General features: G+C 48.2%; 50 protein-coding genes, 3 tRNA genes, 1 rRNA gene and 1 pseudogene (1 of these 55 running past the window's edge). 42 read left to right on the plus strand and 13 right to left on the minus strand.

What is annotated here, in order from left to right:
• From rrf to tpiA, 8 genes are all read left to right on the plus strand, one after another.
• Nucleotides 1–114: ribosomal RNA gene (gene rrf / locus FTO70_RS12735) — 5S ribosomal RNA — on the plus strand; the annotation flags it as partial.
• A 633-nt stretch (nt 115–747) separates the two neighbouring features.
• Entirely contained in the window at nt 748–1,299 is a 552-nt protein-coding gene (locus FTO70_RS12740; protein WP_255336136.1) for a YIP1 family protein, read from the plus strand.
• 402 nt (nt 1,300–1,701) lie between these two features.
• Nucleotides 1,702–2,241: a YIP1 family protein gene (locus FTO70_RS12745; RefSeq protein WP_255336137.1), complete on the plus strand. Its 540-nt coding sequence runs from the start codon at nt 1,702–1,704 to the stop codon at nt 2,239–2,241.
• Between the two features lie 136 nt (nt 2,242–2,377).
• Nucleotides 2,378–2,449 (plus strand) — tRNA-Cys (locus tag FTO70_RS12750).
• Between the two features lie 79 nt (nt 2,450–2,528).
• Nucleotides 2,529–2,600 (plus strand) — tRNA-Cys (locus FTO70_RS12755).
• Nucleotides 2,601–2,864: 264 nt separating this feature from the next.
• The gene (gene nth / locus FTO70_RS12760; protein ID WP_255336138.1) at nt 2,865–3,479 is read left to right on the plus strand and encodes an endonuclease III; all 615 of its coding nucleotides are present in this window, start codon (nt 2,865–2,867) and stop codon (nt 3,477–3,479) included.
• Nucleotides 3,480–3,723: 244 nt separating this feature from the next.
• Nucleotides 3,724–4,902 carry a bifunctional 5,6,7,8-tetrahydromethanopterin hydro-lyase/3-hexulose-6-phosphate synthase gene (locus FTO70_RS12765; RefSeq protein WP_255336139.1) on the plus strand — a complete coding sequence of 393 codons (1,179 nt, stop codon included), beginning with the start codon at nt 3,724–3,726 and terminating at the stop codon, nt 4,900–4,902.
• Between the two features lie 154 nt (nt 4,903–5,056).
• Entirely contained in the window at nt 5,057–5,725 is a 669-nt protein-coding gene (tpiA, locus tag FTO70_RS12770) for a triose-phosphate isomerase (protein WP_255336140.1), read from the plus strand.
• Between the two features lie 249 nt (nt 5,726–5,974).
• Here the strand turns inward: tpiA and FTO70_RS12775 are convergent, their stop codons facing one another.
• The 5 genes from FTO70_RS12775 to FTO70_RS12795 form a co-directional block, all read right to left on the minus strand.
• A complete protein-coding gene (locus tag FTO70_RS12775) occupies nt 5,975–7,402 on the minus strand; it encodes a prephenate dehydrogenase (RefSeq protein ID WP_255336141.1) in 1,428 nt (475 codons plus the stop codon).
• Complete coding sequence (locus tag FTO70_RS12780; protein ID WP_255336142.1) at nt 7,399–8,241, minus strand: shikimate dehydrogenase; 843 nt, start codon at nt 8,239–8,241, stop codon at nt 7,399–7,401. Before FTO70_RS12780 ends, FTO70_RS12775 begins: the two co-directional genes overlap by 4 nt.
• Nucleotides 8,238–8,966: a type I 3-dehydroquinate dehydratase gene (gene aroD, locus FTO70_RS12785; RefSeq protein WP_255336143.1), complete on the minus strand. Its 729-nt coding sequence runs from the start codon at nt 8,964–8,966 to the stop codon at nt 8,238–8,240. The genes FTO70_RS12780 and aroD overlap by 4 nt, the downstream gene beginning before the upstream one ends.
• A 230-nt stretch (nt 8,967–9,196) precedes the next feature.
• Entirely contained in the window at nt 9,197–10,339 is a 1,143-nt protein-coding gene (locus FTO70_RS12790) for a 3-dehydroquinate synthase II (RefSeq protein WP_255336191.1), read from the minus strand.
• 140 nt (nt 10,340–10,479) lie between these two features.
• Entirely contained in the window at nt 10,480–11,277 is a 798-nt protein-coding gene (locus tag FTO70_RS12795) for a 2-amino-3,7-dideoxy-D-threo-hept-6-ulosonate synthase (RefSeq protein WP_255336144.1), read from the minus strand.
• Nucleotides 11,278–11,472: 195 nt separating this feature from the next.
• On the opposite strand from FTO70_RS12795, the gene FTO70_RS12800 reads away from it, so the two are divergent.
• Nucleotides 11,473–11,622, plus strand: coding sequence for a hypothetical protein (locus FTO70_RS12800; RefSeq protein ID WP_255336145.1), 150 nt, complete (start codon nt 11,473–11,475; stop codon nt 11,620–11,622).
• Between the two features lie 107 nt (nt 11,623–11,729).
• A complete protein-coding gene (locus FTO70_RS12805) occupies nt 11,730–12,299 on the plus strand; it encodes a GMP synthase subunit A (protein ID WP_255336146.1) in 570 nt (189 codons plus the stop codon).
• Nucleotides 12,300–12,434: 135 nt separating this feature from the next.
• Here FTO70_RS12805 and FTO70_RS12810 read toward each other — a convergent pair whose 3' ends face one another.
• Nucleotides 12,435–13,757, minus strand: a complete 1,323-nt coding sequence (locus FTO70_RS12810) for a signal recognition particle protein Srp54 (RefSeq protein WP_255336147.1) — start codon at nt 13,755–13,757, stop codon at nt 12,435–12,437.
• A gap of 306 nt (nt 13,758–14,063) precedes the next feature.
• Nucleotides 14,064–14,138: transfer RNA gene (locus FTO70_RS12815), tRNA-Met, on the minus strand.
• Between the two features lie 262 nt (nt 14,139–14,400).
• On the opposite strand from FTO70_RS12815, the gene FTO70_RS12820 reads away from it, so the two are divergent.
• Complete coding sequence (locus FTO70_RS12820) at nt 14,401–14,613, plus strand: hypothetical protein (protein ID WP_255336148.1); 213 nt, start codon at nt 14,401–14,403, stop codon at nt 14,611–14,613.
• 168 nt (nt 14,614–14,781) lie between these two features.
• Here FTO70_RS12820 and FTO70_RS12825 read toward each other — a convergent pair whose 3' ends face one another.
• Nucleotides 14,782–15,642, minus strand: coding sequence for a protease inhibitor I42 family protein (locus FTO70_RS12825; protein WP_255336149.1), 861 nt, complete (start codon nt 15,640–15,642; stop codon nt 14,782–14,784).
• Nucleotides 15,643–15,798: 156 nt separating this feature from the next.
• Nucleotides 15,799–16,584, minus strand: coding sequence for a winged helix-turn-helix domain-containing protein (locus FTO70_RS12830; protein WP_255336150.1), 786 nt, complete (start codon nt 16,582–16,584; stop codon nt 15,799–15,801).
• 425 nt (nt 16,585–17,009) lie between these two features.
• Between FTO70_RS12830 and FTO70_RS12835 the strand changes: the two genes are divergently transcribed.
• The 21 genes from FTO70_RS12835 (at nt 17,010) to FTO70_RS12935 (ending at nt 42,630) form a co-directional block, all read left to right on the plus strand.
• Nucleotides 17,010–17,702 (plus strand): phosphoribosyltransferase, encoded by a 693-nt coding sequence (locus FTO70_RS12835; protein WP_255336192.1) that lies wholly within the window; start codon nt 17,010–17,012, stop codon nt 17,700–17,702.
• Between the two features lie 100 nt (nt 17,703–17,802).
• Nucleotides 17,803–18,246 carry a Zn-ribbon domain-containing protein gene (locus tag FTO70_RS12840; protein ID WP_255336151.1) on the plus strand — a complete coding sequence of 148 codons (444 nt, stop codon included), beginning with the start codon at nt 17,803–17,805 and terminating at the stop codon, nt 18,244–18,246.
• A 264-nt stretch (nt 18,247–18,510) separates the two neighbouring features.
• Nucleotides 18,511–19,275 carry a hypothetical protein gene (locus tag FTO70_RS12845; RefSeq protein WP_255336152.1) on the plus strand — a complete coding sequence of 255 codons (765 nt, stop codon included), beginning with the start codon at nt 18,511–18,513 and terminating at the stop codon, nt 19,273–19,275.
• Nucleotides 19,241–19,426 carry a hypothetical protein gene (locus tag FTO70_RS12850; protein ID WP_255336153.1) on the plus strand — a complete coding sequence of 62 codons (186 nt, stop codon included), beginning with the start codon at nt 19,241–19,243 and terminating at the stop codon, nt 19,424–19,426. The genes FTO70_RS12845 and FTO70_RS12850 overlap by 35 nt, the downstream gene beginning before the upstream one ends.
• A gap of 5 nt (nt 19,427–19,431) precedes the next feature.
• A complete protein-coding gene (locus FTO70_RS12855) occupies nt 19,432–20,562 on the plus strand; it encodes a NosD domain-containing protein (protein WP_255336154.1) in 1,131 nt (376 codons plus the stop codon).
• Nucleotides 20,563–21,251: 689 nt separating this feature from the next.
• On the plus strand, nt 21,252–21,947 hold the full coding sequence (locus FTO70_RS12860; RefSeq protein ID WP_255336155.1) for an ArsR family transcriptional regulator: 696 nt from the start codon (nt 21,252–21,254) through the stop codon (nt 21,945–21,947).
• Complete coding sequence (locus tag FTO70_RS12865; protein ID WP_255336156.1) at nt 21,944–24,226, plus strand: CDC48 family AAA ATPase; 2,283 nt, start codon at nt 21,944–21,946, stop codon at nt 24,224–24,226. The genes FTO70_RS12860 and FTO70_RS12865 overlap by 4 nt, the downstream gene beginning before the upstream one ends.
• Before the next feature lie 245 nt (nt 24,227–24,471).
• Nucleotides 24,472–24,999 carry an archaeal heat shock protein Hsp20 gene (hsp20, locus tag FTO70_RS12870; protein ID WP_255336157.1) on the plus strand — a complete coding sequence of 176 codons (528 nt, stop codon included), beginning with the start codon at nt 24,472–24,474 and terminating at the stop codon, nt 24,997–24,999.
• 52 nt (nt 25,000–25,051) lie between these two features.
• Nucleotides 25,052–25,549, plus strand: a complete 498-nt coding sequence (gene hsp20 / locus FTO70_RS12875) for an archaeal heat shock protein Hsp20 (RefSeq protein ID WP_255336158.1) — start codon at nt 25,052–25,054, stop codon at nt 25,547–25,549.
• A gap of 1,153 nt (nt 25,550–26,702) precedes the next feature.
• Nucleotides 26,703–29,123, plus strand: a complete 2,421-nt coding sequence (gene mbhE / locus FTO70_RS12880) for a hydrogen gas-evolving membrane-bound hydrogenase subunit E (protein ID WP_255336159.1) — start codon at nt 26,703–26,705, stop codon at nt 29,121–29,123.
• Nucleotides 29,123–29,578 carry a monovalent cation/H+ antiporter subunit B gene (locus FTO70_RS12885; protein ID WP_255336160.1) on the plus strand — a complete coding sequence of 152 codons (456 nt, stop codon included), beginning with the start codon at nt 29,123–29,125 and terminating at the stop codon, nt 29,576–29,578. Before mbhE ends, FTO70_RS12885 begins: the two co-directional genes overlap by 1 nt.
• Complete coding sequence (locus tag FTO70_RS12890) at nt 29,571–29,996, plus strand: NADH-quinone oxidoreductase subunit K (RefSeq protein ID WP_255336161.1); 426 nt, start codon at nt 29,571–29,573, stop codon at nt 29,994–29,996. Before FTO70_RS12885 ends, FTO70_RS12890 begins: the two co-directional genes overlap by 8 nt.
• Nucleotides 29,993–31,561: a proton-conducting transporter membrane subunit gene (locus FTO70_RS12895; RefSeq protein WP_255336162.1), complete on the plus strand. Its 1,569-nt coding sequence runs from the start codon at nt 29,993–29,995 to the stop codon at nt 31,559–31,561. The genes FTO70_RS12890 and FTO70_RS12895 overlap by 4 nt, the downstream gene beginning before the upstream one ends.
• Nucleotides 31,558–32,055 (plus strand): Na+/H+ antiporter subunit E, encoded by a 498-nt coding sequence (locus FTO70_RS12900; RefSeq protein WP_255336163.1) that lies wholly within the window; start codon nt 31,558–31,560, stop codon nt 32,053–32,055. The genes FTO70_RS12895 and FTO70_RS12900 overlap by 4 nt, the downstream gene beginning before the upstream one ends.
• Nucleotides 32,052–32,324, plus strand: coding sequence for a cation:proton antiporter (locus FTO70_RS12905; protein ID WP_255336164.1), 273 nt, complete (start codon nt 32,052–32,054; stop codon nt 32,322–32,324). Before FTO70_RS12900 ends, FTO70_RS12905 begins: the two co-directional genes overlap by 4 nt.
• Entirely contained in the window at nt 32,324–32,695 is a 372-nt protein-coding gene (mnhG, locus tag FTO70_RS12910; protein WP_255336165.1) for a monovalent cation/H(+) antiporter subunit G, read from the plus strand. Before FTO70_RS12905 ends, mnhG begins: the two co-directional genes overlap by 1 nt.
• 1,357 nt (nt 32,696–34,052) lie before the next feature.
• Nucleotides 34,053–36,011, plus strand: a complete 1,959-nt coding sequence (locus FTO70_RS12915; RefSeq protein ID WP_255336193.1) for a hydantoinase/oxoprolinase family protein — start codon at nt 34,053–34,055, stop codon at nt 36,009–36,011.
• A gap of 315 nt (nt 36,012–36,326) precedes the next feature.
• Entirely contained in the window at nt 36,327–37,613 is a 1,287-nt protein-coding gene (gene rbcL, locus FTO70_RS12920) for a type III ribulose-bisphosphate carboxylase (RefSeq protein WP_255336166.1), read from the plus strand.
• Nucleotides 37,614–37,753: 140 nt separating this feature from the next.
• On the plus strand, nt 37,754–38,845 hold the full coding sequence (locus FTO70_RS12925) for an L-threonylcarbamoyladenylate synthase (protein ID WP_255336167.1): 1,092 nt from the start codon (nt 37,754–37,756) through the stop codon (nt 38,843–38,845).
• Between the two features lie 43 nt (nt 38,846–38,888).
• Nucleotides 38,889–39,128 carry a hypothetical protein gene (locus tag FTO70_RS12930; protein ID WP_255336194.1) on the plus strand — a complete coding sequence of 80 codons (240 nt, stop codon included), beginning with the start codon at nt 38,889–38,891 and terminating at the stop codon, nt 39,126–39,128.
• 61 nt (nt 39,129–39,189) lie between these two features.
• The gene (locus FTO70_RS12935; protein WP_255336168.1) at nt 39,190–42,630 is read left to right on the plus strand and encodes a DNA polymerase II large subunit; all 3,441 of its coding nucleotides are present in this window, start codon (nt 39,190–39,192) and stop codon (nt 42,628–42,630) included.
• Nucleotides 42,631–43,023: 393 nt separating this feature from the next.
• Here the strand turns inward: FTO70_RS12935 and mmp10 are convergent, their stop codons facing one another.
• Entirely contained in the window at nt 43,024–44,259 is a 1,236-nt protein-coding gene (gene mmp10 / locus FTO70_RS12940; RefSeq protein ID WP_255336169.1) for a methyl coenzyme M reductase-arginine methyltransferase Mmp10, read from the minus strand.
• Between the two features lie 429 nt (nt 44,260–44,688).
• Here mmp10 and mcrB point away from each other — a divergent pair, with 429 nt between their 5' ends.
• From mcrB to mcrA, 5 genes are read left to right on the plus strand one after another with little or no spacing between them, the layout of a single operon-like run.
• Complete coding sequence (mcrB, locus tag FTO70_RS12945; RefSeq protein WP_255336170.1) at nt 44,689–45,993, plus strand: coenzyme-B sulfoethylthiotransferase subunit beta; 1,305 nt, start codon at nt 44,689–44,691, stop codon at nt 45,991–45,993.
• A 26-nt stretch (nt 45,994–46,019) separates the two neighbouring features.
• Nucleotides 46,020–46,523 carry a methyl-coenzyme M reductase operon protein D gene (gene mcrD / locus FTO70_RS12950; protein WP_255336171.1) on the plus strand — a complete coding sequence of 168 codons (504 nt, stop codon included), beginning with the start codon at nt 46,020–46,022 and terminating at the stop codon, nt 46,521–46,523.
• Between the two features lie 6 nt (nt 46,524–46,529).
• Nucleotides 46,530–47,150: a methyl-coenzyme M reductase I operon protein C gene (gene mcrC / locus FTO70_RS12955; RefSeq protein ID WP_255336172.1), complete on the plus strand. Its 621-nt coding sequence runs from the start codon at nt 46,530–46,532 to the stop codon at nt 47,148–47,150.
• A 1-nt stretch (nt 47,151) separates the two neighbouring features.
• Entirely contained in the window at nt 47,152–47,898 is a 747-nt protein-coding gene (mcrG, locus tag FTO70_RS12960) for a coenzyme-B sulfoethylthiotransferase subunit gamma (RefSeq protein WP_255336173.1), read from the plus strand.
• Nucleotides 47,899–47,908: 10 nt separating this feature from the next.
• Nucleotides 47,909–49,621 carry a coenzyme-B sulfoethylthiotransferase subunit alpha gene (mcrA, locus tag FTO70_RS12965; protein ID WP_255336174.1) on the plus strand — a complete coding sequence of 571 codons (1,713 nt, stop codon included), beginning with the start codon at nt 47,909–47,911 and terminating at the stop codon, nt 49,619–49,621.
• Nucleotides 49,622–50,245: 624 nt separating this feature from the next.
• Here the strand turns inward: mcrA and FTO70_RS12970 are convergent.
• A complete protein-coding gene (locus FTO70_RS12970; protein ID WP_255336175.1) occupies nt 50,246–51,226 on the minus strand; it encodes a 50S ribosomal protein L11 methyltransferase in 981 nt (326 codons plus the stop codon).
• A gap of 66 nt (nt 51,227–51,292) precedes the next feature.
• Here FTO70_RS12970 and FTO70_RS12975 point away from each other — a divergent pair.
• The 5 genes and pseudogenes from FTO70_RS12975 to FTO70_RS12995 all read left to right on the plus strand — a co-directional run.
• Nucleotides 51,293–51,547, plus strand: a pseudogene (locus tag FTO70_RS12975) (methyl-coenzyme M reductase subunit alpha); the annotation flags it as partial.
• A 314-nt stretch (nt 51,548–51,861) separates the two neighbouring features.
• Nucleotides 51,862–52,836 (plus strand): type IV pilin N-terminal domain-containing protein, encoded by a 975-nt coding sequence (locus tag FTO70_RS12980; protein ID WP_255336176.1) that lies wholly within the window; start codon nt 51,862–51,864, stop codon nt 52,834–52,836.
• A gap of 99 nt (nt 52,837–52,935) precedes the next feature.
• The gene (locus FTO70_RS12985) at nt 52,936–53,883 is read left to right on the plus strand and encodes a type IV pilin N-terminal domain-containing protein (protein ID WP_255336177.1); all 948 of its coding nucleotides are present in this window, start codon (nt 52,936–52,938) and stop codon (nt 53,881–53,883) included.
• Between the two features lie 173 nt (nt 53,884–54,056).
• Nucleotides 54,057–54,512, plus strand: a complete 456-nt coding sequence (locus FTO70_RS12990) for a type IV pilin N-terminal domain-containing protein (RefSeq protein ID WP_255336178.1) — start codon at nt 54,057–54,059, stop codon at nt 54,510–54,512.
• A 345-nt stretch (nt 54,513–54,857) separates the two neighbouring features.
• Nucleotides 54,858–55,772 carry a hypothetical protein gene (locus FTO70_RS12995; protein ID WP_255336179.1) on the plus strand — a complete coding sequence of 305 codons (915 nt, stop codon included), beginning with the start codon at nt 54,858–54,860 and terminating at the stop codon, nt 55,770–55,772.
• A 115-nt stretch (nt 55,773–55,887) separates the two neighbouring features.
• On the opposite strand, the gene aroA is transcribed toward FTO70_RS12995, so the two are convergent.
• Nucleotides 55,888–57,180 carry a 3-phosphoshikimate 1-carboxyvinyltransferase gene (gene aroA, locus FTO70_RS13000; protein WP_255336180.1) on the minus strand — a complete coding sequence of 431 codons (1,293 nt, stop codon included), beginning with the start codon at nt 57,178–57,180 and terminating at the stop codon, nt 55,888–55,890.
• A 61-nt stretch (nt 57,181–57,241) separates the two neighbouring features.
• Nucleotides 57,242–57,671, minus strand: partial view of a thymidylate synthase gene (locus FTO70_RS13005; RefSeq protein WP_255336181.1) — the 3' portion only. Its footprint extends 224 nt past the window's final position; only the last 430 of its 654 coding nucleotides appear in the window; its start codon lies beyond the right edge, outside the window — the gene reads right to left on this strand; its stop codon occupies nt 57,242–57,244.

Here is a 57,671-nt window from a genome sequence, read left to right on the forward strand (position 1 = left end):
CATAGCGGCAGGGCAACTCCTGTTACCCATCCCGAACACAGCAGATAAGCCTGCCCGCGTTCCTTACTGTACTGAAGTGCGCGAGCCTTCGGGAACTCTGGATCGCTGCCATAATCCCTTTCATTTCCTTAATTCTGTTTTTCTCTTTGATTTTTCCTTTTTCTGATCCTTATTTCCCTTTTAGTCCGCTTGAGTGAAGCGAACCGGACGGCGCACTGCAGAGCCGCAACTCTGCTGCGCGAGCCTTCGGGAACTCTGGATCGCTGCCATAATCCCTTTCATTTCCTTAATTCTGTTTTCTCTTTCCTCAATTCTGCTTTTCTTTTTCTGCTCCTTTCGTTTTCTTTTTTCCTCCGGTTGGTTAAGCGAAGCTTTTTGAAAATAAACAGGGTCCGGTGTCTAACCGCAATTTGTCAGTTCATCCCGGTTCCGGTCCCTTCCCGCAAGGGGCGCGCCAACCCGCCCGCTGCGGCGGGCGGCTTTGACCTTAAAACTAAAAGAGTATTGTCCGGACCAGGCCGGCCTATCAATTCAGAAGGATTTTTTGAGATTGAGACTCCCGGAGACTCTTGATTTGTTTCAAGCTTTTCTTGTGGGTGTTTAAGTTCTGGAGAGTAGTTCAACTTTAAATTTTTTGACATATCTCTTTTAATAAAAATCAAGCATATTTCTATATGAAGACATATTTGATTTTTTTAATAAACTTCTTTAAATAAAACTCAGACACATCTCTATGTGAGGATTCTTATGGATTATATCGAGATATGGAAAGGGGTCATTCAGAGCCCCTCGGAATTTTATCGGAAAATGCCAAAAGCCGGGGGATACGCAGACCCGATTACCTTTGCCGCCATCAGCTTTGCCGTTTACGGGCTTTTAACCGTGCTCTTCAACCGCGGGATGTATGGAGGTGGAATGTACGGGGGCAGGGAGTTCAGTTTTTTCATGGTGCCTGCGGCTGTTATCATTACTCCTATCTTTGGGGTAATTTCCCTCTTCATCGAAGCTGCAATTCTTCATGTAATTTTCAAGGTGCTTGGTGGAAGCGGAACCTATGAGGGCACGGTCCGGTTCATAGCTTACGCAACTGCCATACTGCTCCTGTCCTGGATTCCTTTCATCGGATGGATCTTCGGGCTATACGGGATATACCTGTATATTGTGGGGGGCAGTTTTGTACATAACGTAAGCATGGGAAGGGCTGCAATAGCCGTACTTCTACCCACTGTGCTCCTCTTACTGCTGGTCGTGGTCCTGGCAGTTCTGGCAGGATTGCTCTATTCCAGCGTTGTTATCTGAAAATAGGTTTTAAGGCTCGTCTCCTTTCAGGAGACATCCACATATTTCACCAGAGTGGGTGACGGGACGAAAGTTAACTCCAGCTCTTTCGATAATTACTTGGATTTTTCCGGATGCAGGTTTTATTTTGTCGCCGGGAAAATTGCCCGAAAGTCCGTCTCCACTCCTTAATTGTCTCGCATCCCCGTCCACTGAAGCGGGCGGCTATGTCCATTATGATAAATATATGAAAAGTTTTGAAACAAATCTCATCCTGTTTAATTTGAATAAATTTTTTCGGACCCCGGTTTTAAAGGTCTTGATTTAAGGCGCTTCTCGATGGATCTAATCTCTAACTTCTCATCTTCTTTTTATAAATTTATTTAAATAATTATCCGTCTTATTTATAATTGGGGTTGTCCTATGGATTACATCGATACATGGAAAAGTGTCATGCAGAGTCCTTCGGAATTTTATCGGAAAATGCCGAAGACCGGAGGATACGCTGACCCTATTATCTTTGCAGCAATAAACTTTGTAGTATTCGGACTTATGACAGCACTGTTCAACCGTGGAATGTACGGTGGGATGTACGGTGGAAGGGAATTCAGCTTATTCATTGTTTTCGGGGCTGTGATTTTGGCCCCTATCTCTGGTGTCATATCCCTCTTTATTGAAGCTTTGATCCTTTATGTCATTTTCAAGGTGCTTGGGGGAAGCGGGACATATGAAGGTACTTTCCGTTTCATAGCTTACGCAACTGCCGTACTGCTCCTTTCCTGGATCCCTTTTATTGGCTGGATCGTCGGGTTTTACGGGATATACCTGTATATTGTAGGAGGTATGTACGCTCATGATGTCGGTATGGGAAGATCTATAATAGCAGTTCTCCTGCCGACTGTCCTGGTCATCCTGCTGTTCATTCTGATGGGATTATTCGCTTTTTCCCAGTTGTTTGTTTGAGGAAGGACAATCTCCTTTTCAGGGGATTCTTCTTTTCAATTTGTAGCTGTTAACATCGTTAATTCCCTCTAAAAGCAGTATCAAGCTAAAAACTTATATACGATTGAGTACTTTAGCAATCTGCACAGTTCTCACTGCCAAGGTGGCGGAACGGCTACGCAATCGCCTGCAGAGCGATTTCACTCCGGTTCGAATCCGGACCTTGGCTTCTATTCTATTCGGATTGGTTTAAAAATTTACAATCTGAAGATTTATATATAATAAATACATTAATCGACTTGCTTCATGCCAAGATGGCGGAACGGCTACGCAATCGCCTGCAGAGCGATTTCACTCCGGTTCGAATCCGGATCTTGGCTTTTTCCTTTTTCAATAATTTTTTAGTCGATGTTTTTCGTATTGAAGTGATTTTTTTTCTTGTTTCTATCTTTCCTTCTTTTGTTCTCTATCTTTTCTTCTTTTGGTTTCTATCTTTTCTTCTTTTGGTTTCTATCTTTCCTTCTTTTGGTTTCTATCTTTCCTTCTTTTGGTTTCTATCTTTCCTTCTTTTGGTTTCTATCTTTCCTTCTTTTGAATTCTTCGCATCCTTCATTTTTATATAAATTGGCTGTTAATTTCTGGGCATGGACATCGATGAACTCATGCGGAGGCTTTTCGAACTCTATCCCGAAGGCTATACCGACGGCTCAAGAGACCCCTTTTTCGTACTGATCTCTACAGTTATGTCCCACAGGACCCGGGATGATGTTACCTATCCGGCGGCAAGGAAGCTTTTTGAGAAGTTTTCCACTCCTGAGGAAATGTTAGAGGCTGATGTAGAGGAAATTGAGGCTCTTATAAAGGATGTGGGTTTTTACAGGGTCAAAGCCGGAAGAATCAAGGAAATTTCCCGGATTTTGCTTGAGGAATACGGAGGCAGGGTTCCTGATGATATGGAAGTTCTTCTTAAGCTCCCTGGGGTCGGCCGGAAGACCGCCAACTGCGTGCTTGCGCATGCTTTTCTTAAGGATGCTCTCGCCGTGGACACGCATGTCCACAGGATCTCGAACCGGCTTGGCCTGGTAGAGACAAAGAGCCCGGAAGAGACCGAGAACGAACTGAAAAAGCTTTTTCCCAGGCACTACTGGAAACATATAAATCTCTTGCTTGTAAAGTTAGGGCAAAACATTTGCAGGCCCCTTTCTCCAAGGTGTGAGGTCTGCATCCTGAACGATATGTGCCCGAAAATTATCCTGTAATTTGAATTTCTATAGGAATATTCTGTAATCGGGAGCTTCCGGGTATTTAGGAATCGAAATCCAGAGGACCTTTAAAGGTTGGAGGAAAATTTGTTCGGGACGATACGAGATTATTTATATAAGGCTGGCATTCAAGCAGGCAAAAGGCTTATGCCTATTCCTTATTTCGACTGCAAATTCGCTATCGAACGGGATATTATCTAGAAATTCCAATATTATGGTTATCGCATTTACGAGGTCAAATATGTTTCAGATAGGAGAAGCATTAATGGGGCAGGGCTCAGAACTTGCCCACGTTGATTTGATGATAGGAGACAAGGGAGGTCCGGTCGGGCAGGCTTTCGCAAACGGCCTGACCCAGCTTTCAGCAGGACATACCCCACTCCTGTCCGTTATCAGGCCCAACCTGCCGCCCAAACCTTCCACCCTGATCATCCCGAAGGTTACGGTAAAGAACATGGACCAGGCAGCAAAGATTTTCGGACCTGCCCAGTCAGCTGTTGCGAAGGCAGTTGCAGACTCCGTAGAAGAGGGCGTAATCCCTAAGGAGCAGGCTGAAGAACTTGTCATTGTGGCAAGCGTTTTCATCCACCCCGAAGCCCAGGACTACAACAAGATCTACAGGTACAACTACGGGGCCACAAAACTCGCAATCAAGCGCGCCCTGGAAGGCTTCCCGGACATCGACACAGTGCTTGAGGAAAGCAACAAGTCCACCCACGCAATCATGGGCTTCAAGGTCACCAGGCTCTGGGACCCACCCTACCTGCAGGTTGCCTTTGACAACCCGAACCTGGAGTTCGTGCTTTCAGCCATCTCCCAGATCCCGAACAGCGACCACGTCATCATCGAAGCCGGAACACCCCTTATAAAGCGCTACGGCGTAGACGTTATTTCGAAGATCAGGCAGGTTAGACCCGATGCCTTCATCGTTGCTGACTTAAAGACCCTGGACACAGGGAACCTCGAAGCCAGGATGGTTGCAGACGCTGCAGGCGATGCCATTGTAGTCTCGGCCCTTGCCCCGATCAGCACCATCGACAAGCTGATTGAAGAGGCCCACAAGACCGGTATCTATGCAGTCATGGACACCCTCAACCAGCACGACCCTATCTCGGTCTTAAAACAGCTCAAGGTCATGCCCGATGTAATTGAACTCCACCGCGGAATCGACATCGAAAACACTGAACATGCCTGGGGCAACATTGCCGAAATCAAGAAGATCGCTCCAAAGGCCCTGATTGCAGTTGCAGGCGGAGTCCGCCTCGACAAGGTGCCTGTGGCCCTCAGCCAGGGAGCCGATATCCTTGTGGTCGGAAGAGCTATTGCAGGTGCAAAGGACATAAGGGAAGTTGCCGAGCAGTTCATTAACAGCTTGAACAAGCCGGAAATCGACCAGTTCAGAGTCATGACCGACTTCTGAGCGGGCCTCAATAACTTCCCGTAGCAGCCGGAAAAAGAGCTGCCGGAAAAATGAAGTATGTAAGCGTTCCGGCAGAAACTTACCCGAAGAAAGCGTGGTTTTCCACGCTTTTTCTTTTTCCATTTTCTTTTCATTTCTCAGGAGGGGATTTTTCTTGGGTTCACCTTTCATCTTACTAAATTACAAGACTTACATTCAGGGCACAGGCCTCGGAGCAGTTGAAATTGCAAAGGCTTGCAGAGCTGTGTCCGAAGAGTCAGGCATCGAAATTGCAGTGGCCCCCCAGCTTCCGGATATCTACAGGGTAGCCTCGGAAGTTAAGGTACCGGTCTTTTCCCAGCACATGGACGGGATCGGCGCAGGGAGCTTTACCGGGCACATCTTCGGAAAATGCATAAAAGAAGCAGGGGGAGCCGGGACCCTTATCAACCACTCGGAAAAGCGCCTGACCCTTGCGGATATCGAAGCTTCCCTGAGAGCGGCAAAAGAGTTCGGGCTCAGGACCGTGATCTGCACGAATAACGTTCCGACCACAGCCGCAGCAGCAATCCTTGGTCCCGATTACGTGGCAATCGAGCCCCCCGAGCTTATCGGAAGTGGAATCCCGGTCTCTAAAGCCGACCCGGAAGTGGTGAGCGGCTCTGTTGAGGCAGTTGCAAAAATCAACCCCGGAGTAAAGGTACTCTGCGGCGCCGGAATCTCAAAAGGTGAAGACCTCAAGGCAGCCCTTGACCTGGGTTCTGAAGGCGTGCTTCTTGCATCCGGAATCGTGAAAGCTAAAGACCCGAAGGCAGCGCTGGAAGAACTTATCAGCCTGGTCTGAAGGGAAGCTCTGAAGATTCAATCAATGGGATAATAAAAAAGAAATAAAAAAGAACTGCTTCTTTTCAGCAGCAGTTTTTCTTATTTTTAATTTTTTCAATTCATGGTTGGGATTATTTTAATGCTTGATTAGGGGCTCAATAGTCCTTTCATTCCCCTATTTCAATAATCAGCAGGTCAGCTTCAGTTTTAAGTTTCCGGTCTCCTGCAACTTTTTCGTTATAGATTTTGCCATGTGCTGAAGTGGTTTTCATTCCTTTCGAGGCAGGTTTTTCTCCCTTACCCTGCAGCCTAGCCCGCAGAGAAGGGCTGTGACTTCTTCTTCGACTGCATCCGCATCGCAGTCCCCAAAAATCGTTATCCTGTAAGTCACTCCGAGCTTTTCCATTCCCTTTTTTTCTTTTTCGGTTTCCAATTCCCTGGCCCCTGCGGCGTAGACATCACTGATTTTGCAAACCGCCAGGTGTTTATTTGTGCAGATTGCCCCGAGGATGATTTCAGGGTCCGCCCCTTCCGGGATAAGGACTGCAATGTCCCTTATTGAACGTTTCAGGTTTTCCTTTCTCCATTCCCGAAGTTCGGCCTCGGAAAGTAGGCGGAGGTTTTCAAGCTTGAGCTTTATGAATTTGTTTTTTATATCAGGGGCGGTGCCTTTTGCTACCAGTTTGGAGAGGACAACCTCGTCCGGGCCGGCCTTTTCAAGCACACCTACGTGGGTTTTTCCGGAATAGAAATGGGAAAAGCCGCAGACTTTCCCGACAGAGTTCAGGATTGTCTCGTATTCCGCTATCCTTGAGTTGATAAGTTTGTCCGACCTGCGAAGCGCATGGGCGGTGTCCCCGTATTTCCGGGCAGCAGCTTTCATCTTCCTGACAAAGCTTTCCTCATCATGGGCCCGCACAAGGCCTGAAAGCTCCTGGCATTCCTTTATGAACGCCTCGTGCACCTCAAGGACGCCAGGGTTTTCCATCTGGATCAGGGCGTAAAGGTAAGGGTTCTGCCCGAGGATCCTGCCCACGAAGTCCAGCATGATGTCGTAGACAGGGCTTACGAATTTCCTGGATTTCTTCACGTCAAAGTCGAGCCTGTCGATGGTCGTCCCTATGCTTATGTAGGCAAAATGAGTGAGCCCCTGCACGACCGAAACAAGCCGGTCGTGTTCGGCTGCGGTGGTGATTTCCACATGGGCTCCTCCTTCTTTAAAGAGCTCCCTGATTACCGGGAACCATTTTTCCGAGCGCCCTTCAACCGGCACCAGGATCACGGTCTGGCCCCGGAGGGTGGGAATTGTGGGCCCGAACATGGGGTGCGTACCCAGGACTTCGACTTTGGCAGGGGCAAACTTCTTCATGGCTTCCACCGGCTTTACCTTGATGGAAGTGAAGTCCATAAGGAGGCTTCCCGCTTTCATCTTCGGGGCAGTTTCGGCAATCGTTTCCTCCGTTGCGTTGATGGGCACGGAGACGATCACTATGTCACTTTCGGAGATAGCCGCGTCAAGGTCAGAAGCAAAAGGGACTTCCAGTTTCCTGGCAATTTCCACCTTGCCCCCTTTTCCCCAGACTGTGACTTCGTACCCCCTTTCTTTAAAAAAGCGGGTGAACCACTGCCCCATCTCCCCGGTCCCGCCCAGGATCAGGACTTTTGTTTTTTCGGGGTTCTTTTTTTCAGGGTTCAAGCCTGAAGAGCCTCCAGTACGGTCTTTTTCATGATTTCCACTGGAGGTTCAATGCCTGTCCAGAGGCGGAAAGCTTCTGCGCCCTGGTAGACAAGCATCAAAACTCCGCTTACGGTTTTTGCCCCTGCTGCTTTTGCCTCCTTTAAGAGCCTGGTCTCCAGGGGGTTGTAGACGATGTCAAAGACCGTAAGGTCAGGGTGGAGGTCATCGGCTACCGCGACGCTTGAATCTGTTTTTGGGTGCATCCCCAGGGTCGTGGTGTTAATAAGGACGTCTGCTTCCCGGAGGAGGGTTTTCAGTCCTGCAAGCCCGGTCCCCTTAACTTTTCCAGAAAGTCTGGCAGCCGAGATCTCTTCTGCAAGTTCGACTGCCCGTTCTTCAGTCCGGTTTGCAATTATTATTTCTGCCCCGTCGGCTGCAAGCTGGAACGCGATCGCCCTTGCCGCTCCTCCTGCCCCTGCAACCACCACTCTTGACCCCTCTATTTCCACTGCAGACTCCAGAAGTGCCTGCCTTGCCCCGAGCCCGTCGGTGTTGTAGCCCAGGACCTCTCCGGCTTTCCCGAATACGATCGTGTTTACGGCCCCTATGCTTTCTGCCAGGGGGTCAGGTCTTACGCAGTCCATTTTCAGAGCAGTCTCTTTCAGGGGCACGGTCAGGTTAAGCCCCCCAAAGCCCATGGCTTCGGCTCCAAGGATTGCTTTTTCCAGTTTTTCCGGCCCGACCCTGAAGGCATGGTAGGCGCAGTCCATCCCCAGGGCGGAAAAAGCTGCGTTGTGCATGGCAGGGGAAAGGGAATGTTCTATTGGGTCTCCGAATACCCCGAATACTCTCTTCATTCGAGCAGCTCCATTATCTTTTTTACTTCATCCACAGGCAGCTGCCCCGGGGCTGCGGCTGCAGCACTTTCGACCGAGGCATAGGTCAGGACCGAACCGTAAAAAGGAGCAATTACCCTTGTATGCCTCCCGAGTTTGCCCATAGCAATAGTGCATACGGGCTTTCCGGCTCCCCGGGCTTCCAGGGTAAGCCTGAGCAGGTCTAAAACGTCCTGCATAGCCTGCGGCATGACGGCAATTTTGGCAATGTCTGCCCCCGCCAGGAACGCCTTTTCAATAATTGACTCCATTTCCTGAAAAGAGGGGGTTTTTGAAAAGTTGTGGGACGAAATTATTACTGTTTTCCCGCCGGTTTTTGCTGCTTTTATCACTTTATCTCTTTCTTCTTTTCCGGCCGATAGTTCAATATCCACAGCATCTGCCCCTCCTTCAGGGGAAAGCAGGCTTATGAGAAGTCCGGTCCTTTCCTCTTCTCCTCCCTCCCATTTCCCTCCTTCTGCAGGGGAGCGGTTTGTGATGAGGACCGGAAGCCCTGTTTCGGCCTTTATCTTCCGGACAAGCTCGGCAGCCAGCCCGAGGTCCCTGATCCCCAGCAGGTCCAGCCGGATTTCCAGGATGTCAGCTCCCAGTTCGGCTGCTTTTTTTGAAGTTTCCAGGGGCTTTTCAGGGATCACTGCGACAATTGCAGCTTTTTTTTCAAGGTCAAGGGGGCCTATGCACTTCATTGCTTGCTCCGGGTCTTAAAAATCACATTTCCGGTTTTAAGAATAGAGGGCCTGAAGGTGATCCTTTTCCGGAGGAATCTTTTTCCGCAGGCCGATTTATTTCTATGATTTTTTTATGACTTTTTGTGATTTTTTGATGGGGTTTTTATTTTTCAATGATCGTTACTTCTCTATGACCGTTACTTCTCTATGACCGTTACTTCTCTATGATCGTTACTTCTCTATGATCGTTACTTTTCAATGATTGTTTCCTCAATCTTCTTCCCGAAATGCCTTGCCCCTTCTTCCAGGCGGACCAGGACTTCATCCCCTTTCTTGAGCTTTGCAACCGAGATCGGGTTTCCGTCTTTTCCTACCAGCTTTATGGTTTCGGCATTTTGCAGGATTGCGGTTAAGGTCCTGTCCCCGGCTTTTGCTTCGATGAACATGAGGGGGCGGCTTTCGATTTTGACCCTGCCCACGATTCCTTCCCGCTGTTCCCCTCTGGAGTTTACGATGGTCACAGGGTCTCCTGCCCTGAGTTCCGAAAGGTAGCGGGTCTTCTCCCCGATTTTTATGTAAGAATGAACCGCACCCGCATTTACCCTGAACGGGCGGGCTGCCACATAGGGGCTGTCGTCGGACTCTGAGTTTACCAGGAACATCCCGCTTGCCTGCGAGCCTATTAACATCCCTTCGCCCTTATGCATCAGGTTGCAGGTATCTACGCAGACCCGGTCTCCCATCCCGAGGGGTTCGACCCGGGTTACGACGGCAGGCTCAAGCTCGGTGCTTTCGCTTTCAAGTTCCCGTGCAGCTTTGATTGTGTCCTTTATTTCCTGCGGGTCTCCGCTGTCCAGGAGGACTCCGTCTGCCCCGCTCTCAAGGGTCTGGAAGGCAAGTTTTGCTTCTTCTGCGCTCTTTACCCCGAAAATGATCTTCACGTTCTGGCGCTGGAGTTCGGCAATCAGGTTTTCCAGGGGGATTACTTTCCAGTCCGTGCCCGTGACCAGGAGGTAGTCACAGACTTTCCCGAGTTCGGCTGCAAAGTGCTCGTAGTGTTTGTCTTTTATAACCACGTATCCGCCCACGCTGAGCCCCTTATCCATGAGCAGAGTTGCTGCGTTTATGTCAAAGGAACCCGGAATTTCCATAGGCAGGGGCTTTGTCCCGTCGCCTTCGCTTCTCTTTCCCACGATCACGATGTCAGCGCCGGCCTTATTGTCACGGGCAAAAGCTGCAACCGTGATGTTCCCGAGTTCCCGGACCTTTTCTACGTCTCCTGCGTTTACGAGCACGCAGTCGGCTCCGGACTCAAGGCCGGTCGTGATCCGGTCCTTTTGCTCTTCCCATCCGCCTTCATCGGCTTTTATCCATACGCTTTTCTTCTGCAAAGGCTTCAACTCCGGTTATCCCTAGTTTTTTCCAATTATTTTTGTTTTTACTGCTTTTCCGGTTATCTGCTTTTTTCCGCTTTCAATTCTCTGGCGTCTTAGATTCCCTTTCTGCCTCAGCTTCCCATTTAAGCAGCTTTTTATTTAAGCTGTTCCAGGGCCTCTTCAACCGATTTCCTGTGGTGGACTATAGTGCAGATTGCCCGCGTCAGCCTTACCGGGTCTTTATGCTGGAAGACGTTTCTCCCTATGGCAACTCCCCTGGCTCCGGCTTCCATTGCCCCGTCGATCATTTCAAGGAATTCCAGGTCAGTTGAAGTTTTCGGTCCGCCCGCAACTACAACAGGTACAGGGCAGCCCCTGATAACGGCTCTGAAACTGTCAACGTCTCCGGTGTATACGGTCTTTACCACGTCTGCACCGAGTTCGGCTCCAATCCTTGCGGCGTGGGCTACATTTACCGGGTCATGGGGGTTCGTGATTTTTTTGCCTCTGGGGTACATCATTGCAAGGAGGGGCATTCCCCACTCCGTGCAGTCCCTTGAGATTGCACCGAGTTGTTCGAGCTGGTCGGTTTCAGTCTCAGACCCAACGTTGATGTGCATGGATACGGCGTCTGCCCCCATCTTAATGACTTCTTCTACGGTACAGACCTGTACCTTGGCATTGGGGTCCGGGCTCAAGGCCGAAGACGCGCTGATGTGGACTACGAGCCCGATGTCGTGCCCGTATCCCCTGTGCCCGTACTTGACCATGCCCTTCTGCATGAGGACGGCATTTGCTCCCCCTTCCGCAACCCTGTTTACGGTGTCTGTGACATTGATCAGCCCTTCAATAGGCCCGTCGGAGATCCCGTGGTCCATAGGAATAATGACCATGTTCCTGCTCTCTCGGTTCATCAGCCTTTCTATGCGTATTTTTTTCCCAATTTCTGACATCGTGCTTCCTCTTCAAGTGTAAGATTATTCTTCTAAACGGCGGCTTCGTCTGGATATCTTCCGTGCTACTATGTCACATACTAACACAGTACTTGTATTTAAAGCTATTCCAGGTTACACCCGTTATTTCTGATTCAGCCATATGTCAATGAACATTTTTGAACTTTTCTGTATATTTTTGTACTTCAAAGCTGCATGCAGAAAGGTCGAAAACCTGGTAAGGGCAGAGGAAAGGGTTCGATTAGAAGCCTTGAAAAAGGATTCAAGAATGGGACAGGAGTAGAAACCCTGGAAACAGGCGTTGAAAGGATGCCGGAAGGGTGCCGGAAGGATACTGGAGACTGACAGGATATAATAGATACGAGATTTAAAATAGGATAACATGGGCTAATAGAGTAAACTCAGAGCGTCAGAACCAGGTTACATTAATTTAAACAGGAACGGAAGAACTCATGAGAGAATTGAAACTCCTTGTTGTAAACAACTACGGACAGTTCTGCCACCTCATCCACCGGGCTGTCCGGGACCTTGACATGGAAACAAAAATCGTCCCCAATACGACTCCTATCGAAGACATCTTGGCCGAGGAACCGGACGGGCTGATTTTAAGCGGAGGGCCGGAAATGGAAAGGGCAGGCCTCTGTTTCGATTATGTCCGGGAAATTGATATCCCGATCCTGGGAATCTGCCTCGGGCACCAGGCAATTGCCCTTGCCTACGGGGGACATGTCCATCCAGGAAAAAAAGGCGGGTATGCAGAGATTGAAATTGAGGTTATCGAAGAAGACGACATCCTCCGGGGCCTGGGCCCTAAAACCACGGTATGGGCCTCCCATGCCGATGAAGTCGCTATCCTCCCGGAGGGCTTCATCCACCTTGCCAGGTCCGAGATCTGCGAGATTGAAGCCATGCGGCACCCCACAAAACCAATCTACGGAGTCCAGTGGCACCCCGAAGTCTCGCACACCGAGAAGGGCGAAGAACTGCTGATGAACTTCTTTGAGGTTTGCGAGCAGTATTGAAATGTGAAAAAATACCAACTGCAAAAAACGATTAACTGTGAAAATCTACTCACTGTGAAAATCTACTTGTAAATCACTGCTTCCAAAAAAACAATTCTAAGTAAGTTGTTATTAAAAAAACAGATATCGGGATGTTTACATCCCGAGCTTTTTCTTCATCATTTTCTGGATATTGAATTTTCCGCCCCTGAACCCTTTCAGGGCAGTCTGCATGGTCTTGTGGTACTTCAGGAGTTCCCGGACCTCCTCAGGGCTGCAGCCTGAGCCTCTTGAAATCCTTTTGATCCTTGAAGCCCCTATGAGCCGGGGGTCTGTCATTTCATCCTCGGTCATGGAGTCCATGATGACCTTGTAGTTTTTCATCTTGTCACTGGTGGCCTGGAACATTTCGTCTGATAACTTCATGCCTCCCATACCCGCGGGAAGCATGGACATGATCTGTTTTAAGGGCCCCATCTTGTTCATGGCTTCGAGCTGCTTGTACATGTCCTTCAGGGTGAAGCGTCCCTGCATCAGGGCGTCCACATCCACGTCTTCTTCGCTCAGGCTTTCCTCGGCCTTTTCCATAAGGCTCTTGAGGTCGCCCATTCCGAGCAGCCTTGAAATGAACCTGTCAGCTTCGAATTTTTCGAAGTCTTCCGGGGTTTCTCCTACCCCGATGAAAGCAATAGGTGCTCTCGTCTCGGCAACGGCCGAAAGGGCTCCACCACCTTTTGCGGTCCCGTCAAGCTTTGTGATGATAACTCCCGTGATTCCTACCGAGTCATTGAAAGCGTGGGCCTGCTGGCTTGCTTGCTGCCCTATGCCTGCGTCCAGGACCATAAACTTGTGGTCGGGCTTTGCAACGGCATGGATCTGCTCCATTTCCTCTATCAGCTCGGCTTCAAGGGCGTGCCGGCCGGCAGTGTCCACGATTCTCACGTCGTATTTTTCCAGGGCTTTGAGCCCGTGCCTGACAATTTCCACGGCATCCGGGTTTCCCTCTTCCCCGTAAAAAGCCACGTTAAGCTTTTCACAGAGAATTTTCAACTGCTGGTAGGCTCCCGGACGGAAGGTGTCTGCGGCAATGACTCCTGCCTTGAGCCCTTTTCTCTGGAAGTAGCGGGCCAGTTTTGCAGTGCTTGTGGTCTTCCCGCTTCCCTGAAGCCCCACCATCATTATAATCTGGGGCTTGAGCTGGATGTCCGCTCCCTTCCCGATAATCTCCATAAGTTCCTGGTAAACGATGCGGATAACGTGTTCCCTCGGGTTCATACCCCCCGGAGGGTCTTCTTTCATTGCACGCTCCTTGATCTTCTGGGACATCCCCATGACAAGTTTTACGTTGACGTCGGCCTGGAGAAGGGCCCGCTGGATGTCCTTTACCACTTCGTTGACCGTGCGCTCATCAATGCGTCCCGCACCGATTAGCTTCTTGAGCGCCCCCTGTAAGGAGTCTCCGAGTTTGTCCATTACCATGTGAAAATCGTCCTGCCCGGTTTTTGAGGATGGATAAAAAGGTACCTTGAATTCTTCATTATTTGGATTTCAGTATTTTGGATTTCAGTATTTTGGATTTTTTTCTGATCCTGTGTAAGAAAGTAATCTTTCCTTAATAAACTTTTGAGTTCCCGTGTCTGAATCCGATACAGGGTAAAGTGGGGGTCAGAATTAAAATGTATCCGATAAGGGATAAATGGAGCCAGAATAAAGATACGAAAAAGTGTAATATAAAGGGTACAAAAATGAAACAAATTATAAAGAGAACCAAAAAAGAATTGAGGATAGCGGGGGATGGATTCGAACCATCGGTCTACGGGTTATGAGCCCGTCGGGATCTCCTGGCTACCCCACCCCGCTACAGGGTTTTACTTGTTGGGTCACATTGCCCAGGACAACTACCTGAACATACGGGGGATCATTTATATAGTTTTCGCTCGGGTTGACAATTTCGTCCCTGTCTGTTTCTATCTTTTGAGTGCATTGTGCATTAATTTTTGGGAGATTGGCAGTTTCGACCTGAATCCGGCGGAGTTTCTCAGCATTTCTCAGCATTTCTCTCTTTTTCTATCTTCAGAGTCCTTCAGGAAACATATTTGAAATCCAAAGCCCCAGTTATATTATGACCAGATGTCTATTCTGCGGCGCCTATTGCGAGGTTAAGTGCGGGGTTTACTGTGAGGGCTATCCGAAAAGCCCGGAGGAAAAAGAAGGTAAAGCAGGTGAAGAAAGTGCAGATATTCTTGGCTGCACCCAGATCGGGACCTCTTACATCTGTGACAGCTGCCTTAAGGACCTGAAAGAGGCTCTGGGGCTTACGATGAAGGGTTCGTGAAAGCAGGCTGCAATCTAAAAAAGCTAATAAGAACTGCGCTCTTAAAAACTAATACGAAAATTCATGCCCCACCCTTGATCCTACCCGTTTCTCCTGCTGAAAGGAAAAGGGGGACAGGTAAAGGCATGAAAAATGAAGAGGGCCGTTTCAGACCGCTTCAATATTTTTTCAGACCACTTCGATATTAAGTGTGAAATTATCCTCTTTTCCGGTCTCTTCTTCCCAGGGCCGTTTGTATATTCCCTTTACCTGCTGGCTGCCTGTAGCTTCGGCTTTGATTTCCCACAGGTGGACTCCGCCTGCGCCCACGAGAGGCTGTTCGACTCCTTCGGGAGGCTCGTCCTGAATGTATTCATCTTTGAGAAGGGTTAACCCCGGGCTCAGCTCAAGCTCCCAGGAATAGCCTGTGGTCGGGTTTTCCGAAAGCTTCAGGTAAAAGATGGTTCCGTTTTCAAGGGTTGCCGTTGTCCCGTTGTCGGCCTCGGTGAATGAGGTGTTTCCATCGGTTTCCGGGGAGGAATCTTCTATTATATTATCTGTTGCAAGTTCGAATGTACCTGTAACTCCGTTCACGTCCACGGTATAGGTCCCTGCCTTAAGGCCGTAAACGTCAAGGGGAATGGTTATTGCAAACGGGCGGAGTGCCTGGGTACAGATTGCATCTTTCGGGCGCTTCGTGCTGATGCTTACGTTAAATGTGTTTCCTTCCCTTTCGGTCTCTATTTTATCGATCTCCGTGCAGCCGTCGGGAAGGTAACCCTCTACTACTACCTTTACCTGTACCGGGAAAGATTCCAGGATCATGATCTGGATATTTTCCACATTTGCGGTCCCGTACGTGTATTCTTCCGGCATTTCGTTCCCATCCCCCCCTCCGTTGCTGTCAGTTGTGGGCCCCCCGGGTTCCGTGTCCGTATCGTTTTGCCCCTCTTCAACACAGCCGGAAAGAAGGACTGCGGCTATCAGGATCAGAGCTGCCGTGATTTTCATGCCTTTTGAAAGTTTCCTTTTCACAGGATCGGTTTTCATTCATTTTCCCTCTTGCTTCTCCTTATACTGTATAATTGGTGCTGTATGAATGAAAAGATGTGCCTGTTCGGATTTATCATTTGCTTAAACTGCGGTTGCGTTTGAAGCTTTCTGATCGCAGAAATAAAAAGGAGAAGAGGTATTTTTGAGCAGAATTCAGGTCCTGCGGATCTCCCTGGACTGTTTCATGTAATGCAGGATCAGGTCTTCGGTCCATTGCAGGGCTGCAGGTTGAAGGCTTATGATGCCTTCCTGGTCAAAAGTGCCTTTTGCCGTGAGGAAACTTGCTAACATGAAACGTTCGGTTTTCGTAAGCAGGCCGATTTTTATTTCGTCGGAACAGACAAACAGCTTTTTCTTTTCCTGGGCCAGGTAAATGTCAAGTTCTCCTTTAAAATCGGTTTCAAGTCTTGAAAAGACCCCTTCTGTTACGATCAGGGTCATTTCGGTTTCTTTTTCTTCATTTCTCAGGAACTTTCCCGGAAAGATGGGGTGGAAAATTGAGGAAAAGGCGAGTATATCTTTTGATTTCCTGACGTTTTCCATAAAAACGGCAGGGGGTTCAAAGATATTGTCGGGGTCAGGTTTCACAAGGGAATAAGGTTTCAATTCATTAAACCTTCCCAGAAAAGCCCGGGGTATACCCCTCAGATCGCGTTCCTGCCAGAAATCTTCGTGCTCTTCAATCACTTCCAGGGTATCAAGCAGTGGTTCCATTCTTTCTACCAGGATTTTTGCTATTGGAGCAAGCATGTATTCCCTGTCTTCCTGAAGCACCAGGCGATCGTCCTTTAGTTTTTTGATCTGAGGAAGCATCCCGGTTGGGTTGACTTGAAGAGCATCTACGATTTCTTCTATGGTTTTGCTTCCGTCTTTGAGCAGAAGTAGCAGGTCCTTTCTTTTCTGGGACATGAAGAGCAGGTCAATCAGGGTTTTTTCCATGTTTCTCACTTTTCCCGGCTTCTATTTCTGCTGGGAGGCTCCTATTTTCTGTTTTCCCTTTTTTCGGGATAGTTTCTTTAAAGGACTCCGATTCTTTTCGGAAAAGATGGTTTAAATGGTTTTTGAAATGGATCTTTGGGAAAGATGGTTTAAATGGTTTTTGAAATTGTTTTTGAAAACCCTTAATATGACACTTAATATGACACCTGATTAATATTATGAGAATTCAACGTATCTTTAAAATATTTTTTCTTATTCACTCCACAATAAGAAACCTTAAGTCTATTGTCTGGATTATATCAGTTCGAAAAAGGTGTTAAGACAGTTAAAGCTTTAAGAAGCAGGGTGTTAAGACATTTAAAACTTCAAGAAGCATCATCGAACGTCTTACCCTCTGCCGGGCTCCGGATCAGGGAGGGCTTTGCATAAAGTCTTTCAAATGTGTACTTACTAATTGGGATTATATATACGACCTGTGCCGAAAAGTGTCAAAAGATATCAAGCGCTCGGGGTATGAACCCGACGTGATCATTGCACTTGCAAGGGGCGGCTGGTTTGCTGGGCGTGTGCTCTGTGATTTCCTTGGCCTCGACGACCTTACCAGCCTGAAAATCGAGCACTATGTGGGAGCTGCAGCTATCGATACGGGAACTCCCCATGTCAGGTATCCACTTGCCGATTCTGCAGTGAAAGGTAAAAAAGTGCTTATTGTCGACGACATCGTAAACAGTGGGGAGAGCATGCTCAGCGCAGTTGCTCATGTAGCGGAGCGCAAGCCCCGGGAAATCAGGACTGCTTCGCTTCAGTATGTCGGCAGTTCGAAGCTTGACCCCGATTATGTAGGGGAGCGGCTTGAAGACTGGGCCTGGATTGTCTATCCCTGGAATTTCATGGAGGACATGGTAAGCATCCTCAGCAAATGCATGAGAAAAGACCCGAATAAACGCTGGGACCTCACAGCGTTCAAGCACAGCCTTTACACAAACCATTCCCTTGACCCGGTTGTCTTTGAAATCACCCAGCCTGGCAGGCTTCCGGAAGTCCTGGAGGAGATGGAACGGATAGGTCGGGTCAGTTCGGAAGCAGTTGACGGGAAGAAGTACTGGAAACTTTTATGAAAAGGATAAAAGCAAACGGTAAATACAAGTATACATATTTATTTAAGGCACCCATTTAAGTCCATAAGTTACACCCATATCATTCAAAGTCGGTGAACTCATGCCCCACAGATGTACCAGATGCGGAACTATTTTCGAAGACGGCGATGCTGCCATCCTCAGCGGCTGCCCGGACTGCGGCTGGAATAAATTTCTTTATGTGAAAAGGGAAGCCGAAGGTTCGGAAGACCGGGGAAAACCCGCTCTGGAAGAGCAGAAAATGGGCCTGGAATCTTCCCTGGATGAAGTTGTCAGGAACATTGATGAAGCCCTTGCTTTTGAAGAAGAAAATAAGGGCCGGGAACCTGAAGCCGAAAAGAAAGAGGATAAAGAAAGGGTAGAGTCTGTCAGGATCCTGGGGCCAGGTTCATACGAACTTAACCTCGAGTCCCTGTTTGAAAGAAAGGAACTCGTGATGGCAATCAAAGAAGAAGGTTCATACGCCCTTCACCTGCCTTCCGTCTTCAACCAGCAGAAAGAGAAATCAAAAGCCAAAAAGAAGTGATTTTTCCACAAATTTCAGGAACTTCCCCCTGGAAGTCTTTTACTTCACTATAGTCTGTACCTTTTTCTTTTTTATTTGTTTTTGGTCCCTTTCCTGTTTTCTGTATCTGTTTTTGGCACACTCTATTTCTTTTTTTATATTGTCCACCTGTCTATTTCTATTGAAAGGCATCCTTTTAAAATCACAAAGTTATTCTAGGAAGAAAATAAATTCTTTATACGTTGGAAAGTTTGTTGTTTGCCGTTTCTGGGTTGGGGAATTCGGATGAAAGTTGATAGTGCATCTATAGTTCTAGTATTCATAATAGGCCTGGTTGCCTTTTTGGGTTTTGCCCTTTTAATTAACGACAATAACAGTGCCAGTAATGATGTCAATATTAGTGATAATGTCAATATTAGTGATAATGTCAATATTAGTGATAATGTCAATATATCCGGAAAGGCCGGGATGCAGCTCAATTTAAGCGCTCTGGATGAATATTCGGTTAAGAGCTTTTCAGGTGCATCCCAGGAAGGCATCATTCGGCCGGTGAAACTTGAGGACAGCTCACTTAAGCTGCAGGATTACTGGGACGATTCTGAGACTGTTCTCATCGATACTGAAAAGTTTGTAAAAGCAGCTGATAATGGAAGTGTAAACCTCGGGTTATTAGGGAAAAATTTTGATGTGGAAATTAAGGACATCTCCGGTTTGGCAGGTGGAAAATTCTTCCGCTATTCCGGGCACATCAAAGGAATGCCGGAAAGTAATGCCGATTTTTATGTGTATAATCAACTGTTTTCCGGTTCAATAGGGTCAGAAAATCTGATCTATAATATTGCGGTGACCTCTGAAGAATTTGAGGGAAAAACCGTTCATGTCGTATTTTTGATGGATTGGGAAAAAGGTAGAGAAAAAAATGGTGAAGCTCAGGAAAATTTGACAGATCAGTTTTCGCCTTTTCTGAACAGTACATTCTCGACAAAGGCGGAAGAAGGAGCAGGGGAAATACCTGATGAAAAGAGTCCTGAGCCGGGCTTACCTCTATGACATTGCTCTGGACGTGAGGCTCACTTTCGAGCAAGAGATAAGGGCAGACTATGCTGACGAGCCTGGTTCATCCGAAATATTCCATATCAATCTCATAGACAATCCGGAATCTCCGATTGAGATGGTGATTGAGTATGCCTTAGGAGTCTGACCTGCGTGCAGGGAAATACAAAAATTGCAGTTGCAATCATCATCAGCCTCGCAGTAGCCTATTATGCTCTTCATTCCGGAGATCCGATTCTCCGGGTCTCAAATGATGCTGGTTCCTGGAATGAAAGTGCCGTTCATCCGGAGGACTCGATGCTGCGGGCTATAAACGATACTGGTTCCGGGAATAAGATTGCTGTTTATCCGGGGGACTTAATACAGCAGGCGATAAACGCCTCCACTTCCGGAGATACAATTGTTGTTTACCCCGGAACTTATGCGGAAAATATGTTAGTGGATAAACCATTGACCATAATATCGCAATCCGGAAATCCGGCTGATACGGTCATCCAGGCCGCAGATCCGGAAGCTCATGTATTCCATATAACTTCAGACAATGCTATAATCGGCGGATTTAATATAACAGGTGCAAGTGGCAGGGGAAATGCCGGGATATACATCTATGGGTCCAATGGGAATATTACCAACAACAGGCTTGTGTACAATGATTATGGAATTTTTCTTAAGGACTCCAATAACTGGGTTTTGAATAATAATTCGGTATCGAAAGGCAAGTACGGCATTTACCTGAGCGACTCCAGAGAAAATACTCTTGCCGGGAATAAAGCAAACAATAACTCCTGGTACGGGGTGTATCTCAGAGATTCCGCAAATAATCAACTGAATTTCAACACTGCAAATTTAAATGATAAGTGTGGTATATGTCTAAAGAATTCTAGTGGTAACAGGGTGGCGGGTAACAGCATCTCCAATGCCGGGATTAAGGTTGATAGGAGTGGAATTTACCTCGAAGATTCCTGCAGTAATATTCTAACCGGTAATAATATATCGAAAAGCTGGGAAGGCATCTCCCTCAGCAATTCTTCTGCTAACGAATTGAGCAAAAACGTGGTTTCAACTAATTATTTCAGCATCGGCCTTGATGGGTCGGATAAAAACAAAATTCTGGATAATATTGTGGATTCTAACATATACAAAAATGGAATCACACTGGCAAATTCTCAAAATAACATCCTGGAAGATAACCTTGCATATTCGGGGCTTGGTGTCAGAGTCTGGTCTGATCCTGACAGTAAGAACAATACGGTAGACGATGGATTTTGGGCAATGATTTTGTAGAAATCCTGAAATTAAGTATGTATTTGAGTGGCTGTCGTCTTGAATATGGAGTTAGGCCGTCCAGCTCTTTATGCCTTTAGCTATAAATTTTCATGAGACCTCCGGTCGTTAGAGCACAACTGGTGAGATACGGGGTTCTTTGAGCTGTTTTTCCCTCTCAGAGTCCAGCTGACTGAAGCAAAAACCGGGTTTTTGGAGGGGGACTTAAAGCCGAATAAGGAGTGGCTCAATCTACAGAGAACATTTCTGCAGGGCCTAAATAATCTTTTTTGTATGGTTTAGGAGCTTTACGGATAGGGTGCGGTGCTTGGATACTTTTATATATTATTAATGATAACTACAGGTTACTAACTATTCATCCCTATGTCACGATCAGTACTCTGGCCAAAGCTCCCGGGCAGGGCTTTTTTTCAAATCCCTTTCAGGGAGATTCACGCAATCTCCTATCTGGAGATCAACGTACACAGGAAGGCAACGGAAACAAAATTCTGCAGGAACGCAGCTAAAAATCGTTGTTAGAGCTTGTGATGGCTGTGATAATCTGTGATAATTATACATTATAACGCACATTATAAACCTCATAAAATACATTATAATCATTTATCCGAAAAAGAGCAGAGCAAGGTAAAATCCAGCACCTTTTGCTGCAATGCCTCAAAAGATTTCAATAATCATCAGAGGGGAAAAACATGGACTCGGCAACATTACTTGACATCCTGGGGAATGAAAACCGCAGGAAGATCATTCAGCTTCTTGCAAACCGGCCCTGCTATGTCAGTGAGATCTCAGGCAGGCTGGGGGTAGGGCCAAAAGCCATAATAAGCCATCTGGGCCTGCTTGAGCAGGCAGGGCTGATAGAGTGCAGCGTGGACGAGCAGAGGCGCAAGTACTTCAATATCGCAAACAACATGCGGCTTGAAGTCTCGGTGTCCCCGTATGCCTATACGGTGTCTCTTCACGACATTGTTTTTGAAAAGGAGAGAAAAGGGGAAACTCTTGCGGCTGCGGGGAAAAAAGAGGCTCCTCCGCGGGCCGAGCCTTCTTCCGTATTCCTGAAACTGAGCAGCAGGCTTCAGGAACTGAAAACAAGACAGGAAGAACTTGCGAGGATGCAGCAGCAGCTCCAGGCCGAGTACACGGAACTGATGGACAGCTGCCTGGACTCCCTTGAGGGGGTTGCCAGAAACCCGGTGGAATGTGAAGTCCTCTTCGAGCTCCTGAAAAACGAGACCACTGCAGCCGCTCTCTGTTACAACCTTCGCCTGCACCCGAGCATTATAAATGCAAACCTGATAGACCTTGCAGAGAGGGGCTTTATCGAATACGCAATCAGGAATAACCAGCAGTACTGGAGAATACGTGAGACCGGAGTTGAGAAGGCATGATTGAAGAAATAAATTTGAGAGTAGCTGAGGCTTATCATAAGGACGTGGGCAGGGGAATTGCAAGAATCGATACCAACCTCATGCAGCAGATGGGGCTTGTAAGCGGGGACATTATCGAAATCTCGGGGAAAGCCAGGACCTACGCCATCGTCTGGCCGAATGTGGAACGCGGGCAGGAAAACAGGGTCAGGATGGATGGAAACCTTCGCAGCAATGCAAAAGTTGGGATTGATGATAGGGTCACGATCCAGAAGGTCCAGGCAAAACATGCCCAGAGGGTTACCCTGGCCCCTTCCCAGCCGGTCAGGCTTGTGGGAGGCGCTCATTACATCCTCAGGATTATCGAGGGCAGGCCTCTTAACAAGGGGCAGCAGATCCGGGTGGAAACCGTAAACAATCCCCTGACCTTTGTGGTAGCGTCCACACGGCCTGCAGGGCCGGTAGTTGTTACAAGGGACACCGAGATCATCATCAAGGAAAAGTCACTGGAGGAAATTAAGGCCCCCGAAGGCATCTCATACGAAGATATCGGAGGGCTCAGGCGTGAGATCAAGCTTGTCAGGGAAATGATCGAACTGCCTCTCAGGCACCCGGAACTCTTCCAGAAGCTCGGGGTCGAGCCTCCCAAAGGTGTGCTCCTCCACGGGCCTCCGGGGACTGGCAAGACCATGATCGCAAAAGCGGTGGCCAGCGAAACCGATTCCAACTTTATTACCATCAGCGGTCCCGAGATCGTCTCCAAGTACTACGGGGAAAGTGAACATAAACTCCGGGAGATCTTTGAGGAAGCAGAAAAGGATGCCCCTTCTATTATCTTCATAGACGAGATCGACTCTATCGCCCCGAAGCGTGGGGAAGTCACCGGGGAAATGGAACGCAGGGTCGTTGCCCAGCTTCTTTCCCTTATGGATGGGCTCAAGTCCAGGGGAGAAGTTGTGGTAATCGCTGCCACGAACCGCCCGAACTCCATTGACGAAGCCCTCAGGCGCGGAGGCAGGTTTGACCGGGAGATCGAGATCGGAATTCCTGACAGGAACGGAAGGAAGCAAATCCTCCTTATCCATACCAGGGGGATGCCCCTTGAAAAGGAAGTGAGCCTTTCCGAAATTGCAGACGTGACCCACGGTTTCGTGGGAGCTGACCTGTCTTCCCTCTGCAAGGAAGCTGCCATGCATGCCCTCCGGCGGATCACTCCAGAAATCGATATCGATGAAGAAATCCCTCAGGAAGTGCTTGATAACCTGGAGGTCAAGAAAGATGACTTCAAAGAAGCCCTGAAGAATATCGAACCTTCGGCCATGAGGGAAGTCTTCGTGGAGGTCCCCCACGTGGGCTGGGATGATATCGGCGGGCTTGAGAAGGCAAAACAGGAGCTGGTCGAGGCCGTGGAATGGCCCCTGAAGTACCCTGAAATGTTCAAAGCCGTCAGCATAAAGCCCCCGAGAGGCATACTGCTTTTCGGGCCTCCTGGTACTGGAAAGACTCTGCTTGCAAAGGCCGTAGCCACTGAAAGCGAAGCCAACTTTATAAGCATCAAGGGCCCCGAACTGCTCAGCAAGTACGTAGGAGAGTCTGAGAGGGCAGTCAGGGAAACATTCAGAAAAGCAAAGCAGGCTGCTCCAACTGTGGTCTTCTTTGACGAGATCGATTCCATTGCTCCCCAGAGGAGCACCGTCTCCGATACCCATGTTTCCGAGAGGGTGGTCAGCCAGATCCTTACTGAGCTTGACGGGGTCGAAGAACTCAAGGATGTGATCATCGTTGCGGCCACGAACCGGCCGGATATGGTTGACCCCGCTCTTCTCAGGCCGGGCCGTTTTGACAGGCTTATCTACATCAAACCTCCTGAAAAAGAAGGCAGGGAAAAGATCTTTGAGATCCACCTGAAAGGAAAACCCCTTGCAGAGGACGTAAACCTCTCCGAGCTTGCGAAGCTGACCGAAGGGTATGTTGGGGCCGATATCGAAGGCATCTGCAGGGAAGCTGCCATGCTTGCCCTCAGGGAAATAATCTCTCCGGGAATCGGAAGAAAAGACCTTCAGGAGAAGGCTGCAGGCATCAAGCTTACGAAAAAACACTTTAAACAGGCAATCCGCAGGGTAAAACCCACAACCTCCAGGGAAACTCTCAGGACCTATGAAAAGAATTCGGAACTCTTTGCGAAGTATGCAACGGAGTTTGAAGATGAGGCCTTCGAAGCTGAAGAACCGGAAAGAGGCGAAGAACCCGAAAAGGAAATCGAGGGCGAAAATGTCCCTGGCCCTTTGCAGGTTGAGTAAGCTCTAATTTCGTAAGCTCTAATTTCGTAAGCTCCAAATACGGATTTATTAATTGTCTCCAAAAATGGATTTATTAATTGTCTGACCGTTAATGGCCTTGCCGACCGTGTCTTATCGATCGTGTCTGACTGTTAATGGTCTGACTATTTTAATCTCTGACATTTGATATTCTGACTTTTAAATAATATGGCGGATTTAACTATCAATTTACTTTAGAACGGTTGATTTAATAATGGAGTGATTGTATGGTAAAAAAAGATAGGAGAAAAAGTTTTTTTGATGAGATCTTCGGAGTCGATCCTCTGCAGGACATGGAAGAAATGTTTGAGCGCATCAGCAGGGTTATGGGTATGAACGTGGATCATTTCGAGAATCGCCCCTTTGTCTATGGTTTTTCCATGACCCAGCGTCCCGGGGAGGCACCTGAAATCCGGGAATTCGGGCATGTCCCGATGTTTGAAGAGACCGGAGATGGAGAAGAAAGAAACTACCTTGATATGAGGAAACCTCTTATCGATGTGCTGGAAACCGAAGAAACCGTGCATGTAATTGCAGAAATGCCCGGAATCGGGAAAGAAAATATTCGACTGAACGCAACTGATTTAATACTTGAAATCGAAACTGTAAATGGGAATCCAAAATATTCCGAACGTGTGGAACTGCCCGTAAAGGTGGACCCCCAGAGCGCAAAAGCCACATACAATAACGGTGTTCTGGAAGTTACTTTTAAGCGGCTGGAATCCGGTTTCCGGACTTCAATCGATATCGAGTGAGTTTGATGTTGAGTGAAATTTTTCGGAAGCGTTGGAAAAATAAGAGGTAATAATGGTGGGCGCAAGAAAAAGAAAAGACTTCTTTGAAGACTTTGGATCTGAACTTTTTGACAATCTCGAAGAAATGATCGAAGCCCTCCTGGAAGAAATGGGAGAATCCGCTCCCTTTGTCTACGGGTTCTCTATCATTCACCGCCCGGGGGAAGATCCCGAGATCCGGGAATTCGGGAACACCCAGGAATATTCCCCAAAAGAGGAGGATTTCTTCTCCCCTGAAACAAAAGAGCCTATAATCGACGTCTTTGAAGACGGAGAGACGGTTCACGTACTCGCAGAGTTCCCTGAAGCGGAAAAAGAAGACATTCACCTGCAGGCTACAGCCCAGATTCTTGAAATTAAGGTATCTGGCCCTTCCGATTACTCGGAAGAAGTGGAACTTCCGGTTAGAGTGGATCCTAAGAGTGCAAAGGCCAGCTACAAAAACGGAGTGCTTGAAGTGACCTTCAGGCGGAATCTGGAAGAGGGTTCAGTTATAGTAAATATAGACTGACAGTAGATGTAGGCTGACAGTAGGTATAGACTGATAGATGTAGATTGATAATAGATGTAGACTGACAGCTGGTAAAGATTATTAATTACGGGATGAAACTCTGGAATAAAACTATAGGGCGAATCATAAAATAAAACTATAAAATGAATCTATAGGATAAAACTATAAAATAGTAAAACATCCCGGAAAATATAACCCTGCAAAACTCTGCTAAAAACTCTGTACAAAATATGAACCCAATCAAATAACCCTGCAAATGTAAATTAATATTTTTTTATTTTCCTTTAATTGAGGTAAATCTAAATTTTCTTTTGTTTTTCCTTATTCATTCTTCTTTATGAGATGATTTGGCAGGTTTCAGTAAATTTTGCGAAATCCTTTAAAATTTTAATAAATATCTTATTTTATTTTCCTTCCTGAAATTTAAGAATATCTTTCGGGTTTTTGGATAAGTTTTGATTTTATGCCCTGTTTTTGGGAACATCTTTTAGATATACTCTTTTCCTTTTTGTTAATTTTTTTCGCCCAAATCTTCTTTTTTTCGTCAATCGATCTATCAAAATTATGCTTTTTCTGAAAACCTTTTCTTTTTAAATTATAATAAATTTATTTTTTCGATTTATTTTTTAATAAGTTTCCACTCTTTTTAATATAATATCTTATGTATTTTTATTAAGACAACTAATTAAATATCCTTACGATTAGTCCTCATTATCCTATTTTCAGTTTGGAGCTTGCTTCCTTCTTTTATTTACCTCTTTTAATAAATTTTATTGAATATAGGGCAACTTATTTATTTATTTAATTAATTATTCCGATGAAATCTTATTAACAATATAATTAAATTAATATTTATATATAAACTGACACGGAAATGTATGTCCTTTTCTGAGGAGGTAAGGCTGTATAAGGGACTCTCAGAGCAGAATTTCTTGCGCTGATTTGAGTGGAAATTAGTTTGCTTGATACTGATGATGTGTCAAACAAAAACCGAAACATTTTTACTATATGACAAAAGAGTATACGCTGAGGAAAATATAAGATTACATCCTATCTTTATTTTCTATGTGGATTGAATTCTGGATTAAACTTTTGGACCTGCCTATAACTTATTAACAATAAAACTAAATCACAGAGGTTGGGTTGATGATTCATGGATCCATTTAATGCGATATTAATAGCTGTCTTTTTACCATTTATACTTGCATGGACATTACCCGTATTATATAGTGTATTTAAACAGAGGATTGGCTGGATTTCAGCAGGTATTGCATTTACCTGTTTTGTGTTGAATGCCCAGGTGATCCCGTACGCTATGGCTGGTACCCCTGTAAAGGGTTCGTGGAACTGGTTGCCAGCAGCTGGTCTATCCTTAGATTTTTACGGAGACGGGCTGGCCGTTCTCCTGGCGTTAATCGTTTCGGGCGTTGGTGTTATCATCATGTCCTATTCAAACGGTTACATGTCCACAAAGGAAGACCTGCCGAGGTACTACCAGTGGCTCTTACTCTTCATGGGTGCCATGTTGGGCATTGCCTATACGGATAATACTATCCAGATGTTTATTTTCTGGGAACTGACTAGTATAACATCTTTCATGCTTATCGGATACTGGAGAGAAAGACCAGAATCCGTATACGGCGCAACCAAAGCTTTCCTGATAACTGCCGGTGGCGGACTTTTAATGTTCGCTGGCTTCCTGATGCTCAGGGTTATTACAGGTACTTACGGGATCTCGGAAGTAGCTCAGAATCCTGAGCTCCTGGGAATTCTCCACGGACACGAGTTCTACGTTGCAACCCTTATCCTGATCTTCTTAGGAGCTGCTTCCAAATCTGCTCAGGGCCCATTCTATATATGGCTGCCCAACGCCATGGAAGCTCCGACTCCCGTAAGCGCCTTCCTGCACTCTGCCACAATGGTCAAGGCAGGTGTCTACCTGGTTGCAAGGATGCACCCCATCCTTTCGGGTACCCCCGAATGGCTTATCCTGGTTTCCGGAACAGGGATGATCACCATGGTTATGGCTGGTTTCCTGGCTTTCCGGCAGACGGATATCAAAGCCATCCTGGCTTACTCGACAATCAGCCAGCTGGCCTACCTGATGACCATGTATGGGTACAGTACGGCCGAACACCCGGGACTGGGTTTTGCTGCAGCAACCTTCCACCTGCTGAACCACTCCACCTTCAAGGCTACCCTCTTCCTTGTGGCGGGTATTGTGGCTCACGAGGCGACCACTCGAGACATAAGAAAACTGGGTGGTTTGCGTAAGGAGATGCCAAAAACGTTTATAGTGGCAGTGATTGCAGCGGCTTCGATGGCAGGTGTCCCCCCACTAAACGGTTTCCTGAGCAAGGAAATGTTTTATGAGACATCTCTTGAAATCGGAGAGCTGGTTTCGGAAACCTACGGAGGCCCGTGGGCCTTTGTCTTCCCCGCTGTTGCAGTGGCCGGTGGTGTGTTCACCCTTATGTATTCCATTAAGCTGATAGACGGGATTTTCCTCGGAGAGAGGACCCATGACCACGATGTCCCCCACCATATTCACGACGCTCCCTGGGTCATGCTGGCTCCCGCAGTCTTCCTTGTAGGCCTGATCATCTTCTTCGGGATCTACCCCACGTTCCCGGTTGAAACCCTGATCCAGCCTGCTTACAGCGGTCAGGTCCCGGGTGCCGAACACCTGCACGTAAAGCTGTGGCACGGAATTACCACGCCGCTGTTGATGACGATAGCAACCTTTGCCCTCGGTCTTGTGCTCTACAAGTTCTACGATGCAATCGCTGCCTGGCAGAACAGCTTCAACGCCAAGCTCCCCTGGATTAGCGTGAACTACTGGTATGATGCAATCGTAAACAACGCAAAAGGCATAGCCCACAAGTTCGCAGCGTTTACCCAGCCAGGGCCCATTGGAGTATATATCAAGATGACACTGCTCTTTATGGCTTTCCTGATATTCTGGCCGGTCTATAAGTTCGGTATAGGCATGGGAGTAGGGGTTGGCAGCATCCTGCCTGCAGGGATTAACTTTGATGCACAGCCTTATGAAATTGTACTGTACTCTCTGATGATCGTGGCAGCGCTTGGTGCTGCGCTTCTCCCGAGATACCTGCCTGCAGTCATATCCCTCTCCGAGCTTGGTTTCCTGGTATCCCTCCTTTACATATACCTCAAAGCTCCTGACCTTGCAATGACCCAGGTTTGTGTAGAAACATTGTCTACAATTATCTTCATCCTGGTACTCATGAAGATCCCCCAGAAGTTCAAGGAGCCTATGCCGGCAGGTAAGGTTATGGTGAACTTGCTACTCTCAGGCGTTGTCACATTTGGAGTTCTTGCCGTAATGTTAAACGCAAACATGGGGGTTCTGTCACCTTTCGAGACCTTCAATTACTACTTCATAGAGAAGGCTCTGGCAATGACCGGCGGACTTAACGTAGTTAACGTGATAGTCGTGGACTTCAGAGGGTATGATACCATCGGAGAAATTTCGGTCCTTTCCCTGGCAGCCCTTGGGGTGTACAGCCTTATCCTGAGCAGAGCAAAAAAGGTGAAGGGAGGTAAGGAATAATGGCCGGCACCACGGTAATTACCAAAACAATCGCAAAGATCTGTTTGATGATTGATATGCTGTATTCAATCGATCTGCTGCTTATAGGAGGTAACAGGCCAGGTGGAGGTTTCATCGGCGGTGTGCTGTGTGCGGCTGGGATTGGACTTATCTACGTCGCATACGGGTTTGATGATATCAAGAAAATCTGGAACCCGGACTGGCACATGTGGTTTGGATACGGACTCCTGTTCGCAAGCATAACTGCCTGGTCTCCCTTACTTGCAGGCCACAAGTACTTCAGAAGCGCCTTTGATTTCATTCCCGTAGAAATAGGAGGTATACACCTGTTTGAGCTTGAAATGGTCTCATCGATGTTCTTTGACCTTGGTGTGTACTTTGTAGTGGTTGGAGGTCTGCTGTTTATTGCAACTAAATTAGGAACCGACAAAGGCCCGGAGGGAGAACATGAATAATTTTTTCCTTGAGCTTACAATCGCTCTGCTCTTCGGGATAGGAACTTTCCTGATTCTTCGCAGGGATATGATGAAAGTTATCATCGGTTTCGGTATCATTTCCCATGCCATTAACCTGTATATCGTCGGAGGTGGAGTTTTCAGCGACGGTACCCTTGTACCGATTCTGGAGCATGAGCAGGCTGTAGAAGGTCTTGGCCAGGGCCTTATCTATAACGATAACCTGGCAGCTGGAATTCTCGGGCCGATAACAACCAATCCGTATACAGAATTCGTGGACCCTCTTGTGCAGGCCCTCGTGCTCACAGCCATTGTGATCGGGCTTGCAACCACCGCATTCGTATTGACTCTTTGCTACCGCGTCAACGAAGAATACGGTACTATTGATGTTCAGGAACTCAGGAGGCTTCGGGAATGAGCTTTTTAATGGACAATCTGCCGATCCTCCTTATTGCTATCCCTCTGTTAATGGCTCCGGTCACAATCCTGACCAAAGGCAGTCCAGGGCTGCAAAAGGTAATCGACATTATAGTTGGCTTTGGCTTATTGTGCTTAAGCGTGCTCCTGATCATAACCGTCTGGAACAGCGGAATTATTGCATATGATGTAGGAGAGTTCGGAAAGTACGGAATCGTACTTGTAGCCGATGTGCTGAGTTCCGGGATGGTTTTCCTGAACTGCTTTATTGGCTTTTTGGGCTTGATTTACTCCTATGATTACATAGAAGATAAATCCCTTAACCAGACCTACCACTCCCTTTACAACCTGATGCTTGCAGGCATCAACGGGATATTCCTGACAGGGGATATCTTCAACATGTTCGTCTTCTTCGAAATAATGCTGCTTTCCTCGGCAGCTCTGATAGTTGCAAACGAAACCTCAAAGGTTACGAAGATTTCGGACAAGATGGAAGCTACAATGAAGTACCTGGTCCTGAACATTCTCGGGGGTAATGTGATGCTGATTGCAGTCACATCACTATACGCATCAGTCGGTTCCCTGAACATAGCAGACATTACCCTTAAGATCAGGATTCTTGCCGAGGCAGGGACTGTCCCATGGCACCTGTATGCAGTGGGCCTGCTCTTTATCATTGTATTTTGTGGTAAGGCAGCAATGTTCCCTCTGCACTATTGGCTTCCGGATGTGCACCCCACAGCTCCATCCCCGATCAGTGCAATGCTCAGTGGTGTGATCATAAAGATCGGAGCTTATGGTATACTCAGGGTCCTCTTTATGATGTTTGCTCCTTTCCAGGCAGTGTACGGGCCAATCATTCTCTTCATGGCTCTGGTCACCCTGGCCCTTGGAGCAACCTCGGCAGTAGGGCAGACGGATGTAAAGCGCATGCTGGCTTATTCCAGTGTATCCCAGATAGGATATGTCTTCTTAGGCTTTGGAATGGCAGCAATGGCAAACGTAGCCGGGGAGACTGAGGCTGCAACTCTATTACTTGGCGCGTCCGTGGTCTACCTGATAAACCATGCACTTGCCAAGAGCATGTTGTTCCTTACCTCGGGTGGAATCATCCACACTGCCGATACAAGGGATATGCGCCAGATGGGAGGCATGATCAATAAAGCTCCTATGATGTGTGCTGCTTTCCTTGTGGGAGCCATGTCCATTGGCGGAGTGCCCCCTATGGGAGGATTCATCTCCAAGTTCCTGCTCTTTGATGCAGGTCTTAGAGCGCAGTTCTACCTGCCCATCGCAATAGCTCTGATCTTTGCAGTCTTTACCCTCTTCTACATGTTCAGAGGCTGGATGCTTATATTCTGGGGAGAAAGAGATGCGCAGTACGGAGAATATTCTCACCACAAACTGTCCCCCCTGATTGTAGCTCCAATCCTGCTCCTAGCAGCGATTGTGCTGATCGTTGGACTGTATCCTGAGCCTGTCGTGGAGTTTTCACAGACCATTGCGAGCCAGATAATTGATCCGCAGCCTTATATTGATGCAGTAATAGTGAGGGTGATCAGATGAAGCGTCGTACAATTACTTATATGGCACTTCCGGTTGTTTGGTGTCTTGTTAGCGGGGAAATAACCCTTGGTAGTGTGCTTCTTGGTCTCCTCTTTGGATTCATAGTAGTAGCTCCCTTCAGCGAGCTGTACAGGCTGGATGAGGTGATACACCCCACTGGAGACTGGATTTCAAAGATTCCAAAGAAACTCATGTATTTTTACGTCCTGATCAAGGAGATCATAAAGGCCAACATAGCAGTCGCAAAAATTGTCATCAAACCCACGATAGACATCAAACCCGGAATTATCGCGGTTCCTATCCGGACTAAAACCAATATCGGAATTACGGGTATTGCCAACACCATTACCCTTACCCCCGGGACCCTTACCGTGGACATTTCGGATGACAAGTCGATCCTCTATGTGCATTCTATCGATGCAACCAATCCCCAGGCCATCCGTGACTCCATAAGAGACGACCTTGAACATTATGTGCTGGAGGCATTCGAATGATTACACTGGAACAGGCAGATTTCCTGGCACTGATCGTGATGGTGATCGCTCTGATGCCGAGTACGTACAGAGTTCTGTACGGCCCGACCCTTCCGGACAGGATTGCTGCATCAGATGCCGTGGGTAATGTCCTGGCAATGATATTTGCCCTCTACGCTTTCCAGGGGAACTCGATCTTCCTTATGGACGTTGCTATGCTGCTTTCAATCATCTCCTTCGTGGGGACGGTAATAGTAGCAAAGTATCTTGATACAGGGGAGGTGCTGTAATGGACATAATCGCGGGTATACTGGATGCGCTCAGTATTTTCTTCCTCGTGGTAGGGCTCATATTCCTCTGTCTTGGAATGCTCGGCCTGCTGCGTCTGCCTGATGTATACAACAGGTTGCATGCAACGACCAAAGTTGCAACACTGGGCGCTCTTGGGGTTCTGTTGAGCATCATCATCCAGGCGGGTTATACTCCCATGGGAGTAAAGGCGTTTACCGTAGCGATCTTTATCCTGCTTACGGCTCCCATCTCAGGTCACATGATCGGCAAGGCAGCTTACCACTCCGGAGTTAAACTCTGCGAAGGCACCTGCCTGGACGAATACGGACCGGAACACGGGCCGCAAGAGGTGCCAAAGAGAAAAAAGTAAAGATAAAATGGGTGTGTTTTCCAAACACATTCATTCTTTTTTTTGTTTTTAACGCTTTTCTAGTTCTTTGATTTCTTTTTGGTTCGTTTTTCTGTTTTCCCCTGTGAATGCTTAATTTTTCATGAATTCATGTTTTCAAATTCGTATACTCAAAGCCGAAATTGGTGGGCTCTTTTTTAAGAATCGGTTTTTGCACTTTCCCTGAATTTTCCCCTGCAAAAATTGCTGGCTTCAAATATTTGGGGGTACGGATGTATTCCTTGCAGGAATAAATCCTCTGTCCTGTAAAAATCATCTTTTTTAAAATAAGGGCCTTAATGCTTTTTCTACGAGGATAAAATATTGTTCGCTTTTTCAAAAACAATATCGTTTATGCTATATATTCTCCTGCCCTATTTTATTATGCCAGAAAACCCGGAATTATTCAGGCTTCCTCTTCCGGAACATGCAGGGCCTGCACGTTCACATGTCCGGGAGTAACTCTTAAATCGGGTAAGACCGGATCTGAACAAGATTGGAAAGTGATCTTAAAACGGCCAGAACCGGGTCTGGATGAGACCGGAAAAGGGTCTTAAAAACGGACCAGAACCGGGTCTGAAAAGGATCAAAAGCTGATCGAAAAACGGATCAGAGCCGGAAAGAAAAATAGACCCCCAACGGTAGCCACCACAACATGCTGGTAATGCTTCAGAAGTTATGGCGCTGCTTCAGGAGTTTCCGGGTAAAACCCTGGCCCTCTCCATAATGAGATGCCGCTCAAGAAAAATATTGCATCTGTATAGTTCTCTCCCAAGAAAAACGCTCCGGCCCATCAGGGGCTTTACTCCAGTATTAAATGCTGCCTCCCTTAATAGGGAGTAGCTTCCGGTAAAAAAGGGTGGTTGCAAAAACTATCCTTTTTACATCATCCCACGGGTTATTTGCAGTTTTCCTCTATTTCGTGCGTATCTTATTCCGGATAAATGTACCACATTACAAGACCTGCAATTACAAGACCACAATTACATAGACCCACAAACAAAAAACCCAGGCAATTTCTATAAAGTGAAGGAAACAGCAATAACCTGTGGATATTTGCCTCCGGCGAGAAAGAGCTGGTTGCGGATACTATAATATAAGAAGAGGAATTCTCTTGCTCTAAGAAAATTAATTGCCCTGCCGGTTATTTTCGGGCCTTTCCGGATTTTTCCTTTTTTCCATTTTGTTTCTCTATTTCTGTTCTCCTTATTTCAATTACCTGTTTTTTGCCCCTTCTATTATTTCATACCCCTCAATATTTCACCCCCCTGCAAAATCCCCTCCCCTCCAAAAAGTATAATCGGCTATGTTATATTTCTTCGAAAATAAATTGGGAATTATGAAACTCGGTTTGGGAATCGATACTGGTGGCACATATACTGATGCCGTGATCATGGATCTCTCAGACGGCGGCATCCTTGATTCTTACAAAACACTAACCACACATTCAAATCTGGTCGAAGGAATAGAAAATGTAATTGCAGGGCTGAAACCGGAGTACCTGAAGGAAATAAAGCTCGTTTCCGTCTCCACGACGCTTTCCACAAACTCCACACTGGAAGGAAAAGGGCATCCTTCTGGGCTTGTCCTCGCCGGCTATACCGTAAACGGGGATGTCCCTGCAAGGGATATGGTTTCCGTAGACGGAGGGCATGATTCAAAAGGAAATGAGGTTGGATACCTTGACCTGGCAGCTGTGGAGGAATTCGTGAACAGCACCAGAGGCAGGCTCTTTTCCTATGCGGTATCATCTTATTTTGCTATCCGGAACCCCGAACACGAGCTTGCCGTAAAAGAAACTATTGAACGCCTGACCGACAAGCCCGTGGTCTGCGGACATGAGCTTTCTCTGAGCCTCGGGGCTTACGAAAGGGCGGTCACGGCAGTCCTGAACGCCCGTCTGATCCCGATAACTTCCCAGTTTATCCGGGCAGTCCTCTCGGTAATGGGGACGAGAAACATCATTGCTCCCCTGATGGTCATGAAATGTGACGGCTCTCTTGCCAGGATCGAAGAAGCCCTGGAAAAGCCTGTGGAATCTATTTTTTCAGGCCCTTCCGCAAGCCTTGTAGGGGCTGCCCATATAAGTGGCTTGAAGACCTGCGTGGCTGTCGACGTTGGGGGCACGAGCACGGATATTGCCCTTATAGATGACGGAATCCCCGAAATCAGTGAAAACGGGGCTGTTGTGGGCAGCTGGAAGACAATGGTCAGAGCCGTCAGGATAAGGACCTCCGCCATGGGAGGGGACAGTCATGTCTGGGTGCAGAGAAAACTCTGCATAGGCCCTAACAGGGTCATCCCACTCTGCCTTGCGGCAACGGATTACCCCCTCCTTACGGATAAGCTCAGGAAAACCGAAAAGCCTTCGGACAGGATAATGGATGACATTTTCCAGCCCACAAGCTTTTTTGTAAGGAGCGGAAAGCCGGAATCCGAAGAGGATGTCCAGGCCCTTAATTACGCTATAGAGTTCGAACTTGAAAATTATGAGAGGCAGATCTTCGACGCCATAGGGTACGAGCCTGTTTCCGTATCCGAAATCGCAGAAACGGTAGGAAAGCATCCACTGCAATTCGTAAAAGCCCTGCGTTCCCTGGTCCAGAAGCGTTGCGTTTACCATATCGGTTTCACTCCTACAGACGCCCTCCACGTGCTCGGGGAATATGAAGCCTGGAACAGTGAAGCTTCGCAGCTTGGGGCAGGGCTGCTAGGCAGCTATCTGGGTCTGGACCCTGCAGGCTTTTCCAGAGAAATAAAGCGGACCTTTGCGAAAAATATTGCCCTTGACCTGATGGCGTTTTTTGCAAAAGATTTCAAACGGGAAGACCTTGAAAAACTGCTTTCCAGTTCCAGGTTTACAAAGTTCAAGATTAATATCCCTGTGGTTATGATCGGGGCTCCGGTCAAAGCTTACCTGCCCGAACTTGAGGAATTCATAGATGCAGACTTCAGGGTCCCCAGGTTCCACGAGGTGGGCAACGCCGTAGGGGCGCTTGTAGGCAACATCATCAAAAGAAGTGAGATCCTGATCCGGCCTGCAGGTGCCGGAACCGAGCAGTACCATGTGTTTTCGGAAAAAGAAAGGGTGGTTGCGGACAACTACGGGGAAGCCGTAGATTATGGGCTCGACCTGATGGAAAAATTGATTTTCAGTCACATGGACGGGTACGGGCTCCAGAAGGAGCAGGTCCGTTTTGACCTTAAACGGAAAGATATCAATCCCGGCTTCGGGGCCCTGAAAGAAACCCGCCTCACAGGCCTTGGGGTGGGAAGCCCCCTGAAACTGGAAGAGTAATGAACCCTGAAAGTTAACGACCCTGCAAATTAGCTATTTCAGGCTTTAGAGAGTCCCGGATCCTCTAAATTTCCCGGGCCTCTTTCTCCTTTTTTCTTCAGGACTGACTGAATCCTGTTTCTTTTTTCGGCTTTTTTTCCCCGGGAACTTCGGCTTCAGGATAAACAAATTTATGTTTAAGTTCAGTTACCTCCTTCAATCAGAAGCGACATTACTGTTAAATTACAAGTGAATATTATTTGATCTCCAGGGAATATTATTAAATCGCCAGTTAATTTAATAGTTAATTTACTAATACTATCAGGAGAAAACAAAATGCGCAGGGACTACGTAGACCAGGGATACAGCCCGAAAGATACAGACATGGTCTGTGAATTCCACATCGAACCGGCTGCAGGAGTGAGTTTTGAGGAAGCTTCCACTCATATGGCAGGAGAAAGCTCTATTGACTCCTGGACTGAAATTGCAACCCTCAGCCCCGAACTTGCAGCGAAACTGAAACCCCATGTTTTTTACCTGGATGAAGAGGCAAAGACCGTCCGGGTGGCTTATTCGGAAGAGCTCTTCGAACTCGGGTCCGTCCCCCAGGTCCTGAGTGCGGTTGCAGGCAATATCTTCAGCATGAAAATCGTGGATAACCTGCGGCTGCAGGACATCACCTTCCCGAAAGCCATGCTGAAAGAGTTTAAGGGCCCGAACTTCGGGCTGCCCGGGGTCAGGGAAATCGTGGATGTGCAGGACCGCCCCCTTATAGGGACCATCGTCAAGCCAAAGGTCGGCCTGACCTCCGAAAAGCACGCGGAAGTCGCCTACAATGCTTTTGCCGGGGGCTGCGACCTTGTCAAGGATGATGAGAACCTGACGGACCAGAAGTTCAACGGGTTTGAAAAGCGGGCAGAACTCACCCTGAAACTCGCAAAAAAGGCTGAAACCGAGACCGGGGAGCGAAAGATGTACCTCTGCAACATAACAGCTCCCACCTGCAGGGAAATGGTCCGGCGCCTGAATGTCCTTAAAGACCTCGGGGCCAGCTATGCCATGATCGATATCGTACCTGCGGGCTGGACTGCCCTTCAGACCCTCAGGGAAGAGGCTGAAGATGCAGGCCTGGCGCTCCATGCCCACCGCTGCATGCACTCGGCTTTTACCCGAAACCCCCGCCACGGCGTAAGCATGCTGCTCGTGGCCAAGCTCTGCAGGCTTATCGGGCTTGACCAGCTCCACATCGGGACCGTTGTCGGAAAGATGCATGGGGAAAAGAGCGAGGTCCTGGCTCTCAGGGACCAGTGCGTACTTGGCAGCGTACCCGCAGATCCCAGCCAGAACGTCCTGGCCCAGGACTGGGGAGGGCTCAAACCGATGTTCCCGGTAGCTTCAGGCGGGCTTGCTCCTACAATGGTGCCTGACCTGTACTCCATCTTCGGAAAAGACGTAATCATGCAGTTCGGAGGCGGGATCCATGCCCATCCCATGGGTACGGCAGCCGGGGCCACAGCCTGCAGGCAGGCGCTCGAAGCAAGCTTGGAAGGGGTCAGCCTGGAAGAGTACGCAAAAGGCCGAAAAGAACTTGAGGCTGCCCTTGAAAAGTGGCTCAAAAAGTAAATTGGATCTAACGGTAAATTGGATCTAACGGTAAATTGGATCTAACGGTAAATTGATCCATAAAATTAACCGGTTCAAAAAATAAGCTCTTGAAAGCAGGAATAGATAGGAACAAAAAACCAGAAAGGGGTTTTTCTTCAGTGCAGGCGGAAAACGGAAAAGAAATAAAAACCCGGGTCTTCAGGGTCTCGGAAGAGAATTTCGATGCCGTCCTTGAGGAGGCGGCGGAGATTATCAGGAGAGGTGGGACTGTTGCCTTTCCCACGGAAACTGTCTATGGGATTGGGGCTGACGGGCTCGACCCCGAAGCTGTCCGGAAGATCTTCGAGGCAAAAGCGCGTCCTCCGGGAAACCCCCTGAGCCTGCTGGTCCATTCCAGGGAAGACCTGGGAAAGATTGCCAGAAACATCCCGGAAAAGGCTTTCAAGCTTATGGAGGCTTTTTGGCCGGGGCCCCTGACTATCGTTCTTGAAAAAAGTGACGTGGTTCCTGCGATTACTTCGGGTAGCCTTCCTTCCATTGGGGTTCGCATGCCCGACCACAGGGTCCCCCTGGAACTCATAAGAAGGGCCGGGGCTCCTCTGGCAGCTCCCAGTGCAAACCTTTCGGGAAGGCCCAGTCCCAGTTCGGCGGACCACGTCCTGGCTGACCTTGAAGGCAGGGTTGATGCTGTGATAGACGGCGGGGGCGTGGCTATCGGGCTTGAGTCCACTGTTGTCGACATGACTGTCGAGCCTCCGTTGGTCCTCAGGCCCGGAGCTATCGGGATCGAAGAGCTGGAAATAGTCATAGGGCCGGTCCGGGCAGGCTACCAGGGGGCTGAGGCCGGGGCCAGAGAAAATACCCTTGAAAAACGTGCAGGGCAGAAGTATGCGCATTACACTCCCTGCACCTCTGTCGTGCTTGTGGAAGGGGAAGGTGACTCCGTTGCGGAAAAACTCGGAGAGCTGCTGGAAAGTTACATGAGCGACGGGCAGAAGGTCGGGCTCCTGCTCAGTGAGGAAAGTGCAGCCTTCCTTGTTTCTGAAGGGCTTTCGGGAGAAGAGCGGTTTTTGCTCGGGTCACGGGAAGACCCTATAGAGGCTGCCCGAAAGCTCTTTGAAGGGCTCAGGGCTCTTGATCTAAAAGGGCTTGATGTTATCCTGGCAGACGGTTCTTTCAGTGCCGGGGGACTTGGAACTGCACTCCTTAACAGGCTTCGGGAAGCTTCTTCGCTGCGGTTTGCGGTTTGAGGCCGGGCCCGGTAAAAACATTTCTGGAGGGATATCCTTGAAAGTGGAAAAAAAGGAAAACATGGAAAAAACGCGGGCTTACAAGAAAGTCATGGAACAAAATAAGAAGATAAACAGGGTCAACCTTGTGGTGCTGGCTGCAGGCTTGATTTTAACGTTTCTTAACATAAAGGTTTTTGGCATTGATGTCGGGTACTATCTTCTCTGGACCGGGGTCTTTGTCTTCTTCGTGACTGCAATTTCAGGTATCTCTGCCTCCTGGTCTGCGCGCAGGCCGAGATAAATATGAAAGATTTATAAAATGAACGATTCCCCCGGTTTTTTCGGGAAAGAGGTTTTCTGACATGGGTGAAACAATAGCAAGTGAGGAAATGCATGAATACTTCGATGGGCTTGAAGCCATGCTCAAAGAAGCCATTGAGGTTGCAAACAGGGCCCGGGCCCGGGGCGGAGACCCCAAACCCACTGTCGAAATTCCTCTAGCAAAGGACCTTGCAGATAGGGTTGAGAACCTTATCGGAGTCCAGGGAGTCGCTTCAAAGCTCCGGGAACTTGAGACGAAGATGTCCAGGGAAGAGGCTGCTCTTGAGATCGGGCGCCAGGTGGCCGAAGGGGAAGTTGGGGACTTCCCTACAAAAAAGGATGCAGTGGAAGCTGCAATCCGGGTCTCTATGGCTACCCTGACCGAAGGGGTGGTTGCGGCTCCTATCGAAGGCATTGACAAGGTAGACCTCGGAAAAAACGATGACGGTTCTCAGTACATCCGGATATTTTACTCGGGGCCCATCAGGAGTGCCGGAGGGACAGCCCAGGCCCTTTCCGTGCTTGTGGGGGATTACGTGCGGCGCGGGATCGGGATTGACCGTTACAAGCCCAGGCCCGAGGAAGTCGAACGTTATGTGGAAGAGATCCTGCTCTACAAGAGGGTTGCAAGCCTGCAGTACACCCCTTCGGAAGATGAGATCCGCCTGATAGTCCGGAACTGCCCGGTCTGCATTGACGGGGACCCTACCGAAGAAGCCGAGGTTGAGGGGCACAGGGACCTGGAACGGATAGGGACCAACCGCGTCCGGGGCGGGATGTGCCTTGTGCTTGCCGAAGGGCTTGCCCTTAAGGCTCCCAAGGTCAAGAAGCATGTGAACAAGCTGAAAATGGACGGCTGGGACTGGCTGGAGACACTTATAGGGGGCGCAAAGAGTGGGGGAAGTGCAGAAGATGAGCAGAAAAACAAGATCAAGCCCAAGGACAAGTACATAAGGGACCTGATTGCCGGAAGGCCTGTCTTTTCCCATCCTTCGAGGCCCGGGGGGTTCAGGCTGCGTTACGGGCGGTCCCGAAACACTTCCTTTGCGGCTGCCGGAATGAATCCCTCAGGTATGGTGCTGCTTGACGACTTTGTCACCAACGGGACCCAGCTCAAGGTTGAAAGGCCGGGAAAAGCTGCGGCCATGTCGGCTGTGGATTCCGTTGAGGGGCCAACCGTGCGCCTCTTCTCCGGAGACCTTGTCCGCATAGATAATATAGACCAGGCCTATGCTCTCCGGCCCCAGGTGGAGGTAATCGTGGATATCGGGGAGATCCTGATAAATTACGGGGATTTCCTGGAAAACAACCACCCTCTTATGCCTTCTCCTTACGTTTTTGAATGGTGGCACTATGACTTTGAAGCAGCCTGCCCTGAAAAAATCCCCGAAGAAGAACTGAAAAACCCCTCTGCAGCCCTGGCCATCAGGCTTTCCGGGGAGTTCAGGGTCCCGCTTCATCCGAAGTTTACCTACCTCTGGCATGACATAAACCGGGCGGAATTCAAAATCCTCAGGATTTTTGTAATTGAAACGGGGATTTATTCCCCCGAAACCGGCATATTGAAGCTGCCCCTGGAGGCTGCCCGGGCAGGAGGCGTCAAGCTCGTGCTCGAAAAACTCCTGGTGCTGCACCGGGTAAAGGACGGGGAAATCCTGATTGAAGAAGCCCTCCCGTTCATTTTCTGCCTGGGGCTTGGCCAGGCCCTGGAAGAAAAGGTTTGCATGCCCGAAACCGACGATATGGTGGAAGCTGTAAACCTCCTGAGCGGTTTTAAGGTCTACCCCAGGGCCCCCTCAAGGATCGGGGCGAGGATGGGCAGGCCCGAAAAGTCAAACCTGCGCAAGATGTCTCCCGCGGCCCAGGTGCTTTTCCCTATAAGCAATGCCGGGGGAATTACCCGGAACTTGGTGTCCGCGTCTGACTATTCGGCTTCCATGAACGCGAAGGTGGGGGAGATTGAAGTGGAGATGGGGCTCAGGCAGTGCCCTGCATGCGGGAAAGAGAGTTATTTCTGGCGCTGCGACTGCGGAGAGTATACACAGCCCAAACTTTCCTGTCCCCGCTGCAAGATTGATGTCCGGGGTGCAGAGGTTTGCCCTAAATGCGGGAGAAAGCCGACCTCTGTTGCAAACGTGAAACTGGATTTCCGTTCCGTTTACAAGAAGGCTTTTGAGAATGTGGGGGAACGGGAAAAAATGGGCATTATCAAGGGGGTAAAGCGGCTCATGAACGGGCAGATGACCCCCGAGCCCCTGGAAAAGGGGATTTTGCGGGCAAAACATGACGTTTACACCTTCAAGGACGGGACCATCCGCTACGATATGTCGGACATTCCCTTAACCCACATCCGGGCCGATGAACTCGGGATTACGGCAGCTAAACTCCGGGAACTCGGGTACAGGGAAGACGTCTGCGGAAAGCCTCTGGAAAGGGACGACCAGGTTGTCTGCCTGAAGGTCCAGGACCTTGTGATTTCCTATGACGGGGCCGAGTACATGCTGCGGACAGCCCGGTATGTGGACGACCTCCTTGTGAAGTATTACAAGGTCGAGCCCTACTACAATGCGGAAACAATTTATGACCTGGTCGGGGAACTGCTTATGGGGCTTGCTCCTCATACCTCCGCAGGGGTGCTCGGGCGCCTCGTGGGGTTCACGAAAGCATCCGTTGGCTATGCCCATCCTTTCTTCCATGCCTCAAAGCGCCGGAACTGTGACGGGGACGAGGACTGCATCATGCTTCTTATGGACGGGATCCTGAACTTCTCCAGGTCCTACCTTCCGGAAAAGAGGGGAGGAAAGATGGATGCCCCCCTTGTGCTCACCACGCGGATCGACCCTAAAGAGGTGGACAAGGAAGCCCACAATATCGACGTGCCTGCCCGCTATCCCCTGGAATTTTACAGGGCAACTCTGGATATAAAGAACCCAACCGAGCTCGAGGGCATAATGGACCTTGTGAGCGGCCGCTTGGGGACCCCGGAACAGTACGAACATTTCATGTTCACTCACGATACCACAGACATCGCTGCGGGTCCCCTTAACTCTTCGTACAAGACCCTCGGGAGCATGATCGAAAAGATGGAAGCCCAGCTTTCCCTGGCTAACAGGATCCGGGCCGTGGACGCTCCGGACGTAGCAGAAAGGGTGCTCAAGTCCCACTTCCTCCCTGACCTCATCGGAAACCTCCGCTCTTTTTCCAGGCAGAGGATGCGCTGCATCAAATGCGGGGAGAAGTTCAGGCGCCCACCCCTTACAGGGGCCTGCCCGAAGTGCGGGGGCAATGTGGTCCTGACCGTGCACGAAGGAGCGGTCCGCAAATACCTGGAGGTCTCGAAAGAAATCGCGGAAAGGTACGGTGTTTCCAGTTATACGCGGCAAAGGATCGAGCTCCTGGACCTTGATATCCGTTCTCTTTTTGAGAACCATAAGGTCAAACAGCTCGGACTTTCTGATTTCATGTCAGGGTCTGCGCGCTGATGAAAAGAACCGGGTCTGCGCGCTGATGAAAAGAATTTTGAATGCTAAATTGTTTAAGAAATTTGTCATGATGCCCTTGAAAGGGACAGGGCAATCTAAAATCCGGAATAAAAAAGAAATATTTATAAATAAGCCTTTTTAACTCTCTTCCTGATATTTTCCTTTCTTCCACTAAAAAGGGCTTTTCAAACCCGCCTTTCTTCCCATTCCCCCTGGGTTTTTTCTATACAGAAGGAAAAGTCTTCTACTCATTTATGTAATATTTATATATTTATGTCATTATTTATATACTATCTGTTTGATTATCTATACTTTTTTCCTTCTTCTTTTTGTTAAAATGCAGGTAATTCCTGAAAAAAGAGGGTATGGAGGGTCCCTGGCTGTAAAGGGGGTTTATTTTGCCGGCAAACCCAGGGAATTGATCTGCCCTATAAGTTCGGTGAAGTTTTCGATTTCCAGTTTAAGGACTTCTTCCCGGGTCATGCCTATGGACATCTCCCCGTCAACGGAAAGGCTTTCCGGTCCCCTCCGGACCAGTCTGTCCACTCCATCCCTGATCAGGGCTTCTTTTACTTCCCGGTCGTGGACAAAGGCTCTTCCCGGGATGAAGACGGTTTCCTTCACTTCCGAGAGGTCCAGGGTTTCGAAATCTTCAATGGTGACGAGGCATCCTACATCTTTTTTCAGGGGAACCACGTTCACAGTGCCTCCCAATGCCTCAAAGATTTCTCTGAGCCTGGGGGCTGCTACCTGGCCTGTAATAACCGTGGCTTCTTTTGTTACAGGGGGAAGCATTGCAAGGGCCTCGGGAACGTTTCTGATTGCGAAAGGCGAACCTATAAGGGGGTCTTCCAGAGGGGTCCCGGTGATACGTATGGAGGGGTGTTTTGCTGCCGAACTGCGGACTATTTCGATGAATTCGGGTACGGTATGGGGGGTTATGCCGGGTATGAGTGGGGAGTTGTTCAGGATCAGTCCGTTTTCCCGGAAATTTGCAAAGCGCATGAGGATTGCACCTTTTGCTCCCATGGCTTCCAGGTCACAGAGAGTCTTTTCAAGCACAGGACCGTCATTTACGCCGGGAATAAGCACGATTGCCCCGTAGACCTCACAGTGGGCACAGAAGTCCCTGAGGACCTGAAGGGAAGCTTCCGGTTCGGGATCCTTCATGTACTCGCCTCTCAAAGCAGGGTCAGTTGCAAAGACGGTAAAACTTACTTCCTTTACCCCGTGTTCGATATAGAATAGGGCATCATCAGGCCTGCTGAAGCCTTTGCCGCTGGTATAACCAAGATGGATGGGAGTCTCAAACTGTGATAAAAAGGTTACCAGATTTTTCAGTTCAGGGTAGCAGCTAACGTCTCCTCCCCCGCTGATTGTGAATTTTTCGACCTCTTCACTTACAAAATAAAGTTTTCTTGAGGTCTCTTCGAGTACCATCTGAAAGGGCTTGAAGCCCGAATAAGATTCCCTTACACTTCGGGTGCAATAATCGCATCCTTTTTTGAAGGGTAGACAGTACTTGCAACCCAGGGGATCAACTTCCTTAACTTTTTTAAAATAACAGTATTTACAGTAGCCCCTGCAGTCTATTCCAGGATTCCCGCCTACGTCGACAACTACTTCCATATTAAACTTTCGTATCAAGGGTATACTACTAAATCTTTTTGGTATGATGCTCCCAAAATGCCGGAATACTTACTAAAAAAAGTAAGGGTATATCGGGGTTTACTTAAGCAAAATTTTAACTACTTTTTACTCCATATTTCTTTGCTTCATAATAACTGTTAAAATACCTGTATTCCATTGATGCCGTTTTTTTATATAAATCAGGAAAAATAGATTTCATATTTATAAATACTTTTTTAAAAAAAAGCGAAATTCCTTACGCGTAGAACACAAAAGATTTAAGTACATTCTAAGCGAATGAGATTTCATTGGGAAAGTGGACACTTAAAAACAACGCGGTACTTGATCTATAAATAAGAGTGTTTTGTGCACTCGCGTAGTGTGACCAGTCCCAAAAATGACTTTTAACAAATAAGGAGGAAATTAAACGTGTCTGACATAGTAGACATCTACGACGACAGAGGAAAACTCCTGGAGAGCAACGTCGACATCATGTCCCTTGCTCCAACCAGAAACGCAGCAATTAAAAAAATCATCATGGACACCAAGCGGTCCGTTGCAGTCAACCTTGCAGGTGTTCAGGGTGCACTTGCCAGCGGTAAGATGGGCGGAAAGGGCCGTCAGATCTTAGGCCGCGGACTTAACTACGACATCGTAGGTAATGTTGACGCTATTGCAGCAAAGGTGAAGGAACTCGTCCAGGTTGACGAAGGCGACGACACCAATGTAAAGGTCCTCAAGGGCGGAAAGAGCCTGCTTGTCCAGGTCCCGACCTCCAGGATGATCGCCGGCGCCGACTACATGTCCGCAACCACCGTTGGTGCAGCAGCAGTCACCCAGACTGTCCTGGACATGTTCGGAACCGACATGTACGATGCACCCATCGTGAAGGGCGCTGTCTGGGGAAGCTACCCGCAGACAATGGACCTCATGGGCGGAAACGTTGCAGGTATCCTCAGCATCCCCCAGAACAATGAAGGTCTTGGCTTCTCCCTCAGGAACATCATGGCAAACCACGTTGCAGCTATCACCAACCGTTCCGCAATGAACGCTGCAGCTCTCTCCTCTATCTATGAGCAGGCCGGTATCTTCGAGATGGGCGGCGCAGTCGGTATGTTCGAGAGGCACCAGCTCCTCGGTCTTGCCTGCCAGGGTCTCAACGCCAACAACGTCGTTTACGACCTCGTCAAGGAGAACGGCAAGAACGGTACCATTGGAACCGTTATCCAGTCCATCGTCGGCAGGGCAATTGAAGACGGTGTAATTTCCGTTGACAAGACCGCTCCCTCCGGATACAACTTCTACAAGGCAAACGACGTCCCCATGTGGAACGCCTACGCCGCAGCCGGTACCCTCGCAGCCACCCTCGTGAACTGTGGTGCAGGCCGTGCAGCCCAGAACGTCTCCTCAACCCTCCTCTACTTCAACGACATCCTCGAGAAGGAAACAGGTCTCCCAGGATGCGACTACGGTAAGGCACAGGGTGTAGCAGTCGGTTTCTCCTTCTTCAGCCACTCCATCTACGGCGGCGGCGGACCGGGTGTCTTCAACGGTAACCACGTCGTTACCAGGCACTCCAGAGGATTCGCTATCCCCTGCGTATGCGCAGCAGTATCCCTCGATGCAGGTACCCAGATGTTCACAATCGAATCAACATCCGGCCTCATCGGAGACGTGTTCGGATCGATCGGAGAATTCCGCGAGCCGATTAAGGCAGTTGCAGGAGCGCTCTAAACGAATTGAATCAAAAAGGTCTAACGATGTCAGACTCTGCTTCAAACACAGAAAATCCTCTTCAAATCGAAATCTTTCCGAGAAGGATCCTGTCCCCTGAAACGGCTCAGAAGTTAATGGTTGAGCTTTACAAGGTGGACGGGGTAATCCGTGCCCTCATTCAGGGGCCGCGGTTGCCCGAAAGGGTATCTGCCGGCCCCGGGACCGGGGAAAAGGTAGAGCACCCCCTAAGGAAGCCTATCCAGATTGGAGATCAGGTTATTGATCTGAAAATCAGCGTAGGCAGGATCAGGCTGGAGCTTGCAAATGCCGAAGTCAAGGAAAAGGTCCGGGAAATCTGTGAAAAAGTGCTTCCTGTTCCTTTTGAGTTCAGGGAAGGACATTTCTTTAAGAAGAAGGCTACAGTTACTGACTATGCCAAACTTGGCCCTGATGCAGACCCCCGCTTACTTGGTATGGTAGATCCGAAAGCCAAGAAGGAAAGCCTCGTCTTTATTGAGATGCAGGATAAGCAAGAGAAAGATGAGTGAAAAGGTATGATGATCGATCGGGATACGCAGGTTGTTGACTGCCGATGCGGCATGGGACTTGGCAAAGGAGGAGGGCTTGCTCAACGCGGGACTCTTTCGGAAGCCGGCCGTGCCGATGTGGTGGCCATTGCCATGAGTCCCGGCCAGAGGCATATCACCAAACCGGTCTGCGAGATCACATACGGAATGCGGAAGGAGAACATCCAGGTCAGCGTACTTGTGCTTTATTCCGGGTCAGGAATCCCGGAGTCGGGCCTGAGAACGGGGTCATTTGTATTGAGCCCTGTAGAGGTCTCACAAATTGAAATGCATAAACTGGCTGTCATCCATTTAGGAAACATCAAGGACCATGTGGTAAGGAAGGCCAGGGAAATCCTGAGCCAGGCTGATATCCCGGCAATCGTGGTCAGCCAGATACCGGTAGATTTTGAGGATTTCGCAGAAGCAGGGATAAAGACGAGATTAGTGATGCCAAGGGATGAAAATATTCGTACCAAGGGAATTGTGATGGATATGGTAAACGGAGTGACACGTGGTGACTCCTGTCCCAGGGATAAACTAAATTTAATCGTGAAATACGTCAAGACTACATTAGACCAATTAGAAGATCACAAAGGAGTTGCATGAGATGGCATACGAACCACAGTTTTATCCAGGCGCAACATCAGTTGGCGCTAACAGAAGAAAGCACATGTCCGGAAACCTTGAGAAGCTCAGGGAAATTTCAGACGAAGACTTAACCGCAGTTCTCGGACACCGTGCTCCAGGGAGCGACTACCCGAGCACCCACCCACCACTCGCAGAGATGGGCGAGCCTGCATGCTCTGTCCGCGAAGCCGTAGCACCAACACCCGGTGCAGCAGCAGGAGACAGGGTCAGGTACGTCCAGTTCGCAGACTCAATGTACAACGCTCCGGCTACCCCGTACTTCAGATCCTACTTCGCAGCAATCAACTTCAGAGGCGTAGACCCCGGTACCCTTTCCGGTCGTCAGATCGTCGAGGCCCGTGAGAGGGACATGGAACAGTGCGCAAAGGTTCAGATGGAAACCGAAATGAGCTGCCCCGCACTCTCCGGTATGCGCGGTGCAACCGTGCACGGTCACTCTGTCCGTCTTCAGGAAGACGGTGTCATGTTCGACATGCTCGACAGGAGAAGACTCGAAAACGGCACCATCATCATGGACAAGGACCAGGTCGCAATTCCCCTCGACAGGAAAGTAGACCTCGGCAAGCCCATGTCCGAAGAAGAGGCCGCAAAGAGGACCACCATCTACCGTGTAGACAACGTGGCCTTCAGAGACGATGCCGAAACCCTTGAATGGGTACACAGAGTTTTCGACCAGAGAACTTCATACGGATTCCAGCCGAAATGAGGTGATTTAGATGGCAGCAGACATTTTCAACAAATTCAAAAAATCCATGGAAGTCAAGTTCGCAACCGAGTATGGTTCAAACCAGCAGGTCGGTATCGACATTTCCGGGAAGACAGAAAAGTTCCTGAGGCTTGGCCCTGAGCAGAGCCCGAGAAAAGTAGAAATGATTCAGGCCGGTAAGGAAATCGCCGAGAAGAGGGGTATTGCTTTCTACAACCCCATGATGCACATGGGTGCCCCGCTCGGTCAGCGTGCAATTACTCCTTACGTCATTTCCGGTACTGACATCGTTGCAGACCCCGATGACCTCCACTACGTCAACAACGCTGCAATGCAGCAGATGTGGGATGACATCAGGAGAACCTGTATCGTCGGCCTTGACATGGCTCACGAGACTCTTGAGAAGAGGCTTGGTAAGGAAGTTACTCCTGAAACCATCAACCACTACCTCGAGACCCTCAACCACGCCATGCCCGGTGCAGCAGTGGTTCAGGAAATGATGGTCGAAACCCACCCCTCCCTTGTCGACGACTGTTACGTCAAGGTGTTCACCGGTGACGACGACCTCGCAGACGAAATTGACTCCCAGTTCGTCATCAACATCAACAAGATGTTCTCTGAAGAGCAGGCCGCACAGATTAAGGCCTCCATGGGCAAGACAACCTGGCAGGCAATCCACATCCCGACAATCGTCTCCAGGACGACTGACGGTGCCCAGACCTCCAGGTGGGCAGCCATGCAGATCGGTATGTCCTTCATCTCCGCATACGCAATGTGCGCCGGTGAAGCAGCCGTAGCTGACCTGTCCTTCGCTGCAAAGCACGCAGCCCTCGTCTCCATGGGTGAAATGCTCCCCGCAAGGCGTGCACGTGGACCCAACGAGCCCGGTGGACTTTCCTTCGGTCACCTCTCAGACATCGTCCAGACCAGCCGTGTAAGCCAGGACCCCGCAAAGGTTGCCCTTGAAGTAGTCGGTGCAGGCTGCATGCTCTACGACCAGATCTGGCTCGGGTCCTACATGTCCGGTGGTGTCGGGTTCACCCAGTATGCAACCGCTGCATACACCGATGACATCCTCGACAACAACGTGTACTACGACGTTGACTACATCAACGACAAGTACAACGGTGCTGCAAACCTCGGCACAGACAACAAGGTAAAGGCCACCCTCGATGTCGTAAAGGACATCGCAACCGAGTCCACACTCTACGGTATCGAGACCTACGAGAAGTTCCCGACTGCCCTTGAAGACCACTTCGGTGGATCCCAGAGAGCAACCGTGCTCGCAGCAGCAGCCGGTGTCGCAACCTCACTCGCAACCGCAAACGCAAACGCCGGTCTCTCCGGCTGGTACCTCTCCATGTACCTCCACAAGGAAGCATGGGGCCGTCTCGGCTTCTTCGGATACGACCTGCAGGATCAGTGTGGTGCCACAAACGTTCTGTCCTACCAGGGCGACGAAGGTCTCCCAGACGAACTCCGTGGTCCCAACTACCCCAACTACGCCATGAACGTCGGTCACCAGGGTGGATACGCAGGTATCGCTCAGGCAGCCCACGCAGGCCGCGGCGACGCATTCACCGTCAACCCGCTCATCAAGGTCTGCTTCGCCGACGACCTCATGCCCTTCGACTTCACCGCCCCCAGGAAAGAATTCGGCCGCGGTGCAATCAGGGAATTCGTGCCTGCTGGTGAGAGATCTCTCATCATCCCGGCAAAATAAACTCAATAAATTAAACACTTTAAAACAGAGTAGGCCTTCGGGCCTGCTTTTTTCCCTTTTTTTATACTGGCTTTTCTTTACTGTTTTTCCGGAAGTCGCTATCTTTTAAGAGCCTCTCCCAAAAAATATTGTATGTACACTATAAATTTAGGATTATGCCTTCTTTGAAGTTGAATTAGGCATAAATGAACACCAATGCAGGCAGTATTTTTAGAACCGCATCTTTAATCCAGTATTCGTATTCAGGATGTGATTAATACGCCCCTGATTCCGATAGATTTTACATTTCGACCCCCTTCTCAAAAATCAGGTGATTTTTTGCGAAAACTGTATGGACTTATTGAATCTGTAACGGACGCAAGCTCAACAAAATAAATAATTTTGGTGGAGTCCTGCAATTCTCCAAAAACTCCTGGCCAAAATAGTAAAAAATACAACAAAGTTGATTTGTTTTTCAGCGAAATATCATGGAAGATTGAATAATTAATTACGAAGATCGGAAAAACGAGCACTTACCTGTATGAATAAAAAAATTAAGTTGCTTTTTTTGGGGGGTCGAAATGCAAATTGGATAAGAGGCATCAAAAAATATACCTCCCCATTCTAAGCTTATATATTTCTTCTTCAAATCACAACAACTATTTTGCCTAATTTGCCTGCAGCTTCCATAAATTCTGTCGTATCTACACCGGGAAATGCATCTACAATACAAATATCAAATTTTTCATCCAAACAATTTGCCAATTCTCTTATATCCATACTATAAACTTCAAATTTGTCTCCGGATGCTATTAATTCTTCTTCGTTGCCTGAAAGTTTGACCGGAAATCCATTAGCTTCCAAATTAATCAAAGTAGTTTCTATTGCAGGCTTCCATATGTCATTAAAAACAACTTTTCGCGCGCCGGCTTTAAGGCATGCGATTCCCAAAGTCCCGGGGCCGCATGTACAATCAAGAACAGAAGGCTTATCATGATCTTTCAAAGCTTCTTTAAGTATCTCTATTTTGGGTGATTCTACCGTTGGAAACTCTATATGAATTTCATGCTGATATTTGTATATTCCTAAAGCCCCGTAAGGAGTCTGTATAATATCACATCTCAAATCGCATCCGGCAAGAAGTTCATATATATGAGGATTAGAGCTAGAATCTTTTATTCCTACAGTTTTTCTTATATCCCCTTTTAAAACCCCTCTTACTTCATCAACTTCCTTCACAATTGTTTCAGCACATCTTTTATCCACTTCATTTGACAATATTACTAAAGAATCCTTAGGTAAATATGGAACAGAATTAGTTGGATAGCCAGGAGTCACAAGAGGAACACATGCATTCCTTAAATTAGCTTTTTTATCTTTTATTCCTTCATCGATCATTACTTTTAGCACGTGAGCCATTACAATATCAAGTTGCCTCTTACCGCATTTACAACTTCCAAAATGGTTATCTATTTCAGCTAAGTTAATCTGTTCTGCCAGAGGAGAGAATTTCCTTATATTTTCTGTTTTGCAATCGTTGCATGGTTCGTAGAATAATTCAATGTCTTTTAGTGCTTCCGAAATAGGCCTTATGCACGTATCTCCACACCTACATCTTATCTCCATATGCTTAAATATGGATATTCTGTATAAAAATTATGCCATTTCTTATTATTCTTGAATTTTGGGTTCGGTGGTGTCGGATTCACACAGTATGCAACCACTGAATACACCGATGACATCCTCGACAACAACGTGTACTACGACGTTGACTACATCAACGACAAGTACAACGGTGCTGCAAACCCCGGCACAGACAACAAGGTAAAGGCTACCCTCGAAGTCGTAAAGGACATCGCAACCTCACTCGCAACCGCCAATGCCAACGCCGGTCTCTCCGGCTGGTACCTCTCCATGTACCTGCATAAGGAAGCATGGGGCCGTCTCTGCTGGTGAGAGATCTCTCATCATCCCGGCAAAATAACTACGATAGTTTAAGTACATTAAAACAGAGTAGGCCTTCGGGCCTTCTTTCGTGCTTTTGTGTTTTTTTTCTGGGTTAGCTTAACTTTGAAAGAATCGTATATTCTAAATATAACTTCTTACATAAGTAATACTCAAAGTAAAAAATTTTATATACAAAAGAGTGTGACTTTACTCAAAAAATCAGAAATTATAATGGCTGGAGAGCTAACTAGATTCACTTTCCACCTTCTGGAAACGGATTTTATTGAAACATTTGCGGGGAGGGGTATTTGTAAATGGGGGGTTCACAAAGTTTTTTAAAGAATTGTCATGCGGTTTCAGATGTCATGGCTCAGGTTCTCATGACATGTATTTTGCTTGCTGCGCTCACGACAGTGGCTTTATTTGTTTTCTCCCGGAGTGCTCCTGCGTATATTCCCCATGTTGACGTTCAGCAGAGGGTTGACGGGGCTTCGGACATTCTCTACCTGAAGCACAGCGGAGGAGAAGCAGTCGATACCAGGAATATGCTGCTTATTGTCAGTGTCGACGGGCAGAAAAAAGTATTATCGGATACTGAAATTTCCGGATATCTCGGGAAAAGTTACTGGGAGGCCGGGGATGTTCTTTCAATTGACATGTACGATAAGTGGGGGCTTCGCCTGGACAGCGATGACTGTGTTGAAGTCTTCCTGGTTGACGTGGGGTCAAAAAAACTAATCCAGAGGGGAAGTATGCCCATGGAAGGTCTGTGCAAGCCTTTGCTGGAGCTGAACAGATGGTACTTTTTTACCACTGTTGAAGGTGATGACAGAGATGAGGTGAACCTCGGGCATCTTCAGGACTGCGGCATAGCTATTGACTTTTATCCTTCGGTCCCCGGGGACAGCTCTGAAGACATTCTTCTAGGAAAGGATAATACGGATTACTTTGCTAAAAACGCCTTCAGCCATGATATGCAATATGACTCCCTTGACCTGACATTTGGCTTTGATGATGAAGCTTTGAAGGGGTTCAGGTCTCTTCCGCACAATGCAACAATCTTAATGATTTACGGCCTGCAGAGTGAACCTGCTGATGCGACATTGACAATTGCGGGTGAGAGCATCCCGGTCTTTAATGGCGGTAACAGTGGGAGTAAAAACTGGTTTATTTACAATAAAACTGTCTCGGTCAATATAAGCAGTGTTTCAGAATTGGAGTTCAGCATCCATCTTATTCAGGAAAATAAGGATATAGACATCGATTATCTGGCTGTATACCTGAGTTGAAGAAAAAGGTTGTCGAGAGAATAAGAATCAAGGGAGAATATTGAGCCTGCTCTGTTCTCCAGAGTTGAAGGGAGAAAATATGCCTGGGGGGGTATTATATTGCGGAGTTTATGGAAGTTTATTTGGAAGTTTATTAAAAATTCGGAGGCTGTTTCCGGGGTTATGGGAGAGGTTCTCCTTACGGGCGTAGTGGTCATAGCGTTCAGTATGGTTGCAACGCTGGTATTTTCACTCGATGCGCCTGTCGACTGTCCCCATGTAGCAGTTGAGAAATGGGGGCGTGCCCCAACCGATACTTTGTACATAAGGCACTGCGGAGGGGACATCCTTGATACTGAAGACCTGAAAATCATGGTTTCAATTGATGAGTCCAGTTACGTATATTCCGGGGCCGATGTTTCCGGGAACCTTAACAAGAGCGTCTGGGACCTGGGGGATGTCATTGCAATCAACACGAAAAATGAATGGGGGGTCCCCTTGAGTAAAGGAGATTCCGTGTTCGTTTATCTTGTGGATATGGATTCAAAGCAGGTGGTCAGGAAAGTGAAAGTTCCTGTGAATGGAGGTGGTTCCGGTGGATGGGTTTCTCCATCGGAAATGCTTGATTCCGCTGGCTCGTCAAACCTTACGGCAGTACTGAAAGAAGGTGATGGGAACGTTACCCATTATCTGGTGCCCAAAAAGGGTACTTCCGGTGTAAACGGTACTGGTGAAGTGTTTTTTTTTGACATAGATATGGCAGACTATGACTTCAGGCTTGATGAACCGGTTTCTAATGTTACGCTTAAGCTTGTTTATGAAACCCATGACGATTCTTTTTTCTATATCCAGTTACGTGTATTTGATGCGTATCCTCCTCCCGGGGAATGGTATAACGAGTCTTTTATGCCTGAATCCTCCTCATCCCGGACTTATGTAACTAATTTGTCCGATTGTATTAATACGACTGAAGACCTGGAAGGGCTCAAGATCAAGATTGTAGCCGTCGGAAATGCTGCAAGTAATAAAGAAGTAAATGTCGATTATATCGCCGTAAGCTTTGAGTGAATATCTGGGTTCGGGGGTGAAGGAAAAAGCTGTTTACGGAAGATTTTTTACAGGGGGTGTGATGCTCCCAGTATGAAAGATCGGGGAGGAAGCCGGATTCAAAGGCTTCTTTTTTGCCTCCGGGCTGAGGGTATAAAATTGATAAAGTGGGGGGATGTTTGTTGTATAAATGTTTGTATAAAATATGCAAATTCATTAAAAATTGCGACGGGGTTTCGGAGGTCGTGGGGGAGGTCCTCCTGACGGGAATAGTGGTTCTTTTTGTCAGTATGATAAGCGTATTTGTATTTTCTATTGATAGGCCTGCTGACGCTCCTCATGCGGATTTACAGGTATGGCTGGACGAGACCTCCGATACCATATATCTGAAGCACAGGGGAGGAGAACCCCTTGCTGTAGATGAGTTGAAAGTCGTGGTCCTCGTTGACGGTACTGAAATGGTGCTTTCTCCGGAAAATGTTTCTGCAAAACTGGGAGGTAATGAAAGCTGGATGATGGGGGATGTAATTGAAATTGGAGTAATGGCTGATTGGGGGATCTCTATCGAAAGCGGAGACCCGGTGGATTTATTATTGGTCCACATGCCTTCAAAACAGGTGATCCAGCAGATGGCTGTTACCGTTTCCTGAACTATGGCTGCTACTATCTCCTGCCCAAATGGCTGTTACCGCTTCCTTAATTGCCGGAAACCGTTGTAGCTTGATGCCTTTACAATACACAACCCAAAAAGTTATAATGTACTATTAATAATGATATCTCTACAAAATGAAAAAAAATCACAATGTACTGGCAATAACTGATGCTTCAACCAGGAAAGTACCTCTCCGGGCAGTATTTTCCGGGTTCACTCTATCAGATTTCAGGGCCAGGGTTGAGATAAATTGAACGCGGTTATTTTGTTCCCGATTACCTTGCCTATCGATCTCCGGCATATAATCTTTGATGAGTAGCGTTAAAGCAGGAAAAGGAATGTTATGAACCTGAAAGTCATTAAACCGGCCTCTGCATTTCTCAGGTCAGATTCTGGAGTCTCAACAGCTGTTGCTGCTGCCCTTTTACTCGGGATCCTGGTTATATTCATTACAAATATTCAGGTCTACCACGTCCCCCAGTGGAAAGAAGATGCAGAGTATGTCCATATGTCCGAGGTCTTTGAGGACATGTCCAGGTTAAAGTGTAATTTTGACCTCATCTCTACGGGCCTGGAAATCAATCCGAGTAGCAGAATTATCCTGAATTCTCCCCTCCGGATGGGCGGGGGAGACCTTCCCATAGTCAACCGCATGAAATCCGGGGGTACTCTTGCCTTAAATGGTGGGGGATGCAGGCTGTTTGCAAATATTACCTACAATGATTCTCACAGTGAGGACATTAATTTCGGAAACCCTCTTGACTGCGGGACGATCTCCTATCAGGCTGTCAATTCCCGTTATATAAATCAGGCATACTGCTATGAAAACGGGGCTCTGATTGTTGTTCAGGACGGCCAGTCTTTTATGAAACTTTCTCCTGCGATCATCCTCCAGAAAGAGCCCAACAACTTTGTGAACCTCTCTATAAACGCTGTCTGCCTGGAAGGGGACAACTGGGTCCTCTCAAGCAACGCCCTCGAGGATATACGGCTGATTTCCAGGTCGCGGACGACTCTTTGTGATAGCGACCTCCTTACAGGGAGTTTTTATCTCACTTCAGTGTCCCTTACGATTTTTACTGAATACCCTGAGGCCTGGGGAACATACTTCAACAGTACAACCAAAAATGAGAACATTGATCCAGCAGATTACAACATCACCTTAAACAGCTCTGCGGTTGTCTTTTCCCTTACTCCGGCAGATGAGGATCTGATTGTGAAAATTTACAAAAGCTCAATAGAGGTCGAAGCATTGTAAAATGAATAACCCTGCTTGATGAATAACTCTTTTTATAATTTTTAATAAAAAAGGCTGCTGCATTTAGAAAAATGCAGCTTTTTACTTTTCATTCTTCGTTTTTCATTCTCTCTTTTCATTCTTCCTGTACTTTCTCGATTTTCGCACCGAGCTCGCACATGTCCTTGAAGAAGTCAGGGTAAGAAACCGAAATGGATTCCGTGGTGTCGATTGTTGTGTTTCCTACCACCATACCTGCTATGCTCAGGGCCATGACGATTCTGTGGTCGTGCCAGCCGTGGAGGGCTGCGCCTTTGAGTGAGCCTCCGGTGATGGTCAGGCTGTCTTTTTCTTCTCTTATCTGGACTCCCAGCTTTGGAAGTTCGGTGGCAAGGGCATGGAGCCTGTCGGTTTCCTTGTAGCGGACATGCTCTGCGTTTTCAATCCGGCTGGTCCCTTCGGCAAAGGAGGCCAGGACTGCAACGGTCGGGACGAGGTCCGGGGTTGCTCCGGCATCGAAGGTGATAGCTTTCAGGGTTTTTCCTCCCCTGAGCGTAACGGTGCCGGCATCTTTCTTCCAAGTGATGTCTGCGCCCATACGCTCCAGGGTCTCGATTATCACAAGGTCCCCCTGTTTTGAGGGGAAGAGGTTTTTGACGGTGACTTCGGACCCTTCGGTCAGGGCTGTAGCTGCGAGCAGGTAGGACGCCGAGGAGAAGTCACCGGGAACGGTGTATTCCTTGAGGTTGTACTTCTGTTTCCCGGGGATGATGAATTTGGTGTTGTTGTGGTTGTCCATGTGGATTTCGGCCCCTGCCAGCCCGAGCATCTCAACGGTCACATCCACGTAGGGCTTTGATTTCATCTCCCCGACGATGGCGAGGGTGGTGCTGCATTCTGCGAGAGGGCAGGCGATCAGGAGGGCCGAGATGAACTGGGAACTTATAGAGCCGTCAATTTTTGCGATGGCTCCTTCAAGCCCGCCTTTGATCACAATGGGAGCCCTTTCGTTTCCCCGGGTGGAGCAGGCTTTGACCCCCAGCTTGTTAAGGACTTCCAGGAGGGGCCCGTTAGGCCGACTCCGGAGGGAGGCGTCTCCCGTAATCACAGTGATCCCGTCCGTGAGGGCTGCAATTGCGGTCATCAGGCGGAGGGTTGTACCTGAGTTTGCGGCATCGATTACGTCATCCGGGACTCCGGGCTTTCCGTTCACGCCCCTGATGCGGAGGGTGTCCCCGTCCCTTTCGATATCTGCCCCGAACATCTCACAGGCCCGGATTGTGGCCAGGGTGTCGGCGGAGATCAGGGGGCGGTGGATAACCGATTCTTTTGAGAGGGCCCCAAGGGCGACGGCCCTGTGGGTATAGCTTTTGGACGGAGGGGCAAAGACCTCTCCTTTGATTGAGGATTTGTCAATAGAAACGCGCATTTTTTACCAGGACTCCTGTTTTTTTATGTCGGCTCTTTATCTAAAATAAGGGTTTTCAGCTTCAGCGCACACCTTTTACGATGTTTTCAACCAGGTCCCAGTCGTGGTCATAGACGTGGGCCGAGATGCTGACAGTTGTGATCATCCCGGGTTCGACCCCGATCCGGCCTGCTACGTATTCCAGGAGTTTCGAGAGTCCGTAGAGGTTTGCAGGGTATGCTCCCCCGAAGTCGTGGCTCCTGAAGAGGGTGGTCAGGTGGACTTTTCCGTCCCGGACCTTGAAGTCGTCCAGCATCATGCAGGGGACCTCGTTTACTTTCGTGTCCACCGGCGGAATCCAGGTAACGGCAATCGCCCTTCTGGATGTCGGGCTTTCCTGCAGTTTTTCGATTACGTATTCGATCTGGTCCACTTCCCCGTTCCAGTCCCTGAGGCGCTGCCCGTAGGTGTACTCGAAGTCCTGTACGTTTTCGCCCGAGATCAGCTGCTTT

Source organism: Methanosarcina sp. KYL-1 (assembly GCF_024372725.1).
Taxonomy (GTDB): Archaea; Halobacteriota; Methanosarcinia; order Methanosarcinales; family Methanosarcinaceae; genus Methanosarcina.

Excerpts from the sequence above, each read along its gene's own strand:
- FTO70_RS12745 (WP_255336137.1), top strand. The coding sequence starts at position 1,702 with ATGGATTACATCGATACATGGAAAAGTGTCATGCAGAGTCCTTCGGAA.
- FTO70_RS12800 (WP_255336145.1), top strand. The coding sequence starts at position 11,473 with ATGCAGAAAGGTCGAAAACCTGGTAAGGGCAGAGGAAAGGGTTCGATT.
- FTO70_RS12850 (WP_255336153.1), top strand. The coding sequence starts at position 19,241 with ATGAAAAGAGTCCTGAGCCGGGCTTACCTCTATGACATTGCTCTGGAC.
- mcrA (WP_255336174.1), top strand. The coding sequence starts at position 47,909 with ATGGCAGCAGACATTTTCAACAAATTCAAAAAATCCATGGAAGTCAAG.
- FTO70_RS12740 (WP_255336136.1), top strand. The coding sequence starts at position 748 with ATGGATTATATCGAGATATGGAAAGGGGTCATTCAGAGCCCCTCGGAA.
- rbcL (WP_255336166.1), top strand. The coding sequence starts at position 36,327 with ATGCGCAGGGACTACGTAGACCAGGGATACAGCCCGAAAGATACAGAC.
- FTO70_RS12995 (WP_255336179.1), top strand. The coding sequence starts at position 54,858 with ATGAACCTGAAAGTCATTAAACCGGCCTCTGCATTTCTCAGGTCAGAT.
- FTO70_RS12980 (WP_255336176.1), top strand. The coding sequence starts at position 51,862 with ATGGGGGGTTCACAAAGTTTTTTAAAGAATTGTCATGCGGTTTCAGAT.
- FTO70_RS12805 (WP_255336146.1), top strand. The coding sequence starts at position 11,730 with ATGAGAGAATTGAAACTCCTTGTTGTAAACAACTACGGACAGTTCTGC.
- FTO70_RS12825 (WP_255336149.1), bottom strand. The coding sequence starts at position 15,642 with ATGAAAACCGATCCTGTGAAAAGGAAACTTTCAAAAGGCATGAAAATC.
- FTO70_RS12810 (WP_255336147.1), bottom strand. The coding sequence starts at position 13,757 with ATGGTAATGGACAAACTCGGAGACTCCTTACAGGGGGCGCTCAAGAAG.
- FTO70_RS12865 (WP_255336156.1), top strand. The coding sequence starts at position 21,944 with ATGATTGAAGAAATAAATTTGAGAGTAGCTGAGGCTTATCATAAGGAC.
- mcrC (WP_255336172.1), top strand. The coding sequence starts at position 46,530 with ATGATGATCGATCGGGATACGCAGGTTGTTGACTGCCGATGCGGCATG.
- FTO70_RS12860 (WP_255336155.1), top strand. The coding sequence starts at position 21,252 with ATGGACTCGGCAACATTACTTGACATCCTGGGGAATGAAAACCGCAGG.
- FTO70_RS12890 (WP_255336161.1), top strand. The coding sequence starts at position 29,571 with ATGAATAATTTTTTCCTTGAGCTTACAATCGCTCTGCTCTTCGGGATA.
- FTO70_RS12935 (WP_255336168.1), top strand. The coding sequence starts at position 39,190 with ATGGGTGAAACAATAGCAAGTGAGGAAATGCATGAATACTTCGATGGG.
- FTO70_RS12845 (WP_255336152.1), top strand. The coding sequence starts at position 18,511 with ATGAAAGTTGATAGTGCATCTATAGTTCTAGTATTCATAATAGGCCTG.
- FTO70_RS12885 (WP_255336160.1), top strand. The coding sequence starts at position 29,123 with ATGGCCGGCACCACGGTAATTACCAAAACAATCGCAAAGATCTGTTTG.
- aroA (WP_255336180.1), bottom strand. The coding sequence starts at position 57,180 with ATGCGCGTTTCTATTGACAAATCCTCAATCAAAGGAGAGGTCTTTGCC.
- FTO70_RS12900 (WP_255336163.1), top strand. The coding sequence starts at position 31,558 with ATGAAGCGTCGTACAATTACTTATATGGCACTTCCGGTTGTTTGGTGT.
- nth (WP_255336138.1), top strand. The coding sequence starts at position 2,865 with ATGGACATCGATGAACTCATGCGGAGGCTTTTCGAACTCTATCCCGAA.
- aroD (WP_255336143.1), bottom strand. The coding sequence starts at position 8,966 with ATGAAGTGCATAGGCCCCCTTGACCTTGAAAAAAAAGCTGCAATTGTC.
- hsp20 (WP_255336158.1), top strand. The coding sequence starts at position 25,052 with ATGGTGGGCGCAAGAAAAAGAAAAGACTTCTTTGAAGACTTTGGATCT.
- FTO70_RS12765 (WP_255336139.1), top strand. The coding sequence starts at position 3,724 with ATGTTTCAGATAGGAGAAGCATTAATGGGGCAGGGCTCAGAACTTGCC.
- FTO70_RS12795 (WP_255336144.1), bottom strand. The coding sequence starts at position 11,277 with ATGTCAGAAATTGGGAAAAAAATACGCATAGAAAGGCTGATGAACCGA.
- mnhG (WP_255336165.1), top strand. The coding sequence starts at position 32,324 with ATGGACATAATCGCGGGTATACTGGATGCGCTCAGTATTTTCTTCCTC.
- mbhE (WP_255336159.1), top strand. The coding sequence starts at position 26,703 with ATGGATCCATTTAATGCGATATTAATAGCTGTCTTTTTACCATTTATA.
- mmp10 (WP_255336169.1), bottom strand. The coding sequence starts at position 44,259 with ATGGAAGTAGTTGTCGACGTAGGCGGGAATCCTGGAATAGACTGCAGG.
- FTO70_RS12970 (WP_255336175.1), bottom strand. The coding sequence starts at position 51,226 with ATGGAGATAAGATGTAGGTGTGGAGATACGTGCATAAGGCCTATTTCG.
- mcrG (WP_255336173.1), top strand. The coding sequence starts at position 47,152 with ATGGCATACGAACCACAGTTTTATCCAGGCGCAACATCAGTTGGCGCT.
- hsp20 (WP_255336157.1), top strand. The coding sequence starts at position 24,472 with ATGGTAAAAAAAGATAGGAGAAAAAGTTTTTTTGATGAGATCTTCGGA.
- FTO70_RS12905 (WP_255336164.1), top strand. The coding sequence starts at position 32,052 with ATGATTACACTGGAACAGGCAGATTTCCTGGCACTGATCGTGATGGTG.
- FTO70_RS12830 (WP_255336150.1), bottom strand. The coding sequence starts at position 16,584 with ATGGAAAAAACCCTGATTGACCTGCTCTTCATGTCCCAGAAAAGAAAG.
- FTO70_RS12895 (WP_255336162.1), top strand. The coding sequence starts at position 29,993 with ATGAGCTTTTTAATGGACAATCTGCCGATCCTCCTTATTGCTATCCCT.
- FTO70_RS12915 (WP_255336193.1), top strand. The coding sequence starts at position 34,053 with ATGAAACTCGGTTTGGGAATCGATACTGGTGGCACATATACTGATGCC.
- mcrD (WP_255336171.1), top strand. The coding sequence starts at position 46,020 with ATGTCAGACTCTGCTTCAAACACAGAAAATCCTCTTCAAATCGAAATC.
- FTO70_RS12780 (WP_255336142.1), bottom strand. The coding sequence starts at position 8,241 with ATGAAGAGAGTATTCGGGGTATTCGGAGACCCAATAGAACATTCCCTT.
- FTO70_RS12820 (WP_255336148.1), top strand. The coding sequence starts at position 14,401 with ATGACCAGATGTCTATTCTGCGGCGCCTATTGCGAGGTTAAGTGCGGG.
- FTO70_RS12840 (WP_255336151.1), top strand. The coding sequence starts at position 17,803 with ATGCCCCACAGATGTACCAGATGCGGAACTATTTTCGAAGACGGCGAT.